This is a genomic window from Streptomyces sp. NRRL S-244 (assembly GCF_000717915.1).
GTDB lineage: Bacteria > Actinomycetota > Actinomycetes > Streptomycetales > Streptomycetaceae > Streptomyces.
Map to the genome: position 1 here is coordinate 1 of NZ_JOCX01000017.1, position 57,671 is coordinate 57,671.

46 protein-coding genes, 2 tRNA genes and 2 pseudogenes (1 of these 50 running past the window's edge) are annotated in these 57,671 nt (G+C 72.5%); 8 read left to right on the forward strand and 42 right to left on the reverse strand.

Going from position 1 to position 57,671, the window contains the following annotated elements:
• Positions 1–45: 45 nt before the first annotated feature.
• Positions 46–1,134 (reverse strand): PfkB family carbohydrate kinase, encoded by a 1,089-nt coding sequence (locus tag IF02_RS0121340; RefSeq protein WP_030159272.1) that lies wholly within the window; start codon positions 1,132–1,134, stop codon positions 46–48.
• Between the two features lie 251 nt (positions 1,135–1,385).
• On the opposite strand from IF02_RS0121340, the pseudogene IF02_RS0121345 reads away from it, so the two are divergent.
• Positions 1,386–2,709: pseudogene (locus tag IF02_RS0121345) on the forward strand (MFS transporter); the annotation flags it as partial.
• A gap of 7 nt (positions 2,710–2,716) precedes the next feature.
• Here IF02_RS0121345 and IF02_RS0121350 read toward each other — a convergent pair.
• The 6 genes from IF02_RS0121350 to hrcA form a co-directional block, all read right to left on the reverse strand.
• Complete coding sequence (locus tag IF02_RS0121350; protein WP_030159275.1) at positions 2,717–3,622, reverse strand: ribonuclease Z; 906 nt, start codon at positions 3,620–3,622, stop codon at positions 2,717–2,719.
• Positions 3,623–3,626: 4 nt separating this feature from the next.
• The gene (locus tag IF02_RS0121355) at positions 3,627–3,986 is read right to left on the reverse strand and encodes a histidine triad nucleotide-binding protein (RefSeq protein WP_030159277.1); all 360 of its coding nucleotides are present in this window, start codon (positions 3,984–3,986) and stop codon (positions 3,627–3,629) included.
• A 103-nt stretch (positions 3,987–4,089) separates the two neighbouring features.
• Positions 4,090–4,836 (reverse strand): 16S rRNA (uracil(1498)-N(3))-methyltransferase, encoded by a 747-nt coding sequence (locus tag IF02_RS0121360; RefSeq protein WP_030159279.1) that lies wholly within the window; start codon positions 4,834–4,836, stop codon positions 4,090–4,092.
• Positions 4,833–5,924 (reverse strand): nitronate monooxygenase, encoded by a 1,092-nt coding sequence (locus IF02_RS0121365; RefSeq protein ID WP_030159281.1) that lies wholly within the window; start codon positions 5,922–5,924, stop codon positions 4,833–4,835. The genes IF02_RS0121360 and IF02_RS0121365 overlap by 4 nt, the downstream gene beginning before the upstream one ends.
• 147 nt (positions 5,925–6,071) lie before the next feature.
• The gene (gene dnaJ / locus IF02_RS0121370; RefSeq protein WP_030159283.1) at positions 6,072–7,211 is read right to left on the reverse strand and encodes a molecular chaperone DnaJ; all 1,140 of its coding nucleotides are present in this window, start codon (positions 7,209–7,211) and stop codon (positions 6,072–6,074) included.
• Entirely contained in the window at positions 7,212–8,228 is a 1,017-nt protein-coding gene (hrcA, locus tag IF02_RS0121375; RefSeq protein WP_030159285.1) for a heat-inducible transcriptional repressor HrcA, read from the reverse strand.
• Positions 8,229–8,383: 155 nt separating this feature from the next.
• Here hrcA and IF02_RS0121380 point away from each other — a divergent pair, with 155 nt between their 5' ends.
• Together IF02_RS0121380 and IF02_RS0121385 are read left to right on the forward strand one after the other, a co-directional pair.
• Entirely contained in the window at positions 8,384–9,109 is a 726-nt protein-coding gene (locus tag IF02_RS0121380) for an MBL fold metallo-hydrolase (RefSeq protein ID WP_030159286.1), read from the forward strand.
• Positions 9,110–9,137: 28 nt separating this feature from the next.
• Positions 9,138–9,950: a DUF3097 domain-containing protein gene (locus IF02_RS0121385; RefSeq protein WP_030159288.1), complete on the forward strand. Its 813-nt coding sequence runs from the start codon at positions 9,138–9,140 to the stop codon at positions 9,948–9,950.
• Here the strand turns inward: IF02_RS0121385 and IF02_RS0121390 are convergent.
• From IF02_RS0121390 to lepA, 4 genes are all read right to left on the reverse strand, one after another.
• Positions 9,925–10,506: a Uma2 family endonuclease gene (locus IF02_RS0121390; protein WP_037836841.1), complete on the reverse strand. Its 582-nt coding sequence runs from the start codon at positions 10,504–10,506 to the stop codon at positions 9,925–9,927. The genes IF02_RS0121385 and IF02_RS0121390 overlap by 26 nt on opposite strands.
• A 102-nt stretch (positions 10,507–10,608) precedes the next feature.
• The gene (gene hemW / locus IF02_RS0121395) at positions 10,609–11,841 is read right to left on the reverse strand and encodes a radical SAM family heme chaperone HemW (protein ID WP_030159292.1); all 1,233 of its coding nucleotides are present in this window, start codon (positions 11,839–11,841) and stop codon (positions 10,609–10,611) included.
• 101 nt (positions 11,842–11,942) lie between these two features.
• Positions 11,943–13,832 (reverse strand): AMP-dependent synthetase/ligase, encoded by a 1,890-nt coding sequence (locus IF02_RS0121400; protein WP_030159294.1) that lies wholly within the window; start codon positions 13,830–13,832, stop codon positions 11,943–11,945.
• A gap of 189 nt (positions 13,833–14,021) precedes the next feature.
• Positions 14,022–15,887: a translation elongation factor 4 gene (gene lepA, locus IF02_RS0121405; protein WP_030159296.1), complete on the reverse strand. Its 1,866-nt coding sequence runs from the start codon at positions 15,885–15,887 to the stop codon at positions 14,022–14,024.
• A gap of 211 nt (positions 15,888–16,098) precedes the next feature.
• Between lepA and rpsT the strand changes: the two genes are divergently transcribed.
• On the forward strand, positions 16,099–16,365 hold the full coding sequence (rpsT, locus tag IF02_RS0121410; protein ID WP_030159297.1) for a 30S ribosomal protein S20: 267 nt from the start codon (positions 16,099–16,101) through the stop codon (positions 16,363–16,365).
• A 224-nt stretch (positions 16,366–16,589) separates the two neighbouring features.
• Here the strand turns inward: rpsT and holA are convergent, their stop codons facing one another.
• Positions 16,590–17,582: a DNA polymerase III subunit delta gene (gene holA / locus IF02_RS0121415; RefSeq protein WP_030159300.1), complete on the reverse strand. Its 993-nt coding sequence runs from the start codon at positions 17,580–17,582 to the stop codon at positions 16,590–16,592.
• A gap of 76 nt (positions 17,583–17,658) precedes the next feature.
• Between holA and IF02_RS0121420 the strand changes: the two genes are divergently transcribed.
• Entirely contained in the window at positions 17,659–17,901 is a 243-nt protein-coding gene (locus IF02_RS0121420; RefSeq protein WP_037836845.1) for a hypothetical protein, read from the forward strand.
• Positions 17,902–17,927: 26 nt separating this feature from the next.
• On the opposite strand, the gene IF02_RS0121425 is transcribed toward IF02_RS0121420, so the two are convergent.
• The 14 genes and pseudogenes from IF02_RS0121425 to IF02_RS35215 all read right to left on the reverse strand — a co-directional run bounded on the left by IF02_RS0121425 (position 17,928) and on the right by IF02_RS35215 (position 32,080).
• Positions 17,928–18,809, reverse strand: a complete 882-nt coding sequence (locus tag IF02_RS0121425; protein ID WP_078622236.1) for a YceI family protein — start codon at positions 18,807–18,809, stop codon at positions 17,928–17,930.
• 136 nt (positions 18,810–18,945) lie between these two features.
• Positions 18,946–21,279: pseudogene (locus IF02_RS33890) on the reverse strand (ComEC/Rec2 family competence protein); the annotation flags it as partial.
• Between the two features lie 35 nt (positions 21,280–21,314).
• A complete protein-coding gene (locus IF02_RS32580) occupies positions 21,315–22,073 on the reverse strand; it encodes a ComEA family DNA-binding protein (protein WP_324603778.1) in 759 nt (252 codons plus the stop codon).
• Between the two features lie 410 nt (positions 22,074–22,483).
• Positions 22,484–23,329 (reverse strand): DegV family protein, encoded by an 846-nt coding sequence (locus tag IF02_RS0121440; RefSeq protein ID WP_030159307.1) that lies wholly within the window; start codon positions 23,327–23,329, stop codon positions 22,484–22,486.
• A 119-nt stretch (positions 23,330–23,448) separates the two neighbouring features.
• A complete protein-coding gene (locus tag IF02_RS0121445; protein ID WP_030159309.1) occupies positions 23,449–24,204 on the reverse strand; it encodes a hypothetical protein in 756 nt (251 codons plus the stop codon).
• Between the two features lie 151 nt (positions 24,205–24,355).
• Positions 24,356–27,232, reverse strand: a complete 2,877-nt coding sequence (gene leuS, locus IF02_RS0121450; protein ID WP_030159311.1) for a leucine--tRNA ligase — start codon at positions 27,230–27,232, stop codon at positions 24,356–24,358.
• A 248-nt stretch (positions 27,233–27,480) separates the two neighbouring features.
• A tRNA-Ala gene (locus tag IF02_RS0121455) sits at positions 27,481–27,553 on the reverse strand.
• Between the two features lie 170 nt (positions 27,554–27,723).
• Complete coding sequence (locus IF02_RS0121460) at positions 27,724–27,957, reverse strand: hypothetical protein (protein ID WP_008738908.1); 234 nt, start codon at positions 27,955–27,957, stop codon at positions 27,724–27,726.
• Between the two features lie 144 nt (positions 27,958–28,101).
• A tRNA-Ala gene (locus IF02_RS0121465) sits at positions 28,102–28,174 on the reverse strand.
• A 112-nt stretch (positions 28,175–28,286) separates the two neighbouring features.
• Positions 28,287–28,943: a histidine phosphatase family protein gene (locus IF02_RS0121470; RefSeq protein ID WP_030159314.1), complete on the reverse strand. Its 657-nt coding sequence runs from the start codon at positions 28,941–28,943 to the stop codon at positions 28,287–28,289.
• Complete coding sequence (gene rsfS / locus IF02_RS0121475) at positions 28,940–29,386, reverse strand: ribosome silencing factor (RefSeq protein ID WP_030159316.1); 447 nt, start codon at positions 29,384–29,386, stop codon at positions 28,940–28,942. The genes IF02_RS0121470 and rsfS overlap by 4 nt, the downstream gene beginning before the upstream one ends.
• 130 nt (positions 29,387–29,516) lie before the next feature.
• Positions 29,517–31,202 (reverse strand): LCP family protein, encoded by a 1,686-nt coding sequence (locus tag IF02_RS0121480; protein WP_030159318.1) that lies wholly within the window; start codon positions 31,200–31,202, stop codon positions 29,517–29,519.
• 24 nt (positions 31,203–31,226) lie between these two features.
• On the reverse strand, positions 31,227–31,844 hold the full coding sequence (nadD, locus tag IF02_RS0121485; RefSeq protein WP_030159320.1) for a nicotinate-nucleotide adenylyltransferase: 618 nt from the start codon (positions 31,842–31,844) through the stop codon (positions 31,227–31,229).
• 68 nt (positions 31,845–31,912) lie between these two features.
• Positions 31,913–32,080: a hypothetical protein gene (locus tag IF02_RS35215; RefSeq protein ID WP_037836848.1), complete on the reverse strand. Its 168-nt coding sequence runs from the start codon at positions 32,078–32,080 to the stop codon at positions 31,913–31,915.
• 141 nt (positions 32,081–32,221) lie between these two features.
• On the opposite strand from IF02_RS35215, the gene IF02_RS0121495 reads away from it, so the two are divergent.
• Positions 32,222–33,313: a M48 family metallopeptidase gene (locus IF02_RS0121495; RefSeq protein ID WP_051696427.1), complete on the forward strand. Its 1,092-nt coding sequence runs from the start codon at positions 32,222–32,224 to the stop codon at positions 33,311–33,313.
• Here the strand turns inward: IF02_RS0121495 and IF02_RS0121500 are convergent.
• The 7 genes from IF02_RS0121500 to IF02_RS0121530 all read right to left on the reverse strand — a co-directional run bounded on the left by IF02_RS0121500 (position 33,297) and on the right by IF02_RS0121530 (position 40,192).
• Positions 33,297–34,460, reverse strand: a complete 1,164-nt coding sequence (locus IF02_RS0121500) for a hypothetical protein (protein ID WP_030159324.1) — start codon at positions 34,458–34,460, stop codon at positions 33,297–33,299. The genes IF02_RS0121495 and IF02_RS0121500 overlap by 17 nt on opposite strands.
• 68 nt (positions 34,461–34,528) lie before the next feature.
• Complete coding sequence (locus tag IF02_RS0121505; protein WP_037836851.1) at positions 34,529–35,077, reverse strand: hypothetical protein; 549 nt, start codon at positions 35,075–35,077, stop codon at positions 34,529–34,531.
• Between the two features lie 77 nt (positions 35,078–35,154).
• A complete protein-coding gene (locus IF02_RS0121510) occupies positions 35,155–36,432 on the reverse strand; it encodes a glutamate-5-semialdehyde dehydrogenase (protein WP_030159327.1) in 1,278 nt (425 codons plus the stop codon).
• Positions 36,433–37,008: 576 nt separating this feature from the next.
• Positions 37,009–37,428, reverse strand: coding sequence for a hypothetical protein (locus tag IF02_RS0121515; protein ID WP_051696428.1), 420 nt, complete (start codon positions 37,426–37,428; stop codon positions 37,009–37,011).
• A gap of 61 nt (positions 37,429–37,489) precedes the next feature.
• Positions 37,490–38,617 carry a glutamate 5-kinase gene (proB, locus tag IF02_RS0121520; RefSeq protein ID WP_030159336.1) on the reverse strand — a complete coding sequence of 376 codons (1,128 nt, stop codon included), beginning with the start codon at positions 38,615–38,617 and terminating at the stop codon, positions 37,490–37,492.
• Between the two features lie 99 nt (positions 38,618–38,716).
• Positions 38,717–39,139: a GtrA family protein gene (locus tag IF02_RS0121525; RefSeq protein ID WP_030159337.1), complete on the reverse strand. Its 423-nt coding sequence runs from the start codon at positions 39,137–39,139 to the stop codon at positions 38,717–38,719.
• 3 nt (positions 39,140–39,142) lie between these two features.
• The gene (locus tag IF02_RS0121530) at positions 39,143–40,192 is read right to left on the reverse strand and encodes a glycosyltransferase family 2 protein (protein ID WP_234318291.1); all 1,050 of its coding nucleotides are present in this window, start codon (positions 40,190–40,192) and stop codon (positions 39,143–39,145) included.
• A gap of 158 nt (positions 40,193–40,350) precedes the next feature.
• On the opposite strand from IF02_RS0121530, the gene IF02_RS0121535 reads away from it, so the two are divergent.
• Entirely contained in the window at positions 40,351–43,224 is a 2,874-nt protein-coding gene (locus tag IF02_RS0121535) for a bifunctional glycosyltransferase/CDP-glycerol:glycerophosphate glycerophosphotransferase (protein WP_030159339.1), read from the forward strand.
• The gene (locus IF02_RS0121540; protein WP_030159340.1) at positions 43,221–44,369 is read left to right on the forward strand and encodes a glycosyltransferase; all 1,149 of its coding nucleotides are present in this window, start codon (positions 43,221–43,223) and stop codon (positions 44,367–44,369) included. Before IF02_RS0121535 ends, IF02_RS0121540 begins: the two co-directional genes overlap by 4 nt.
• Before the next feature lie 75 nt (positions 44,370–44,444).
• Here the strand turns inward: IF02_RS0121540 and galE are convergent, their stop codons facing one another.
• From galE to IF02_RS0121585, 9 genes are all read right to left on the reverse strand, one after another.
• On the reverse strand, positions 44,445–45,446 hold the full coding sequence (gene galE / locus IF02_RS0121545) for a UDP-glucose 4-epimerase GalE (RefSeq protein WP_030159341.1): 1,002 nt from the start codon (positions 45,444–45,446) through the stop codon (positions 44,445–44,447).
• A gap of 79 nt (positions 45,447–45,525) precedes the next feature.
• Positions 45,526–47,145: a glycosyltransferase family 2 protein gene (locus IF02_RS0121550; RefSeq protein WP_030159343.1), complete on the reverse strand. Its 1,620-nt coding sequence runs from the start codon at positions 47,143–47,145 to the stop codon at positions 45,526–45,528.
• 76 nt (positions 47,146–47,221) lie between these two features.
• Positions 47,222–48,667, reverse strand: coding sequence for a GTPase ObgE (gene obgE / locus IF02_RS0121555; protein WP_030159344.1), 1,446 nt, complete (start codon positions 48,665–48,667; stop codon positions 47,222–47,224).
• Positions 48,668–48,844: 177 nt separating this feature from the next.
• Positions 48,845–49,099, reverse strand: coding sequence for a 50S ribosomal protein L27 (gene rpmA, locus IF02_RS0121560; protein WP_030027134.1), 255 nt, complete (start codon positions 49,097–49,099; stop codon positions 48,845–48,847).
• A gap of 13 nt (positions 49,100–49,112) precedes the next feature.
• Positions 49,113–49,433 carry a 50S ribosomal protein L21 gene (gene rplU, locus IF02_RS0121565; protein ID WP_030159347.1) on the reverse strand — a complete coding sequence of 107 codons (321 nt, stop codon included), beginning with the start codon at positions 49,431–49,433 and terminating at the stop codon, positions 49,113–49,115.
• A 278-nt stretch (positions 49,434–49,711) separates the two neighbouring features.
• On the reverse strand, positions 49,712–53,728 hold the full coding sequence (locus tag IF02_RS0121570; RefSeq protein WP_030159349.1) for an Rne/Rng family ribonuclease: 4,017 nt from the start codon (positions 53,726–53,728) through the stop codon (positions 49,712–49,714).
• A 234-nt stretch (positions 53,729–53,962) separates the two neighbouring features.
• Positions 53,963–54,742 (reverse strand): TIGR03936 family radical SAM-associated protein, encoded by a 780-nt coding sequence (locus IF02_RS0121575; protein ID WP_030159350.1) that lies wholly within the window; start codon positions 54,740–54,742, stop codon positions 53,963–53,965.
• A 128-nt stretch (positions 54,743–54,870) separates the two neighbouring features.
• The gene (locus IF02_RS0121580) at positions 54,871–55,953 is read right to left on the reverse strand and encodes a hypothetical protein (RefSeq protein WP_051696429.1); all 1,083 of its coding nucleotides are present in this window, start codon (positions 55,951–55,953) and stop codon (positions 54,871–54,873) included.
• 63 nt (positions 55,954–56,016) lie between these two features.
• Positions 56,017–57,671: the 3' portion of a TIGR03960 family B12-binding radical SAM protein gene (locus IF02_RS0121585; RefSeq protein WP_030159354.1), read on the reverse strand. 271 nt of this gene lie beyond the right edge of the window; 1,655 of the gene's 1,926 nt are visible here — the last part of the coding sequence; its start codon lies beyond the right edge, outside the window — the gene reads right to left on this strand; it ends in the stop codon at positions 56,017–56,019.

The window sequence follows — 57,671 nt, forward strand, 5'->3', positions numbered from 1 at the left end:
CTCCCGGCCCTCCCCCGCCGCTGCGGCGCCTCCCTCGGAGGGCCCCTAGACCGGGTGGCGGAAGCCGATGGTCGGGACCGCCCTGCGCCGCGAGGCCGGCTCCGCGCGCGGCGGGACCAGCGCGTCCAGGAAGCCGTAGCGCGGCCGCAGGGCCTCGGGGGCCGTGCGCCACCAGTGGGCCACCTCCGGCCAGCCCGGGGCCGACAGGGAGCCGCCGAACTCCTGGACCGACAGGGCCGCCGTCAGGCCCGCGAAGGCCAGCCGGTCCGCCAGCGGCCAGCCCGCCAGGGTGCCGGTGACGAAGCCCGCCACGTAGACGTCCCCCGCCCCCGTCGGGTCCAGCTCCTCCACCGCGATCCCGGGGACCTCCGCCGACTCCCCGGTCCGTCCGTCCACCGCGTACGAGCCCTCCGCGCCCATCGTCACCACCGCGACCGGCACCTTCTCGGCCAGCGCCCGGGCCGCGGCTCTCGGACAGTCGGTCCGCGTGTAGCGCATCGCCTCCCCCGCGTTCGGCAGGAAGGCCTCGCAGTGCTCCAGGTCGGGCAGGGCCCCCAGGTCCCAGCGGCCGCTCTCGTCCCACCCCACGTCCGCGAAGACCCGCGCCCCGCGCCGCGCCGCCTCCGCGATCCACGGCTCCGTCCGCCCCTGCGCCAGCGAGGCCACGGCCGCCCGGGTGCGCGGCGGACACTGCGGGAACGGCCCGGGGCCGGCCGGGGGCGGGGCCTCGTGGCCGTGCGAGACCATCGTGCGCTCGCCCTCGTACGCCATCGAGACCGTGACCGGGCTGTGCCAGCCGGGGATGGTCCGCGACATCGACAGGTCGATGCCCTCGCCCTGTTCCAGTGCGTCCCAGCAGTACTCGCCGTAGTGGTCGTCGCCGAACGCCGCGGCCAGCGAGGTGCGCAGGCCGAGCCGGGACAGGGCGGTGGCCATGTTGGCCACCCCGCCCGGGCTGGAGCCCATGCCGCGCGCCCAGGACTCCGTACCGCGCACCGGGGCCGAATCGAGGCCGGTGAAGATGATGTCGAGGAAGACCGTGCCGGTCAGGTAGACGTCGAACCCCGGTTCCAGGGGGTCGCGCAGCGGACCGAGCGGGTCCACGGCTGCGGCTGCGCTGTCGAGCGGGTCCACGGCTGCGCTGCGGCTGGTGCGGCTGTCCCGACTGGTCACGGTGTACTCCCCGGCTGGTGCGAAGGCTCGTTTCTGCAAGCGGGCATGCGGTGGAAAGCTGCCAACCCTGCCCACCCCCGACAGGGCCAAAACACAGTGTGTCGCACATCACTCTCATGGCGCTCTTCTCCGGGTCGCGGAGCACTTGATAGACAAAGGGGCCGCAGCCTCGCGGAAGATCCCGCCCCATCTGCGCACCACCGGGAAGAGCCGTGTCCGACAACACCTCCGCGCCGCCCGCCGCCTGGCCCCTGGTGGCCCTCTTCACGGCCGGGTACCTCGCCCCCTACCTGCTTCCCACCGTCGTCGGACGCCTCGACGCCCATCTCCCGCTGAGTCCCGCCCAGGCCGGGCTCGTCGGCACCGCCCTGCTGCTCGGCTCCGCCACGGCCGGATTCACCCTGGCCTCCCGCATCCCCCGCCGCGGTCCGCGCCCGCTGGCCCGGCTCGGGCTGCTGCTCGCCGCCCTGGGCTACGGCACCGCGGCCTCGACCTCGCTGCTCCCACTGGTGGTCGCGGGCGTCGTCGTCGGCGGCTTCGGCTCCGGCAGCGCCACCGCCGTGGCCGCCGCGGGGATCGCCGGGCACCGCGATCCGCACCGCATCTCGTCCCTCGGGCTGCTGTCGGTCTCGGCGACCGCGGGGGCGCTGTACCTGACCCTGCCGCACCTCGGCGGCGGGCACGGGCTGCCGTTCGCGGCCATCGCCCTGGTCGCGGCGCTGGCCTGGCCGGCCACCGGCCGGCTCGGCGGGCCCACCCGCCCCGGGCCGGCCGTACGGAGCTCCGGGCGGCCGCCGTACCCGCGCGCCGGGGCGGTGCTGGCGGGCTGCCTGCTGCTCTGGTCGCTGACCCAGGAGGCCCTGTGGGGCGTCAGCGGCCGGATCGGCGCCGAGCAGGCGGGGCTGTCCGAAGCCACGCTGGGCGTCGTCTTCGCGGTGGCGCTGGGCGCTGGCCTGCTCGGGGTCACGGGCGCCTCCGCGTTCGGCACCCGGCTGGGGCGGGCGGTCCCGATCGGCGCGGGCACGGCGGCCATCGCGGGCTGCGTGGTGCTGACCTCCTCCGCGGACGGGCTCGGCGGGTTCGCGGCCGGGGAGATCCTGTGGAACGCGGTCTACCCGGTCGTCCTCTCGTACGTGATCGGCCTCGCGGCCGCCCTGGACCCGCGCGGCCGCTGGGCGGTCTTCGCCGGAGCCGCCTCCTCGCTGGGGACGGCCTGCGGCCCCGTGGCGGGCAGCCTGCTCGCCGAGGCGTTCGGATTCCCGGGGATGGGGCTCGTGCTGGGCGGGCTGCTGCTCGCGGTGGCCGGTCCGCTGACCGCCGTCGCCCTGCACGCGGGCCGGAGCCCGGCGGCGGCCGACGAGCCGGTCCTGCGCGTCGCGGCCCAGGCCCCGGTGGTATCCCCCGGGACCGTGCCGGAGCCGGCCGGCTCGCCCGTCCGCGTACGCCGCACCCCGCGCCGGGTGCTGCTGCTCTCCCCGGCGGCCCGCCGCTCCCGCGACCGGGAGCGCGAGCGCGAGCGCGAGCGCGAGCGCGAGCGGTCCGGCTAACCCCGCTTCGGCAGGGGAACCCGTACGAGGTCCGCGGCGATCGTCAGCTCGCCCTCGAAGCCGACCGCGCGGGCCTGGCGTTCGAACTCCTGCGGGTCCGAGTAGCGCTGCGAGAAGTGCGTCAGCACGAGGTGCCGTACGCCCGCGTCCCGCGCGGTCCGGGCCGCCTGGCCTGCGGTGAGGTGCCCGTGGTCGGTGGCGAGCGCCTCGTCCTCGTCGAGGAACGTGGACTCGATCACCAGCATGTCGCAGCCCGCGGCGAGCGCGTCCACCCCGGGGCACAGCCGGGTGTCCATCACGAACGCGAAGCTCTGTCCCGGCTTGTGCTCGCTGACGTCGTCGAGCGTGACCCCGCCGAGGCTCCCCTCGCGCTGGATCCGGCCCACGTCGGGCCCCTTGATCCCGTGCCGCGCGAGCAGTTCGGGCACCATGCGGCGCCCGTCCGGCTCGGTGAGCCGGTAGCCGAAGGACTCCACCGGGTGCGAGAGCCGGCGGGCTTCCAGGACGTACGAGGGCTCCCGGGCCAGCCTCCCGTCCGCGGCCACGGGCTCCTCGCGGAGCGGGACCGTCTCCCGGTAGGCGGTGGCGTACCGGAGCCGGTCGAAGAACTTCTGCCCGGAGGCCGGGTAGTGCGCGGTGACGGGGTGCGGGACCCGGTCCAGGTTGATGCGCTGGATCACCCCGGCGAGCCCCAGGCTGTGGTCACCGTGGAAGTGGGTGATGCAGATGCGGTTGATGTCGTGCGCGGCCACCCCGGCGCGCAGCATCTGGCGCTGGGTGCCCTCGCCGGGATCGAAGAGGATGCCCTCGCCGTCCCAGCGCAGGAGGTAGCCGTTGTGGTTGCGGTGGCGGGTGGGCACCTGGCTGGCGGTGCCCAGCACCACGAACTCTCGTACGGACACGGTGTTATCCGGGGGGCCACTGGAGGCCGCGGCCGCCGAGGACGTGCGCGTGCGCGTGGAAGACGGTCTGGCCGGCGCCGGCGCCGGTGTTGAACACGACACGGTAGCCGTGGGCGTCGAGCTTCTCGTCGGCCGCGATCTGCCCGGCCTCGCGCAGCAGGTCGGCGGCGATGACCGGCTCGGCGGCGGCGAGGGAGGCGGCGTCGGGGTAGTGCACCCGGGGGATCACGAGGACGTGCGTGGGCGCCTGCGGGTTGATGTCCCGGAAGGCGAGCGTCGTCTCGGTCTCCCGGACCACGGTCGCCGGGATGTTCCCCGCGACGATCTTGCAGAACAGGCAGTCCGCCTGCGGTTCCCCGGCCATTGCTCCGCCTTCCGAGACTGTGGCGCCGGCGGACGGGCCGCCCGCGCCGACGATGATCAGCCCCGGCATCGTATCCGGCGCCGCCGGCGCCCTCATGTGCGTTTCAGGACCAGCGGCCGGTGCGCGCCAGCAGGACCGCCGTCGCCGCGGTGCCGGCGGTGGAGGTGCGCAGGACCGAGTGGCCCAGGCGGTAGGGGTGTGCCCCGGCCTCCGCGAAGACGGCGAGCTCCTCCGGGGAGACCCCGCCCTCCGGTCCGACGACCAGGACGATGGAGCCGTCGGCCGGGAGTTCGGCCGTGGCCAGGGCCCCCGAGGGGGTGTCCCGGTCCTCGTGGAGGACCATCGCCAGATCGGCCCCGGCCAACAGCGCCGCGACCTGCTTGGTGGACATCGCCTCCGCCACCTCCGGGAAGCGGACGCGGCGGGACTGCTTGCCCGCCTCCCGGGCCGTGGCCCGCCACTTGGCCAGGGACTTGGCGCCGCGGTCGCCGCGCCACTGGGTGATGCAGCGCGAGGCCTGCCAGGGGACGATGGCGTCCACGCCGGTCTCGGTCATGGTCTCGACGGCGAGCTCGCCGCGGTCGCCCTTGGGCAGGGCCTGGACGACGGTGATCCGGACCTCCGGCTCGGGTTCCTCCTCGATCGAGTTCAGGTCCATGACGACCAGCCGGTCCTTGCCCTCGGCGGCCTTGACCACGCCCTCCGTCCAGTGACCGCGCCCGTCGGTGAGGACCACGTCCTCGCCCGGGTTCAGCCGTTTCACGGACACCGCGTGCCGGCCTTCGGGGCCGTCGAGCACGAACTCCGGCCCCGCGGGGACCTCTTCGACCACGAACACGGGGGCGGTCATGACGTACTCCTGTTGTTCATCGACTTCAACGCGGATTGGGCCTCGGCCAGTTCGGCCGCCAGCACTTCCACCAGCTCCCCCGCGGGCAGCGCCCGCGCCAGCCGGTGCCCCTGACCCGCCCACAGGGCCATGCCCTGCGGGTCCCCGGCCGCGGCGGCGGCCTTGCGCAGCCCGGCGGTCATGTGGTGGATCTGCGGGTACGCGGCCGGGGCGTACGGCCCGTGCTCCCGCATGAAACGGTTCACCAGGCCCCGGGCCGGCCGCCCCGAGAACGCCCGGGTCAGCTCCGTGTGGGGGAACAGGGGGTCCGTCAGCGCCTGCTTGTGCAGCGGGTGCGCGCCCGACTCGGGGCAGGCCAGGAACGCGGTGCCGAGCTGCGCCGCCTCCGCGCCCGCAGCCAGCAGGGCCGCGATCTGCGAGCCCCGCATCAGACCGCCCGCCGCGATGATCGGGAGGCCCACGGCCTCCCGTACCTGGGCCACCAGCGCGAGCAGGCCCACGCCCGCCGTGCCGTCGGCCTGCGGGTCGTCGCGGTGGGTGCCCTGGTGGCCGCCCGCCTCCACGCCCTGGACGCAGAGGGCGTCGGCGCCCGCCGCCTGGGCGGCGCGGGCCTCGTCGACCGAGGTGACGGTGACGACGGAGTACGTGCCTGCCTTGCGCAGGGCGGCGAGGACCGCGGGTGCGGGGCAGCCGAAGGTGAACGAGACCACGGGGACCGGGTCTTCGAGGAGGATCGCGAGCTTGGCGTCGTAGCCGTCGTCGCTGGTGCCGATGATGTCCTCGTCGGCCAGGGACAGCTCGTACCAGCTGGCCTCGCCGGCCAGCTGCCCGCGGTACGCCTCCACGGCGGCCGGGTCCACGTACCCGGTCTGCGGCATGAACAGGTTCACGCCGAACGGGCGCCGGGTGAGCGCACGCAGCTGCTTGATCTCCTGGTACACACCGTCGGCGGTCTTGTAGCCGCCGGCCAGGAAGCCCAGGCCGCCCGCCTCGCACACGGCCGCGGCCAGCGGCGGGCAGGAGGCTCCGCCCGCCATGGGAGCCTGCACGATCGGGTAAGGGGAGAGACCGTACGGTGCGGAGGACATGCCCTGCATCGTGCCATGTCCCGCCCACCGGGCCGAATCACGGCATTCGCCTGGCATAGTCCGCTTCCCCGGCGGCGTCCGGATCGATGCGGCGAGCCCGGTCCGGGGCATCCCCGGACCGGGCTCGTACGTCTGCCGACAGGCCGGTCAGCGGCCGTTGAAGGCGTCCTTCAGGCGGCTGAACAGGCCCTGCTGACCCGGCGCGAACTGGCCCATGGGCCGCTCCTCGCCGCGCAGCTTGGCGAGCTGGCGCAGCAGCTCCTCCTGCTGGGCGTCCAGCTTGCCGGGGGTGGTGACCTCGACGTGGACGATCAGGTCGCCGCGGCCGCCGCCGCGCAGGTGCGTGACGCCGCGCCCGTGCAGCGGGATCGACTGGCCGGAGCCGGTGCCCGGGCGGATGTCGATCTCTTCCAAGCCGTCCAGGGTCTCCAGCGGGCACTTGGTGCCCAGGGCCGCGGCCGTCATGGGGATGGTCACCGTGCAGTGCAGGTCGTCCCCGCGCCGCTGGAAGGTCGGGTGCGACAGCTCGTGGATCTCCACGTACAGGTCGCCGGCGGGGCCGCCGCCGGGGCCGACCTCGCCCTCGCCCGCGAGCTGGATCCTGGTGCCGTTCTCGACGCCCGCCGGGATCTTGACCGTGAGGCTGCGGCGGGAGCGGACCCGTCCGTCGCCCGCGCACTCGGGGCACGGGGTCGGGACCACGGTGCCGAAGCCCTGGCACTGCGGGCAGGGGCGCGAGGTCATGACCTGGCCCAGGAAGGACCGGGTGACCTGCGAGACCTCACCGCGGCCACGGCACATGTCACACGTCTGCGCCGAGGTGCCGGGGGCCGCGCCCTCGCCGGAGCAGGTGGTGCAGACGACGGCCGTGTCGACCTGGATGTCCTTGGTGGTGCCGAAGGCGGCCTCGTCCAGCTCGAGGTCGAGGCGGATCATGGCGTCCTGGCCGCGGCGGGTCCGCGAGCGCGGGCCGCGCTGCGAGGCCTGGCCGAAGAAGGCGTCCATGATGTCGGAGAAGTTGCCGAAGCCGCCCGCACCGAATCCGCCCGCGCCCGCGCCGCCGCCCGAGGAGGACAGCGGGTCGCCGCCGAGGTCGTAGACCTGCTTCTTCTGCGGGTCCGAGAGCACCTCGTACGCCGCGTTGATCTCCTTGAAGCGCTCCTGCGTCTTCGGGTCCGGATTCACATCCGGGTGGAGTTCACGCGCGAGGCGGCGGAAGGCCTTCTTGATCTCGTCCTGCGATGCGTCGCGGCGCACGCCGAGAACGGCGTAGTAGTCCGTGGCCACTTACGACTCCGCCAGGATCTGTCCGACGTAACGTGCCACTGCGCGTACCGCTCCCATCGTTCCGGGGTAGTCCATGCGGGTCGGTCCGACCACGCCGAGTTTGGCGACAGTCTCGCCGCCCGAACCGTAGCCGACGGAGACGACGGACGTGGAGTTCAGTCCCTCGTAGGCATTCTCATGCCCGATCCGTACGGCCATTCCCGACTCGTTGGCCTCGCCCAGCAGCTTGAGGAGCACGACCTGCTCCTCCAGCGCTTCGAGCACCGGCCTGATCGTCAGGGGAAAATCGTGTCCGAAGCGCGTGAGATTGGCGGTTCCGCCGATCATCAGCCGCTCCTCGGCCTCCTCGACCAGCGTCTCCAGCAGGGTCGAGAGCACGGTCGACACCGTGCCGCGGTCCTCCGGGTCGAAGGACTCCGGCAGGTCCTGCACGAGCTGCGGCACGTCGGTGAACCGGCGGCCGACGACCCGGCTGTTGAGCCGCGCCCGCAGATCGGCGAGCGAGGTCTCGCCGAACGGCGTCTGGCAGTCGACGAGCCGCTGCTCGACCCGGCCCGTGTCGGTGATCAGCACGAGCATGAGCCGGGCCGGAGCCAGCGACAGCAGCTCGACGTGCCGGACCGTGGACCGGGTCAGGCTCGGGTACTGGACGACGGCGACCTGCCGGGTGAGCTGCGCGAGCAGCCGCACGGTGCGGCCGACGACGTCGTCGAGGTCGACGGCGCCGTCGAGGAAGTTCTGGATGGCCCGGCGCTCGGGCGTCGACAGCGGTTTGACCCCCGCCAGCCTGTCGACGAAGAGCCGGTAGCCCTTGTCCGTGGGGATCCGGCCGGCGCTGGTGTGGGGCTGCGCGATGTAGCCCTCCTCCTCCAGCACGGCCATGTCGTTGCGCACGGTGGCGGGCGAGACGCCGAGCCGGTGCCGCTCGGTGAGCGCCTTGGAGCCGACCGGCTCCTCCGTCCCGACGTAGTCCTGGACGATGGCGCGCAGCACCTCGAGTCTGCGTTCGCTGAGCATCGCGCACACCTCCAGCTGGTCGTCGGCGCTCGTCACGGTCGGTTTCATCGGCTTCGTTGGCACTCCGGGCGTTCGAGTGCCAGAGATCCCCCGGCCAGTGTACGGCCGGGTAGTCAGGCCCTGGCAAGGGCGGCCCGCCAGGGTAGCGTCGCGGCATGGACGTGCGTTGGGAAGAGGCGGGCTGGGAGCGGCTGACCGGGCGGACCGGACGGCGCCGACTCCCGGTGTGGGACTGCACGGTGGGACTGGTGGTGGGGGACGAGTCGGTCCTCCTGATCGATCCCGGCTCGTGCGTGCGCGAAGGCGCGCAGCTGCGGGCCGAGGCGGAGCGGCTGACGGGACGGCGCGTGACGCATATCGCATTCACGCACGGACATTTCGATCACGTACTGGGCGTGGCGGCGTTCGCCGGGGCCGAGGTGTACGGGGCGGTCGGGCTGGACGCGGAGCTGTCGACCGGCCGGGAGGAGCTGCGCGTCAGCGCGGTCCTGCAGGGGCTGGCGGAGGCCGAGGCCGCCGAGGCGGTGGACCTGCTGGTGGTGCCGAGGCACTCCGTGTCGGGCGAATGGACGCTGGAGCTGGGCGGGGTGCAGGTGCTGCTGGCCAACGTCGGGCCCGGGCACACCCGGCACGACCTGGCGGTGTTCGTCCCCGGAGAGCGCGAGACGGTGTTCTGCGGGGACCTCGTCGAGGAGTCGGGCGAACCGCAGGCGGGCAGCGACGCGGTGCCGGCGCAGTGGCCGGCGGCGCTGGACCGGCTGCTGTCGCTGGGCGGGGACGACGCGCTGTACGTGCCGGGTCACGGAGCGGTGGTCTCCGCGGCCTTCGTCCGTGAGCAACGCGACACACTGGCACGGCGGTTCGGCGTGTCGGGCCCGTGATCCCGCGCGCTCTCCTACGCTCGGCCGGATGCGCGAGTACTCCCCCGACCTGACCCCGCAGTGGAAGCGCCCCAAGCCGGTGCCGGAGGTGCCGGCGGACACCGACCTGGTGGTCGAGGTGGCGGGTACGGACTTCTGCGGCGCGGTGGTGGCCTGCGAGGCGGGCACGGTGACCCTGGAGGACCGCTTCGGCAAGCGGCGGGTGTTCCCGCTGGAGCCGCGGGGGTTCCTGCTGGAGGGCGCCGTGGTGACCCTGACCCGGCCCTCACGGGCCCCTGCGGCGCCCTTGCGCACGGCGTCGGGCTCGGTGGCGGTCCCCGGGGCGCGCGCCCGCGTGGCGCGCGCCGGGCGGATCTACGTCGAGGGCCGGCACGACGCCGAGCTGGTGGAGCGGGTCTGGGGCGACGACCTGCGGATCGAGGGCGTGGTGGTGGAGTACCTGGAGGGCATCGACGACCTCCCGGCGGTGGTCGCGGACTTCGCCCCGACGGCCGACGCCCGCCTCGGCGTCCTGGTGGACCACCTGGTCCCGGGCTCGAAGGAGTCCCGTATCGCGGCGTCGGTGACCTCGTCGGACGTCCTGGTCGTCGGCCACCCGTACGTGGACGTCTGGCAGGCGGTGAAGCCGTCCGCGCTGGGCATCGCCGCGTGGCCGGTGATCCCGCCGGGCCAGGACTGGAAGACGGGCGTCTGCAGGGCGCTGGGCTGGCCGGAGAACACCGGCGCCGCCTGGCAGCACATCCTGTCCCGCGTGCGGTCCTACAAGGACCTGGAGCCGGTCCTGCTGGGCCGCGTGGAGGAACTGATCGACTTCGTCACGGCCGGCGGCGCCGCCGGTTGAGCTGCGGCAGGGTGCCGAACTCACTGGTGTCGAGCTCGATGCCGAGAACGTCCAACGGCATCGGGTGCCCGAAGGGCTCCCTGTACTCCACGGCGTAGTCGGCGTCCTCGCCCTTGCCGCGCGGCTCGGTGAGCAACAGGCACCCGGCGTAGTAGGGGTCGATGATCAGGTAGGCGGGTACCTTTGCGGCCGCGTAGAGAGCGCGCTTGACGCCGTAGTCGCGATCGAGGCTCGACTTGGAGACGACCTCCACCAGCAAGGTGATCGCCTCGGACGGGACCAGCCGTCCGGTTTCCGGCCCGGCTCCCCGCTCCACGACCACCAGGTCCGGCCGGGGCTCCCCGTTCTCCTCGAGCATGGCGACGTCCTGCGTCTGGAGGCGACGCCAGCGCTCCCTCGGGATCTGGTCCTGGACCGCCTCGACGATGTAGTTGTGGATCACCTCGGGCCCCGCCGTCATCACGATGTCCCCCCGCAGAAGCTCGATCTTGTAGCGTCCGAAGAGCTCGGGATGCTCATCGAACACAGCCTTGATCTGCTCGTACACAGCGTTCATCCCGGTGGTGTCCTCCGCATCCGCCCCTTGCCGTCGGCGGCAGCCTAGGGACGGTGCGGGCAGCTCTCACCCGCATCCGCGGGGGTTCACCCCTGCGAGTGGTCAGTCCACCAGGTCCCGGACCACCGCGTCGGCCAGCAGCCGTCCGCGCAGGGTCAGGACCGCGCGGCCCGCCTCGTACGGGGCGGCCTCCAGGAGGCCGTCGGACAGGGCGCGGCGGGAGGCCGCGAGGCCGGCCGGGGCCAGCAGGGACAGCGGGACGCCGTCCACCAGGCGCAGCTCCAGCAGGATCCGCTCCACCCGGCGGTCCTCCTCGGAGAGGAGTTCGCGGCCCGCGCCCGGGGAGCGGCCCTCCGCGAGGGCGGCGGCGTACGCGCCCGGGTGCTTCACGTTCCACCAGCGGACCCCGCCCACGTGCGAGTGGGCTCCGGGGCCGGCGCCCCACCAGTCGGCCCCGCGCCAGTACAGCTCGTTGTGCAGGCAGCGGCCCGCCTCCGAGGTGGCCCAGTTCGAGACCTCGTACCAGGAGTACCCGGCCTCGGCCATCACCGAGTCCGCGATCAGGTACCGGTCGGCGTGCACGTCGTCGTCGGTCATCGGGACCTCGCCGCGCCGGATCCGGCGTGCCAGCTGCGTGCCCTCCTCCACGATCAGCGCGTACGCGCTGATGTGGTCCGGGCCGGCCCCGAGCGCGGCGGCCAGGGAGGCGCGCCAGTCCTCGTCGGTCTCCCCCGGCGTCCCGTAGATCAGGTCCAGGTTCACGTGCTCGAAGCCCGCCGCCCGCGCCTCCGCGACGCACGCCTCCGGCCTGCCCGGCGTGTGCGTACGGTCGAGCACCTTCAGGACGTGCTGCTTGGCGCTCTGCATGCCGAAGGAGACCCGGTTGAAGCCCCCGGCCCGCAGCTCCGCCAGGTACTGCGGGTTCACGGACTCCGGATTGGCCTCCGTGGTGACCTCGGCGTCCTCGGCCAGCCCGAATTCGTCCCGGATCGCCGCGAGCATCCGTACGAGGTCGGCCGCCGGCAGCAGCGTCGGCGTACCGCCGCCCACGAACACCGTCCGTACGGCCCGCGGGTCGTCGCCGAGCACCTTGCGGGCGAGGCGGACCTCGTCGATCAGGGTGTCGGCGTAGTTCTCCCGGGACGCGAGCACGCCGCCGGTGCCGCGCAGCTCGGTCGCGGTGTACGTGTTGAAGTCGCAGTACCCGCACCGCGTGGCGCAGTACGGGACGTGCAGGTAGAACCCGAGCGGCCGGTCCCCGCCGCCCGCCAGGGCATGCGACGGCAGCGAGCCGTCTTCGGGCATGGGTTCACCGTCGGGCAGTGCGGAAGGCATGAGCCCATTGTCCCGCACCCGGGCCGGGGGCCCGGCCGCTCGCCGCCGCCCCCGGGCCCTCTCGTACCGCCCGCTGCTGCCCGCTGCCGCCCGCCGCCGCGCTACGCCTCGCGCGAGCCCTCGTACATCTCGTCGATCAGGTGCTTGAACTCACGCTCGACGGCCGGCCGCTTCAGCTTGAGGCTGGGCGTGAGGTCGCCGTGCTCCACGTCGAGGTCGCGGGGCAGGATCCGGAACTTCTTGATCGTCTGCCAGCGCTGGAGGCCCTCGTTCAGGGTCTGGACGTACGTCTCGATCAGCCGGTTCGTCTCCGCCGCGGCCAGGACCTCGGCGTACGTCTTGCCCTCCAGCCCGTTCTCGGCGGCCCAGACCATGATCGACGGCTCGTCGAGCGCGACCAGGGCGGCGCAGAAGTTCCGGTCGGCGCCGTGCACGACGATGCTCGACACGTACGGGCAGATCGCCTTGAACCGGCCCTCGATCTCGGCCGGGGCGACGTACTTGCCGTTCGAGGTCTTGATCAGGTCCTTCTTGCGGTCCGTGATGCGCAGGTAGCCGTCGGGCGAGAGCTCGCCGATGTCGCCCGTGTGCAGCCAGCCGTCCTCTTCCAGCACCTCGGCGGTCTTCTCGGGCTGGAGGTGGTAGCCCTGCATGATGCCGGGGCCGCGCAGCAGGATCTCGCCGTCGTCGGCGATGCGGACCTCGGTGCCGGGGAGCGGCTTGCCGACGGTGCCGGTGCGGTAGGCCTCGCCGGGGTTGACGAAGGAGGCCGCGCTGGACTCGGTGAGGCCGTAGCCCTCCAGGATGTTGATGCCGGCGCCGGCGAAGAAGTAGCCGATCTCGGGGGCCAGGGCGGAGGCGCCGGAGACGGCGGCGCGCAGCCGGCCGCCGAAGGCCTCGCGGAGCTTGGAGTAGACGAGCGCGTCGGCGATCTTGTGCTTGGTGGCGAGGCCGAAGGGGACCGCGGCGCTGCCGGTGCGCCGGTAGTTGTCCTGGGTGGTCTTGGCGTACTCGCGGGCCACGCCGACCGACCACTGGAAGATCTTGTACTTGGCGCCGCCGCCGGCCCGGGCCTTGGCGGCGACCCCGTTGTATACCTTCTCGAAGATGCGGGGGACGGCCGCCATGTAGGTGGGCTGGACGACCGGCAGGTTCTCGATGATCTTGTCGATGCGGCCGTCGACGGCGGTGACGTGCCCGACCTCGATCTGGCCGGAGGTCAGGACCTTGCCGAAGACGTGCGCGAGCGGCAGCCACAGGTACTGGACGTCGGTGCTGGAGATCATGCCGGTGGCGACGGTGGCCTTGGCCATGTACGACCAGTTGTCGTGCGGGAGCCGTACGCCCTTGGGGCGGCCGGTGGTGCCCGAGGTGTAGATGAGCGTGGCGAGCTGGTCGGCGGTGATGGCCCCGATCCGCTCCTTGACCGCCTCGGGGTGCTTGGCGAGGTACGCGTTACCGCGGGCCTCCAGGTCGGCGAGGGAGAGCACCCAGCCTTCCGGATCACCGGCGGCCGGTACCGCGTCGGCCGCCTCCAGGACCACCACGTGGGCGAGCTCGGGCAGGTCGGCGCGGCGCTCGCGGGCCTTGGCGAGCTGGGAGGCGTCCTCGGCGATCAGCACGCGGCTGGCCGAGTCGGCGAGGATGAACGCCGACTCCTCCGCGTTGGTGCTGGGGTAGATCGTGGTCACCGCGCCGCCGGCGCACATGACGCCGAGGTCCGCGAGGATCCACTCGACGCGGGTGTTGGAGGCGAGCGCGACCCGGTCCTCGGGCCGCAGGCCCAGGTCCAGCAGGCCGGCGGCGACGCCGAAGACCCGCTCGGCCGCCTGTCCCCAGCTCAGCGACTTCCAGTCGTCGGGGCCGCTGCCGCCGGCCGCGGGCACCGGGAACCGGTAGGCCTCGGCATTCGGCGTGGCGGCGACACGCTCAAGGAAGAGGGCCGCCACGGTGGGCGGGCGGTTCTCGATCAAGGTCTGTGTGTCGCTCACGGACGTCCTCCGGACCACGCGGCAGGGCCTGTCATTCAGGGGCTTGTAACTGGCGAGTAACCATCGAGCAGTGATCAGACTAGGTGCCCTCCGGCCAGGGCGTAAGAGTCAGCGAGCGGCCGATTCATAACGAAACAGGCCCCCGCGCATCCGCACGGGGGCCTGTTTCGCAGACGTCGGTCGCAGCGGCTACTTCTTCTTGCCGGCGGACTCGTCGCTGGAGAGGACGGCGATGAAGGCCTCCTGGGGCACCTCCACCGAGCCGACCATCTTCATGCGCTTCTTGCCTTCCTTCTGCTTCTCCAGCAGCTTCCGCTTACGGGAGATGTCACCGCCGTAGCACTTGGCGAGGACGTCCTTGCGGATGGCGCGGATGGTCTCGCGGGCGATGACGCGCGAGCCGACGGCCGCCTGGATCGGCACCTCGAAGGCCTGCCGCGGGATGAGCTCGCGCAGCTTGGCGACGAGCCGTACGCCGTACGCGTACGCGGCGTCCTTGTGCGTGACGGCGGAGAAGGCGTCGACCTTGTCGCCGTGCAGCAGGATGTCGACCTTGACCAGGCTGCCGGACTGCTCGCCGGTGGGCTCGTAGTCGAGGGACGCGTAACCGCGCGTCTTGGACTTCAGCTGGTCGAAGAAGTCGAAGACGATCTCCGCGAGGGGCAGGGTGTAGCGGATCTCGACCCGGTCCTCGGAGAGGTAGTCCATGCCGAGCAGCGTGCCGCGGCGGGTCTGGCAGAGCTCCATGATCGCGCCGATGAACTCGGTGGGCGCGAGGACGGTGGCCCGGACGACCGGCTCGAACACGTCCGAGATCTTGCCCTCGGGGAACTCGCTCGGGTTGGTGACCTGGACTTCCTTGCCGTCCTCCAGGACGACGCGGTAGACCACGTTCGGCGCGGTGGCGATCAGGTCGAGGCCGAACTCGCGCTCCAGGCGCTCGCGGACCACGTCCAGGTGCAGCAGACCGAGGAAACCGACGCGGAAGCCGAAGCCCAGCGCCGCCGAGGTCTCCGGCTCGTAGACGAGCGCGGCGTCGTTGAGCTGGAGCTTGTCCAGGGCCTCGCGCAGGTCGGGGTACTCGGAGCCGTCGAGCGGGTAGAGGCCCGAGAAGACCATCGGCTTCGGGTCCTTGTAGCCGCCGAGGGCCTCGGTCGCGCCGTTGTGCAGGCTGGTGATCGTGTCACCGACCTTGGACTGACGGACGTCCTTCACGCCGGTGATGATGTAGCCCACCTCGCCGACGCCGATGCCGTCGGCCGGGGTCATCTCCGGGGAGGAGACACCGATCTCCAGCAGCTCGTGGGTGGCGCCGGTGGACATCATCCGGATGCGCTCGCGCTTGTTGAGCTGGCCGTCGACCACACGGACGTACGTCACGACGCCGCGGTACGAGTCGTAGACCGAGTCGAAGATCATCGCGCGGGCGGGGGCGTCCTTGACGCCGACCGGGGCCGGGACGGTGGCGACGACCTTGTCGAGCAGGGCGTCCACGCCGAGGCCGGTCTTCGCGGAGACCCGCAGGACGTCCTCGGGCTGGCAGCCGACCAGGTTCGCGAGCTCCTCGGCGAACTTCTCCGGCTGGGCGGCCGGCAGGTCGATCTTGTTCAGGACCGGGACGATCGCGAGGTCGTTCTCCATCGCCAGGTACAGGTTGGCGAGGGTCTGGGCCTCGATGCCCTGTGCGGCGTCCACCAGGAGGACCGTGCCCTCGCAGGCGGCGAGGGAGCGCGAGACCTCGTACGTGAAGTCGACGTGCCCGGGGGTGTCGATCATGTTGAGGATGTGCGTCTTGCCCTGACCCTCACCCACAGTGGGCGCCCAGGGCAGTCGGACCGCCTGGGACTTGATCGTGATGCCGCGCTCACGCTCGATGTCCATGCGGTCGAGGTACTGGGCGCGCATCTGCCGCTGGTCGACGACGCCGGTGAGCTGGAGCATCCGGTCGGCGAGCGTCGACTTGCCGTGGTCGATGTGCGCGATGATGCAGAAATTGCGGATCAGCGCCGGGTCGGTACGGCTCGGCTCGGGCACGTGGCTGGGGATCGCGGGCACGCAGTGTCCTGATTCTCGGGTCGCAGTCGGAAGCGTTTCCGGCTCTCGTCGGATCTGTACGCAGAGTCCCATGGTCCCATGGACGGGGCGATGCGCTCGGTTTGGGCCGGTCGGAGCGTGCCTGGTAGCCTGGGCAGCTGTGTCTCGTATGCCCTCTCAGCTGTCGGGACACAATCCGAAGATCAAACTCTGAACCTGAAAAGGCTCTTTCGTGGCGAACATCAAGTCCCAGATCAAGCGGAACAAGACGAACGAGAAGGCGCGCCTGCGCAACAAGGCCGTCAAGTCTTCGCTCAAGACCGCGATCCGCAAGGCCCGCGAGGCCGTGGCCGCGGGTGACGTCGAGAAGGCCACCGTGGCTTCTCGCGCCGCCGCGCGTGCGCTCGACAAGGCTGTCTCGAAGGGTGTCATCCACAAGAACGCCGCCGCCAACAAGAAGTCGGCGCTGGCCACCAAGGTTGCCACCCTCCAGGGCTGAGCTCTGATGTGATCGCCGGAACGGACCCAGCGGGCCCTCTCTCCCGCTCCTGACCGGCCCCCGCGCCGCACACGAAGCGTTCGCCACGCGGGTGCGGTGCAACAAGAAGTAACGAAGGCCCCGAGAGCCACCCTTCCCCAGGGCGGCCCCCGGGGCCTTCGCCTTGCCCGGGACGGCCCGGGACGGCCGGCTGGCCGGCTCTCACAGGCCGGGCCAGCCGGGGGCTACCGGCGCTGGGGGCGCGCTGCGCGGGCCACGGCCACGACCGCCTTCTCCAGGGCGTACTCCGGGTCGTCGCCGCCGCCCTTGACGCCGGCGTCGGCCGCGGCCACGGCCCGCAGGGCGTCCGCGACGCCGTCCGCCGACCAGCCCCGCATCTGCTGGCGGACCCGGTCGATCTTCCAGGGCGGCATCCCGAGGTCCCGGGCGAGGTCGCCAGGGCGGGCCCCGCGCGGGGCCGAGGCCAGCTTGCCGATGGCACGCACCGCCTGCGCGAGCGCGCTGGTGATCAGCACCGGCGCCACCCCCGTGGACAGCGACCACCGCAAGGCTTCGAGGGCCTCCGCCGCCCGCCCCTCGACCGCCCGGTCGGCGACCGTGAAGCTGGAGGCCTCGGCCCGGCCCGTGTAGTACCGGCCGACCACGGCCTCGTCGATCGTGCCCTCGACGTCCGCGCACAGCTGCGCGGCGGCACTCGCCAGCTCCCGCAGATCGCTCCCGATCGCGTCGACCAGCGTCTGGCACGCCTCCGGGGTCGCCGACCGGCCCAACGTGCGGAACTCGCCCCGCACGAACGCCAGCCGGTCCGCCGCCTTCGTCATCTTCGGGCAGGCGATCTCCCGGGCCCCGGCCTTGCGGGCCGCGTCCAGCAGCCCCTTGCCCTTGACCCCGCCCGCATGGAGGAGCACGAGGGTGATCTCCTCGAACGGCGCTGCGAGGTACGCCTTGACCTCCTTGACCGTGTCCGCGGACAGGTCCTGCGCATTGCGTACGACCAGCACCTTGCGCTCGGAGAAGAGCGAGGGACTGGTCAGCTCGGCGAGCGTGCCGGGCTGGAGCTGCTCGGGTGCGAGGTCGCGCACGTCCGTGTCGGCGTCGGCGGCCCGGGCGGCCGCCACCACCTCCCGTACGGCGCGGTCGAGCAGCAGGTCCTCCTGCCCCACCGCGAGGGTGAGCGGGGCGAGCGGATCGTCGGTGGAGTTCTTCCTGGTGGCCATCGCGTCCAGCATCCCACGCCGCACTGACAGCCCCCCGCACCGCGGCCGCCCCCACCGCATCCCCGAGAATGGCCGGGTGAACGTGCGACATGTACTGGTGCTGCCCGACCGCGACGCCGCCGAGGAGGTGGCCCAGGAGGCGGTCGACCGCTTCGGCCTGCCCGAGGAGCCTCAGCTGCTGCGCGACGCCCTCGCCGGTGAGGACGACGCCGAGGACGCCCAATGGCTGGTGGTCGTCGAGGACCCGCAGGAACGGCTCGACGCCACGGTGCTGGACGGCCTCGCCGCCGAGTACGAGGGCTGGCTGGAAGCCCCGTAGCCCCCGGAACCCCCTGCGGGCCGCTGCTAGGCCTTGTGCACGATCTGTACGTCCAGCACCACTTCCACGCTCGAACCGATCGCCGCTATCCCCTGGGCCAGTACCGACTGCCAATTCAGGCTGAAGTCCTCGCGGTGCAGTTCGGCGGTCGCCCGGCAGGCCGCGCGCGGTTCGCCCTCCAACCCGGTGCCGAGGCCCAGGTACTCGGTGTCCAGCGTCACCGAGCGGCTGACCCCGTGCAGGGTCAGGGCGCCCGCGACGGCCCAGCGGCTGCCGCTGCGGTGGATGAACCGCTCGCTGTAGAACTCGACCGTCGGATGCCGGGCCGCGTCCAGGAAGTCGCCGGACCGCAGGTGGTCGTCCCGCATCCGCATGCCGGTGTCGATGCTCGCCGCGTCGATGATCACGTGCATGGAGGAGTCCTCCATGCGGTCGGCTATCCGCACCCCGCCGGCGAAGGTGTTGAACCGGCCGCGGATCTTGGCGAAGCCGATGTGCTGCGCGGTGAAGGCGATGGACGAATGCGCCGGGTCGAGCTCCCAGTGGCCCGGCGCCGGCAGCAGCGGCGGCTCCACCGCGTCGAGGACGATCTCCCCGGTCCCGGGCTGCGCCGGGTCCCCCACCAGCGTCGCCCCGTGGAACGGCGCGTACCCCTCGGCGGTGACGGAGAGCCGGTACTCGCCCTCCGGCACGGCCGCGGTGAACCCGCCGTACGGGTCGGTCTCGCCGCTGACGATGCGCCGGCCGATCGGGTCGGTCACCTCGAACCTGGCCTGTCTGACCGGCTGGTGGACCGTATCGAGGACACGACAGCTGAGCAGCCGCGCCGTATGAGGCAGCGTCAGTGTCGCGGATGTGTGCTGACCGGCGCTTCCGGCCGTCTCCATCCCCCTTCGGCGACCGAACATGGTTGATGCACCCCCGTGCTGTGTGGACTTGTACCGCTCTGGCGAAGACGCATTCGATCATGCTGTCGGGTTGCGGGCAAACGGAAAGGCGGTGTCCGGTATGCCCGTGTCGGCGCCGCCGACGACGTGAGGGGAACGCCCGCATCCCCGGGCCGCTCCCGGCCACGGCGATCGAACCGTCGGTATCGGTGCGCAGCACCGTCGTACCCATGGCCCGCAGCCGGGCGAGCGTGCCCGGCGCGGGGTGCCCGTAGCGGTTGCCCTCGCCGACCGGGACGAGCGCGAGCCGGGGCCGGATCCGGTCCTGGAGGCCGGGGTCCTGATGGGCGGAACCGTGGTGGGCGACCTTGAGGACGTCGACCGGACCCAGATCCGGATGAGCCCTCAAGAGGGCTTCCTGCGAAGGCGGTTCGAGATCTCCGAGCAGCAGGAGGGTCAGACCCGCGGAGCGGACCAGCAGGGCGACGCTGGCGTCGTTGGGCCCCTCCGGCCGCGGGCCGCCGGGCGAGGGCCACAGCACCTGCCAGTCCAGCGGCCCGGCCCGCCGCCGCTCGCCCGCCGAAGCCGCCACGACGGGTACGTGCGCCGCCGCCGCGGTCCGCCGGACGAACTCGGCCTGAGCGGTCGGCTCTTCCAGCGTGGTGGCCTGAATCACACCCGTGGCCCGGCCTCGCAGCACCCCGGACAGGCCGCCGACGTGGTCGGCGTGAAAGTGCGTCAGCAGGAGCAGCGGCACCCGGCGCACCCCGAGGGCGGTCAGGCACGCGTCCACCGGGCCCGGCTCCGGGCCGGCGTCCACCACGACGGCCGTGCCCGGGCCGACGGCGAGCACGGCGGCGTCGCCCTGGCCCACCGCGCACTGCACGTAACTCCAGTCGGGCGGCGGCCAGCGGGTGAGCGTACGGGTCAACTGCGGCGGCCGCAGTACGGCCAGGAGCAGCAGCACGGCCAGTGCGGAGCACACCCACGGCCGGTGCCGGATCCGTGCGCCGAGCCCGGCGACGGCCAGGGTGGCGGCGGCCAGCAGCAGCCCCCCGGTGAGCCCGCCCGGCCAGGCCAGCTCCGCGCCCGGCAGCCGTGCCCCGGCCCGGGCCACGCCCGCGATCCACCCGGCCGGCACCCCCGCGCACCGCGCGAGCAGCTCGGCGACGGGCATGCACAGCGGGGCCGCCGCGAGCGCCGCGAAGCCGAGCACGGTCGCCGGGCCCGCCGCGAGCTCGGCGAGCAGATTGCAGGGCACCGCGACCAGGCTCACCCGGGCCGAGAGCACGGCGACCACGGGCGCACAGACCGCCTGGGCGGCCGCGGCGGCACCGAGCGCCCCGGCGAGCCGGGGCCGCATCCCGCGCCGCCGCAGGGCTTCGCTCCAGCGCGGGCCCAGCGTGAGCAGGGACCCGGTGGCCAGGACCGAGAGCAGGAAGCCGGGGCTGCGGGAGAGCCACGGATCGTAGAGCACCAGCAGCAGGACGGCGGCCGCCAGGGCGGGGATCAGGGATCTGCGCCGGCCGGTGGCGATGGCCAGCAGGGTGATCGCCCCGCAGGCCGCGGCCCGCAGCACGCTCGGCTCCGGCCGGCACACCACCACGAACGCCAGGGTCAGCGCCGTCCCGCACAGGGCCGTCGCCCGCAGGGACAGCCCGAGGCGGGGTGCCAGCCCGCCCCGCTCGGCGCGCTGCGCGGCGGCGGCCGGGCCGATGAGCAGGAACAGCACCACCGTCAGGTTGGACCCCGACACGGCCAGCAGATGCAGCAGGTCGGTGGCCCGGAACGCCTCGTCCAGGTCGGTCGGCACCCGGGAGGTGTCCCCGACGACCAGCCCCGGCAGCAGGGCCCGGGCGTCCGGGGCGAGCCCCTCGGTGGCCTCGCGCAGCCCGGCCCGCAGCCTCCCGGCGATCCGCTGGAGGGTGTCGGGCCCGCCCGTCACCCGCGGCGGGGTGTCCCCCGCGGGGCGCAGCAGCGCCACGGCCCGCTCCCCGGCCCGGCCCGGGGCCAGCCGGACGACGACCGCGACCCGGGTGGAGGGTTGCAGCCGGGCCCACTGCGGATGCCCGGCCAGCACCCGTACGGGGGTCTCGACCCGGGTCTGCGCGCCGTCGGGCCCGGTCACCCGGGTCAGCACCGCGTCCAGGACCACCACGGGCGGGCCGCTCCCGCCGCGGGCGGACCGCGGGTCGGAACCGACGGTGAGCTCGGCGAGCACCCGGGCGTGCTCCCCGGCGAGCCCCAGGACCGGCCCGGCCCGCGCCTCGGCCCGCTGGAGGCCCGCCACCCCGGCCCCGGCGGCCGCGCAGAGCAGGGCGGCGGCCGCGGCCGTGCCGATCCGCCACAGCGACTCCGGACGCCGGCAGGCGGCCAGGAGCAGCAGCCCCGCGCCGAGGACCCCGAGCCCGGCCCCGGCGGCGGCCACCCCGGCCGGTGCGTCGAGGGCGAGGGCCGCCGCCGCCCAGGCGGCCAGCGCCGGCACGACCAGGCGCAGATCCAGCGGGCCCGGCCCCTCGGGGCGCTTCACGGCCGGACCAGCTTGCGCAGATCGGCGAACCGCCGCTCACCGATGCCGTCGACCTGCCGGAGCTCCTCCACCGAGCGGAAGCCGCCGCGGGCCGTCCGGAACTCCACGATGTGCTGCGCCAGCACCGGGCCGACCCCGGGCAGGCCGTCCAGCTGCTCCACGGTGGCCGTGCCGAGACTCAGCGGCCCGGCAGCGCCTCCGGCACCCCTGCCCGGACCGGCGCCGGAACCCGGACCGCCCACGGCGGGCTGCGCCGGGGCGCCCACCACCACCTGCTCGCCGTCGACCAGCACCCGGGCCCGGTTGATCCCGCTGACATCCGTACCGGGCCGCACTCCCCCCGCGGCGGCCAGCGCGTCCTCGACCCTCGACCCGGCGGGCAGCCGCCGCACACCGGGGTCACGCACCTTGCCGCTGACGTCCACCACGATCCGCGTACCGGCACCTCCATCAGCGGCGGGGGGCCCAGGGCTCGGCGCCGGGGCGGGCGCCGGTGCCGACGCCGGGGTGACCACCGCGGGCGCGGTCACCGGCTGCGGCCGGGCGGTCCAGAACTGCTGCGCCCCGAAGGCGACGGCGGCGGCCAGCACCACCCCCACGGCGGCCACCGTGCGCGGCTCCACCGCACACCGGGCCTGCAGCCACCCCGGCAGCCGCTCCCGCACGGCGAGCCTCAGCACGGCTCCCCCGGACAGCGGGGCCTGCCCGGACCGCGGGCTCCCCACCGGGGTCTCGCCGGGCGGCGGGTCGGCCACGGACCGGATGCCGGTCCCCGGGCCCGGCGGCGCCCCCGGCACCGCCTCAGGCGACGGCGACGGCGACGGCGGAGGCGGAGGCAGCGACGATGGCAGCGTCGACGGCGGAGGCGATGACGGCGATGGCAGCGGCGACGGCGGCCCGCCCGCGCCGCCGAGCAGGGCTTCGGCCCGGCGGCGCACCGCGGCCGGCTCGGGGTGGTGCGGGCGCGGACGCCCCCGGCGGTGGCGCAGTCGCCCGTCCGAGAGACGGGACCGGCCGGGACCGCTGGTGGCTCCGGAGGAGGGCGAGATACGTGTGCGAAGAGTCATGGCACGACGGTAGGGGCGAATCCCGACCCCAGTTCGGACTTATCAATTCCGGTGGAAATCCCAGCCGTTGTGGATAACTCCGCCACTCGTTCCGGTGATCAGCGGGGTGAGACGACCGCCGCCAGCAGCCCCGGCCCCGTGTGCGCGCCGATCACCGCGCCGACCTCGCTGACGTGCAGTTCGACCAGGCCGGGGATGCGTTCGCGCAGCCGCTGCGCGAGCTTCTCGGCCCGCTCGGGCGCCGCGAGGTGGTGCACCGCCACGTCGACGCTGCCCGCCCCGGCCCGCTCCACGGCCAGCTCCTCCAGGCGGGCGATGGCCTTCGAGGCCGTGCGCACCTTCTCCAGCATCTCGATCCGCCCGCCCTGCAGGGTGAGCAGCGGCTTGACGGCGAGGGCCGAGCCGAGGAGGGCCTGGGCGGCCCCGATGCGGCCGCCGCGGCGCAGGTAGTCGAGGGTGTCGACGTAGAAGTACGCGGACATGTCGGCGGCCCGCTTCTCGGCGGCGGCCACGGCCTCGTCGACGGAACCTCCGGCTTCGGCCACCTCGGCGGCGGCGAGGGCGCAGAACCCGAGGGCCATCGCGACCATGCCGGTGTCGACGACGCGGACGGGCACCGGGGCGGTCTTGGCGGCGACGACGGCGGCGTCGTAGGTGCCGGAGAACTCGGCGGACAGGTGGAGACTGACGATGCCGGTCGCGCCGGCCTCCGCGGCCTCCTGGTAGGCCCGTACGAACTCTTCCGGGCTGGGCCGGGAGGTCGTGACCGGGCGGCGCTTCTGCAGCGCCAGGGCGAGGCTGCGGGCCGAGATCTCGGTGCCCTCCTCGAGGGCCTCGTCGCCGAGGACCACGGTCAGCGGGACGGAGGTGATTCCGTGCCGCGTCATGGCCGGTTGGGGCAGGTAGGCCGTGGAATCGGTGACGATCGCGACATGGCGGGACATGAGCCGGAGGTTACCGCCCGTGGGGGCACGACGGCAGCCCGACCCCTGGCCAGGGGGACGGGAAGGGTGTCGCGAGGCCGCCGCTCAGCGCCCGCGGGCCGCCGCTCAGCGCCCGCGGCTCAGGTCGTCGTTTCCGGCCGCGGCGCCTTCTGCCACGGATACCCGGTCTGCGGGGGCTTCGGATTCAGGGCCGCCGGGGGCTCCGGAGCCCGCCCTGCGGGGGACCCGGCGGAGCCGGAACGCCCCGCGGACCCTGCGGACCCCGCGGGCGGCTGCTGTGCGTCCCACGCCGCGGCCGCCGCCGCCAGCTCGTCCACCGACTCCCGGGACCAGTCCCGCAGCGCCCCCGACTCGACCTCGATCTGCGCCGACAGCGCCGACAGGTCGTCCTCCGCGAAGCGCCGCGCCCGGTCGCGGGCGGCCCACCGCAGCGAATCCGCCGCCTCCGTGATCTTGGCGGTCCGTTCCTTCAGCTCGGGCAGCATCGCGCCGATCCGCCCCCGGTCCGGCTCCAGCTCCAGCCGCTTCAGCTCGTCGTCCAGCTCGTACCCGTGCGCGCTCAGCCGCTCGAACAGCCCGATCGACTCCTTCAGCGAGGCATCCGCCTGGACCCCCTGGTACAGCGCCTGCTGCGTGGCCCGCATCGACGTCCGCAGGTCCAGGCGCAGCTGCGCCAGCGCCCCCGCCACGCCCACCTGCCCGAAGCTCTTCGCCCGCAGCGCGGTGTCCTCCACGGTCCGGCGGGCCTGCGTGATCGTGCGGTCCACGCCGCGCTTCGCCGCACCGACCGCCTTCACGGTCGCCCAGGCACCCAGCCCCAGGAAGGCGAACAGCACCAACAGGGCAAAGATGATGATCAACGCGCCCGCCTCCATGAGAGGCTCCCTTCCCCTGCCGTCTCCGTCCCCTCCACCGTAAACGCCACGGGCAGGCCAGGGGTTCCAATCGGACCCCCAACCTGCCCGTACGGGACAACCCCTAGACCAAGGTCACCAGGGTCATACCTCACACGTCACACATCACGCGTCACACGACGATGTTCACCAGCTTCGGCGCGCGCACGATCACCTTGCGGATCTCCGCTCCGCCCAGCGCCGCCACGACCGCCTCGTCGGCCAGCGCCAGCTTCTCCAGGTCACCCTCGGAGATCGCCGGCGGCACCTCCAGACGGGCCTTGACCTTGCCCTTGATCTGGACCACGCAGGTCACGCTCTCGTCCACGACGTACGCCGGGTCCGCGACCGGGAAGTCCTGGTGGACCACCGAGTCGGTGTGGCCCAGGCGGTGCCACAGCTCCTCCGCGATGTGCGGGGCCAGCGGGGCGATCAGCAGCACCAGCCGCTCCGCGACCGAGCGCTCCAGCGGGCGGCCGGCCTTGGCCTTGGTCAGGAAGTTGTTCAGCTCGGTGATCTTCGCGATGGCGGTGTTGAAGCGCAGCCCCGCCATGTCCGCACCGGCCCCGTCGATGGCCTTGTGCAGCGCCCGCAGGGTGTCCTCGCCCGGCTCGCCGTCCACGACGGTGACCGCGCCGGACTCCTCGTCCACGATGTTGCGCCACAGGCGCTGCAGCAGCCGGTACTGGCCCACCACGGCCCGGGTGTCCCACGGACGCGAGACGTCCAGCGGACCCATCGCCATCTCGTACAGGCGCAGGGTGTCCGCGCCGTACTCCTCGCAGATCTCGTCCGGCGTGACGGCGTTCTTCAGGGACTTGCCCATCTTGCCGTGCTCGCGCTTGACCGGCTCGCCCTGGTGGAAGTAGCCGCCGTCGCGCTCCTCGACCTCGGCCGCCGGGACGTACACACCGCGCGCGTCGGTGTAGGCGTACGCCTGGATCATGCCCTGGTTGAACAGCTTGTGGAACGGCTCGGCCGAGGAGACGTGGCCCAGGTCGAACAGCACCTTCGACCAGAAGCGCGCGTACAGCAGGTGCAGCACCGCGTGCTCGGCGCCTCCCACGTACAGGTCGACGCCGCCGTGCGGCGCGTCCTCGCGCGGACCCATCCAGTACTGCTCGATCGCCGGGTCCACCAGCGCCGAGGCGTTGTTCGGGTCCAGGTAGCGCAGCTCGTACCAGCAGGAACCGGCCCAGTTGGGCATGGTGTTGGTCTCGCGGCGGTACGAGCGCACCCCGCGCCCGTCACCCAGGTCCAGCTCGACGTTGACCCACTCTTCGTTCCGCGACAGCGGGGTCTCCGGCTTCGACGTGGCGTCGTCCGGCTCGAAGGTGCGCGGCGAGTAGTCCTCGACCTCGGGCAGTTCCAGCGGCAGCATCGAGGCGGGCAGCGCGTGCGCGACGCCGTCCTCGTCGTAGACGATCGGGAAGGGCTCGCCCCAGTAGCGCTGGCGGCTGAACAGCCAGTCGCGCAGCCGGAAGTTGACCGTCCCCTCGCCGATGCCCCGCTCGGCCAGCCAGGCCGTGATGGCGGCCTTCGCCTCGACGACGCCCAGGCCGTCCAGGGAGACGCCCTCGCCGGTCGAGTTCACGATGGTGCCGTCGTACGAGGAGAACGCGTCCTCCCACTCCGCCGGGTCGGCGTCGCGGTCGTCCGAGGGCTCCACGACGCAGCGCATCGGCAGCTCGAAGGCGCGCGCGAACTCGAAGTCGCGGCCGTCGTGCGCCGGGACGGCCATGATGGCGCCGGTGCCGTAGCCCATCAGCACGTAGTCCGCGATGAAGACCGGGACCAGGTCGCCGCTGACCGGGTTGACCGCGTACGCGCCGGTGAAGACACCGGTCTTGTCCTTGGCCTCGGCCTGGCGCTCGACGTCCGACTTCGCGGCGGCCTGCCTGCGGTACGCGTCCACGGCCTCGCCGGGGGTCGCGGCGCCGCCGGTCCACAGCTGGTGCGTGCCCTCGGGCCAGGCGGCCGGGACGATCTTCTCGACCAGCCCGTGCTCGGGCGCCAGCACCATGTAGGTGGCGCCGAACAGGGTGTCGGGGCGCGTGGTGAACACGGTGATGGCGTCGTCGCCGACCGCGAAGTCGACGCGCGCGCCCTCGCTGCGGCCGATCCAGTTGCGCTGCTGCAGCTTGATGGCCTCGGGCCAGTCCAGCGCGTCCAGGTCGTCCAGCAGGCGGTCCGCGTAGGCGGTGATCCGCATGTTCCACTGGCTCAGCTTGGCCTTGAAGACCGGGAAGTTGCCGCGCTCGGAGCGGCCGTCCGCGGTGACCTCCTCGTTGGCCAGTACGGTGCCCAGCCCGGGGCACCAGTTGACGGGCGCGTCCGAGGCGTACGCCAGCCGGTACTCGTTCAGTACGTCGGCCCGCTCGCCCGCGGTCAGCGCGGCCCAGGAGCGGCCCCCGGGGACCTCACGGGAGCCGTCCTCGAAGGCGGCGACCAGCTCGGCGATCGGGCGGGCCTTGGCCGCGTCCGCGTCGTACCAGGAGTTGTAGATCTGCAGGAAGATCCACTGGGTCCACTTGTAGTAGTCCGGGTCGATCGTCGCGAACGAGCGGCGCTTGTCGTGGCCCAGGCCCAGCCGGCGCAGCTGGACCTTCATGTTCTCGATGTTCGCCTCGGTGGAGACGCGCGGGTGCGTGCCGGTCTGCACGGCGTACTGCTCGGCCGGCAGGCCGAAGGCGTCGAAGCCCAGGGTGTGCAGGACGTTGTGGCCGCTCATCCGCTGGTGACGGGCGAAGACGTCGGTGGCGATGTACCCCAGCGGGTGGCCGACGTGCAGGCCCGCACCGGACGGGTACGGGAACATGTCCATGATGAACTTCTTGGGGCGCGCGACGAGCGCCGCGTCGCCGGCCAGGTCACCGGTCGGGTTCGGGGCCTCGTACGTGCCCTGCGCGTCCCATACGTCCTGCCAGCGTGCCTCGATGTCGGCGGCCATGGCAGCCGTGTAACGGTGCGCCTCGGCCGCCTCGGGGGCCGGGGTGTTCGTCTCGCTCATGATTTCTGAAGCTCCATCGATCGTCTCTGCCGTCTCTGCCTGCCCAAACGAAAAAACCCCTCGCACAGGAGGGGACGCCGCGCCGATGCCGACCGTCTCGGAGGGTCGGTACTGATCAGCGCGGCTCGGTAAGCAGAAGGCGTACGGCACGCATGGCGCCAGGGTACCGCAGCGGCCCAGACCGCCGCTCGACCGTTCCGCACAACGAGAAGCGGGCCACCCGATCCGGGTGGCCCGCTTCTCTTCTGTGGAGCTAAGGAGAATTGAACTCCTGACCTCCTGCATGCCATGCAGGCGCTCTACCAACTGAGCTATAGCCCCTTGCTTCTCTGCCGCCGGGCCCCTGCTCGGTTTCCCTTGCCGGTTCCCCCTGGCGACATCGAGAACATTACACGGTCATGGCCCAGGTCCAAAAATCGGTTTCCGGGCGCTCGATTTCGCCCGGTTCACCCGTCTTCCGTGCTGCGACTGCGCGGTCCCGTACCCCGTCGCTACGCTCTCGCGAACTGGTAGAACCGCTTGAGCGTGCAGTGCTCGTCGAGCAGCCGCCCGTAGATCGGCTCCCCTTCCAGCTCGCGGTACGTCTCGATCGGGTCGCCTTTTATGATCAGCGCCCGCGCGCATTCCTCGCACCAGTACTGGTAGTCGGGGTTGACCGGGTCCATGTCCCGCACGATCGGCGTGCCGTTGTTGCACCAGTCGCACCGCCGCCGGTGTGCACCCATCCGTCAGCGACTCCCTCCCACGTCGGGCCGTCGACTCCCCCTCCGGCGGTCCCGATTCTGCCACGCGGGTACGGGGCAGGTCAGCAGGCACCGAAGGAACAAACGGAAGGATCCCGCCCCCTGTTGGGGACGGGATCCTGATTGTGGAGCTAAGGAGAATTGAACTCCTGACCTCCTGCATGCCATGCAGGCGCTCTACCAACTGAGCTATAGCCCCGCTCTCCGCCGCGCTCCCCCCGTTTCCGGTGTTCCGCGCTGCGAACAAGAAGAACTCTAGCCTGTGACCAGCCGGAAAGTGAAATCCGGGTGGGAGCCGCCCTGAGGCGGGCTCAGTCGTCGTCGCCGAGCACCGGTTCCGGCAGCGTGCCGGCGTTGTGCTCCATCAGACGCCAGCCGCGGGCGCCCTCGCCGAGGACGGACCAGCAGCAGTTGGAGAGCCCGCCCAGGCCCTCCCAGTCGTACGCGTCCAGGCCCAGCAGCCGGCCGATCGTCGTACGGATGGTTCCGCCGTGGCTGACCACGACGAGCGTGCCGCCGTCCGGCAGCCGGCCGGCGTGCTCCAGCACCACCGGCGCCGCCCGGTCGGCGACCTCGGTCTCCAGCTCGCCGCCGCCGCGTCGGACGGGCTCGCCGCGCTTCCACGCCGCGTACTGCTCGCCGTACTTCGCGATGATCTCTTCGTGCGTGAGGCCCTGCCACTCACCGGCATACGTCTCGCGCAGCGCGGCGTCGTGCGTCACCGGCAGGCCCGTGACGGCGGCCAGCTCGGCGGCCGTGGCGGACGCCCGCCGTAGGTCCGAGGCGACGATGGCGGCCGGCTTCAGGGAGGCGAGCAGCCGGGCGGCGCGGCGCGCCTGCGCCACACCCGTCTCGGTCAGCTCGATGTCCGTGGAGCCCTGGAAGCGGCGCTCCAGGTTCCACGAGGTCTGGCCGTGCCGCCAGAGAACGATCTTCCGGCCCGTCTTGCGGGTGGCGGTCGCGCTCAGAACAGATCACCGTCCAGGTCCTCGTCGCCCGCCGCCTCGCGCAGCTTGGCGTGCTCCTCCGCCTTGCCCTTGGTGAGCTTGGCGTCCTCGGGCAGCTCGATCTCGGGGCAGTCCTTCCACAGGCGCTCCAGCGCGTAGAAGACCCGCTCCTCGCTGTGCTGCACGTGGACGACGATGTCGATGTAGTCGAGCAGGATCCAGCGGGCGTCGCGGTCGCCCTCGCGGCGCACCGGCTTGGCGCCGAGCTCCTTGAGCAGGCGCTCCTCGATCTCGTCGACGATCGACTTGACCTGGCGGTCGTTGGGCGCCGAGGCGAGCAGGAAGGCGTCGGTGATCGACAGCACGTCGCTGACGTCGTACGCGATGATGTCGTGCGCGAGCCGGTCGGCCGCGGCCTGGGCGGCGGCGGTGATGAGCTCGATGGAGCGGTCCGTGGCGGTCACTGGCCATGCTTTCGGGTTGGCGGGCAGATCCATACAAGGGTCTCATGTACCGCCGACCCCGCCCGCGCGCAGCGGCCCGCGCGGGCCGGGGCACCGCCCGAGGGCCGGGTCAGGCCCGGCCCGGGCCTGGTCAGGACGGTTTGTAGTCCTTGCCCAGGGTCACCACGACGTCGGCGTTCACCGCGTTCTCGCCCTTCTTCACGACGGTCTCCGGCAAGCCCAGCGTCTTGGCCACGTCGACCGCCTTGGTCCGCTGCGCGTCGTCCTGGTACGTGATCTGTGTGGCGGGCTGGGTCTTGTCGGCCTTACCGCCGTCCACGAAGGTGTAGCCGCCGTTCAGCAGCGCGGCCTTCGCCGCGACCTGCGTCTTCTCGTCGCCGGTGGCGTCCTTCAGGCCGACGCGCGGCGCGGTGCCGGGCTGGGCCGCCGTGAAGCTGCCGCCGAGCACCTCCTTGACGACGTTCTTGTTGGCGTCGTCGGTGAGCGTGCCGTCCGGCTTCACCGCGAGGACGTCCGTGCGGTACGCGCCCTCCTTGGCGTGCTCGCCCAGCTTGGCCAGCAGGGTGCCGAGGGTCTGGGCGTTCAGGGAGGGGTCGAGGATCTGGCCCATGCTCTCGACGGTGACGGTCGCCGCCTTCGCGTCTCCTGGAACCTTGCGCAGCACCCCGTAGAGCACCTTGCCGAGCCGGTCCAGCTGCTTGGCCTCGGGCTCGCCCTGGCCGCGGTACGTGGCGTACGCGACGGCCATCGCACCGCTGAGGTGCTGCTTCGGGCCCTGCCCCACGGCCGGGATCTTGGCGGCGTCGTCGGCCGGGATCGCGACGTCGGTGTCGGTCTCGATGCCGCCGACCAGCTCGACCAGGTTCTCCAGGAAGGGGGTGTCCAGGCGCCAGGTGCCGCCGATGTGGGTGCCGAGCATCGAGTCGAGGGAGTCCCGTACCCCGAGGCCGCCCTCCTCGACCGCCTTGCCGAGGGCCGTGCCGGTGCCGTCGTCCTTCGCGACGCCGAGGGTGTTCGGCAGCAGGACGGTGGCGCCCTTCTTGGTGGTGACGTTGTCGACGAGCAGCGCCGTGGAGGTGCCGCCCTTCTTGGTGTTGTGCAGGTGGACGACGATCATGTCGCGCTTCTGCGGTCCGGCGGCGGCCGCCGCGCCCTTCTTCTGGCCGGGGCCGTCGAGGAACGGCAGCTTGCCCGCGTACCAGAGGTAGCCGACGCCGGCGACGACGAAGAGCGCGAGGACGACGATCAGGGCGACCACCCGGTTGCGGCCGCGACGGCGGGCCTCCTCGCGGCGCTCGGTCCGGCTCTCGGTGAACTTGAGCCAGTCGATGACGTCCTCGGAGTCCTCGTCCGGCTGGTCGATGAACGCGAACTGCTCGGTGCGGTAGTCCGGGTCGGACGGCCCGCCCTCGGGCCGGCGCGGTTCGGGGACCCGGTCGGGGCGCGGCGGCTCCGGCTCGGCCGCGGGGGCCGGGGCGGGAGCGGCGGGCTCGGGGGCGGCCTGCTGCGGGATCCACTGCCCGGTCTGCTGCGTGTCGTACCCGTAGGCCGGGGCCTGCGGGTACGCCTGCTGCCCGTACTCCGGGGCGGCCGGCTGCTGCGGCTGCTGCTGCGGGTAGTACGCCTGCTGCGCCTGCTGGCCGTAGCCCTGGGGGTCGTAGCCGTACTGCTGCTGCTCGTACGCCTGCTCGTACTGCTGCCCGGGGGCGGGCTGCGCGGGCACCTGGCCGTACACCGGCCGCCCGTACGGGTCGTAGCCGAGGAGCTGCTGCTCCTGTGCGGCGTACGGGTCGTACGGCTCCTGTCGGTCGTTCACCGCGGGGCCCCTCTCTCCGGAAGCTCAGGCTCCCCGGTACAGCTCACGCTTGTCGATGTAGCGCACCACACCGTCGGGCACCAAATACCAGACAGGATCCCCCTGGGCGACCCGGGTGCGGCAGTCCGTGGACGAAATCGCCAGCGCGGGCACCTGGACCAGGGAGACGCCGTCCTCGGGGAGCCCGTCGTCGCTGAGCACGTGGCCCGGCCGGGTGACCCCGATGAAGTGGGCGAGCGAGAAGAGCTCGTCGGCGTTGCGCCAGGTCAGGATCTGGGCGAGGGCGTCGGCACCGGTGATGAAGAAGAGGTCGGCGTCTTCGTTGAGGGCGCTCAGATCACGCAGGGTGTCGATCGTGTACGTCGGCCCGCCGCGGTCGATGTCGATGCGGCTCACCGAGAACTGGGGGTTCGAGGCCGTCGCGATGACCGTCATCAGATAGCGGTCCTCGGCGGGGGACACGGCGCGCTGCGACTTCTGCCACGGCTGGCCGGTCGGTACGAACATCACCTCGTCGAGGTGGAACAGGGCGGCCACTTCGCTGGCGGCCACCAGGTGTCCGTGGTGGATCGGGTCGAATGTCCCGCCCATCACGCCGAGCCGGCGCTTGACCGGGCCGGTAGGCATCTCCTGCTCTCCCATGAGCGCAGAGCCTACTGGCCCGGCGGAGCGGTGCCGACCCGCGATCGAGCGGGTGCGCGACGACCGGTTCAGCGGTCGCGGTTCAGGCGCGTGGTCACCCAGAGCATCAGGAGCAGGATGAACAGTGCGCCGCCGCCGGTCAGGTACGGGTTCAGGCTGTCGTGGTTGCCGCCGTGCTGCTCGGCGCCCTCCGACGCGAGAACGACCAGGTTGTGGGCGGTGGAGGAGAGGCTCATCAGGCAGATACCTATCGAGTCGGGGAGCGAGCGGAGACTTCGCTCACATCGTATGCGGGGGCCTGGGGCACGCTCACGCCGACTCAGGCGTTGGAGAGGATAGACGCAGGAGCACTCAGGCCGATCAAGGGGGAGGGCGTTATGACGGAGACCGGGTTCGAGAAGGTGCCGGCGAGGGACCGCAGGAGGTTCCCCGGTATTTCCTCGCGCGCGTACGAGCATCCGGCGGACCGCTCGGCGCTGGTGGCGCTGCGCAAGCTGACCGGGTTCGACACCGTGTTCAAGGCCTTGAGCGGACTGCTTCCGGAGCGGAGCCTGCGCCTGCTCTTCCTGTCGGATTCCGTCCGGGTGGGCGAGACCCAGTTCCCTCACCTGTACGAGATGCTCCGCGACGCCTGTTACATCCTGGACCTGGAGAAGGTCCCGCAGATGTACGTGCAGCAGGACCCGAGGCCGAACGCGATGTGCATCGGGCTGGACGAGCCGATCATCGTGGTGACGACGGCCCTGGTCGAGCTGCTCGACGAGGAGGAGATGCGGGCGGTCGTGGGCCACGAGGTGGGCCACGCCCTGTCGGGGCACGCGGTGTACCGCACGATCCTGCTGTTCCTGACGACGCTGTCGCTGAAGGTCGCGTGGATCCCGCTGGGCAATGTGGCGATCATGGCCATCGTGACCGCGCTGCGCGAGTGGTTCCGCAAGTCGGAGCTGTCGGCGGACCGGGCGGGGCTGCTGGTCGGGCAGGACGTGACCGCCTCGATGCGCGGCCTGATGAAGCTCGCGGGCGGCAACCACCTCCACGAGATGAACGTGGACTCCTTCCTGGCCCAGGCCGAGGAGTACGAGGCGGGCGGCGATCTGCGCGACTCCGTGCTGAAGATCCTCAACATGCTGCCGCGGACGCATCCCTTCACCACGGTGCGGGCGGCCGAGCTGAAGAAGTGGTCGCAGAACCGGGACTACCAGCGGATCATGGACGGCCACTACCCGCGGCGCGAGGAGGACAAGGACACCTCGGTGACGGACTCCTTCCGGGAGTCGGCCTCGCACTACGCGGACGCGGTGCGCAACAGCAAGGACCCGCTGTTCAAGCTGGTCGGCGACATCGCGGGCGGCGCTGCCGATGTCGGCGGCAAGCTGCGCGACAGGTTCACGGGCGCGGCCGGCGGCGGCTCGAACGGGAACGGCGAGGCCAAGGGCGAGGCCAAGGGCGGGGCTACGGAGCAGGGCTGACCGGAGCGGTCCCGGCGGCCGTGGGCGCCGCCAGTACGCCGCACAGCCCGGCGGTGCGCCTCGGGGTGCCGCTGGCGTACGGGTCGCTCGCGGCCGGGCCGACCGTGGTCGGCCCGGCCCCGGCCAGGACCGGGCGGAAGCCTTCGGCCGGCTCGGTGGAGCAGTCCTGCGGCCCTGCCATGACGTAGGCCGAGACCAGCTCCGCGCGGCGGGCCGTGAGGTCTTCCGAGTCGAAGCGCATCCTCAGCTCGCGCCGGACGGTGAAGAGCGAGGCGCCGTCGGCGGCGGCGGGGGATCCGGTGGCCGGACGCACGGCGTACACGAAGGCGTGGTCGGTGGTCACTTCGAGGACGTCCGCGGAGATCTCCTCGAAGGCGAGGGTGCCGCTGACCCGGACCCGGGTGTCGGCCACGGCGGCCGTGCCCGGGTCGAAGCGGACCAGCCAGCCGGTGGCGGCGTGCCGGCCGTCGCCGGAGGGCGAGGTCATGCTGCGGTCGAACTGCGCCAGCTGATCGGGGTCGAGCAGGATCCGCACGGGCCGGGTGGCGGCCCCGGCGAGCACGTCGGGGTCCAGCGAGGACTGCACGAGGTAGTCCTTGGCGATGGACAGCGCGGTGATGACCTGCCCCTCGGTGAAGTGGTGGGTGCGGCGCGCGGCGGGCAGGCTGATCCCGGCCGCCCCGACGCGGTAGTCGGCCGCCGGGCTCTTCGCGTACAGGTCGACGGGGCGTCCGCCGGGTACGGCGGCGGCGGGGGCGAGCGGCACGATCGTGCTGATCAGCGGATCGGTGCGGCCGGTGGCCTGGGGCATGGTCGGATTGCTCAGGCCCATGTAGACGGCCGCGGCGAAGGCCACGGCGATGAGCAGCACGAGCAGCATGCCCTGGCGGGCGCCGCGGCCGGGCGTGCTGGTCCCGGGCCCGGAGGACCCGCCGCCGGACCAGATGGACCGGCTGCGTACGGCCCGTGCGTGTTCGCCCATGCGCTCCTGGGCGGAGAACTCCTGGAGCCGGGCAGCCCGGACGAAGTCCTCGTCGAACACCACCGACCGGTACTCGTCCGACCTGAACTCGTCCGACCGGAACTCCTCGTCGCCCCCGCCGATGCCGTCGGGGGTGCCGTCGGGTGGATCTCCTGGCACGGCCATTGCTTCTCCCCGCTGTCCCCGCTTCAGAGAAGCCCCCAGCTCCGGTCGACGCGAGTGGGGTCGTACCTTCAGGGTTGGCGGCCGACGGGGTACGTAAACGCTCCGGCGCCGCTGACTTCCGTGAGCGGGGTGGTGGCGGGCGCGGGCGTGTGGTCCGCGTCGCTCGCCGCGCTGCGGTAGACGGCGCTGAAGGCCAGGGCGACCATGCCGAGGCCCATCACGAAGGCGAGCACCCAGGCGACGGGGCGCAGCCAGGGCGAGCGGCCCCGGTAGGGCCGCAGCGCGCCGCCGTAGGCCCCGTACGGACCCTCGGCGTAGCCGGGGCCGTGTTCCCAGCCGGGTTCGTCGATGCCGTAACCGTCGGGGCGGCCGTAGCCGTAGCCGTCGTAGTCGTCGTCGGAGGTCCAGCCGCCGGCGACGGCGCGGGCGGCTTCCGCCTCTGCGCGCGCCCGGTCCGCGGCCCGCTGGCGTTCCGCGGCGCTCGGCTCATGGATCTCGGCGCTCCGGACGAAGTCCTCGTCGAACACCACGGAGGCGAAGTCCTGATCCGCGCCTCCGCGGTCGTCGTTGTCGGGCTCCCCGTCGTCCGGGAACTTGCCCCCCACGTCGTCCGGCACAGCACCAGCGTAGACCGGGGGGACCGCTTTGGGCAGGGTGTGAGCCGAAATCCGGCCACCCGGTGTGCGGGGTCCGACTACCGGACGTGACCGTCGCCGGTGACGATGTACTTGGTGGAGGTCAGCTCCGGAAGGCCCATCGGGCCCCGGGCGTGCAGCTTCTGGGTGGAGATTCCGATTTCGGCGCCGAAGCCGAACTGGCCACCGTCCGTGAACCGGGTGGACGCGTTTACGGCGACCGTGGTCGAGTCGACCAGCTGGGTGAAACGGCGGGCGGCGGCCTGCGAGGTGGTGACGATCGCCTCGGTGTGGCCGGAGGTCCAGCGGCGGATGTGGGCGACGGCGTCGTCGAGGGAGTCCACGACCCCGGCGGCGATGTCGTACGAGAGGTACTCGGCGGCCCAGTCCTCGTCGGTGGCGGGCAGTGCGCTGACCTTGGAGTGCTCGGCGGCCGCGAGGACCCGCTCGTCGCCGTGGACGGTGACGCCGGCGTCGGCGAGGGCGTCGAGGGCGCGCGGCAGGAAGGCGTCGGCGATGTCGCGGTGGACGAGGAGGGTCTCGGCGGAGTTGCAGACCGAGGGCCGCTGGGCCTTGGAGTTGACGAGGATGTCCACGGCCATGTCGAGGTCGGCCTGGGCGTCCACGTAGACGTGGCAGTTGCCGGTACCGGTCTCGATGACCGGGACGATGGACTCCTCGACGACGGTCTTGATGAGGGAGGCGCCGCCGCGCGGGATGAGGACATCGACGAGGCCGCGGGCGCGCATCAGCTCGCGGACGGAGTCGCGGGACTCGCCCGGGACCAGCTGGATCGCGTCGGCGGGCAGGCCGGCGCTTTCGACGGCGTCGCGGAGGATGGCCACGAGGGCCGTGTTGGAGGCGTAGGCGGAGGAGCTGCCGCGCAGCAGGACCGCGTTGCCGGACTTGAGGCAGAGGGCGGCGGCGTCGACGGTGACGTTGGGGCGGGCCTCGTAGATGATGCCGACGACGCCGAGCGGGACGCGGATCTGGCGGAGGTCGATCCCGTTGGGGAGGGTCGAGCCGCGGACGACCTCGCCGACGGGGTCGGGGAGTGCGGCAACGTCCCGGACGTCGGACGCGATGGCCGCGACGCGGTCGGGGGTGAGGGTGAGGCGGTCGATGACGGTCTCACTGGTGCCGGCTTCGCGGGCCTTGGCGATGTCGGTGGCGTTGGCCTCGACGATCTCGGCCGTACGGGCCACCAGCGCGTCCGCGATGGCCAGCAGCGCGGCGTCCTTGGCGGACCGCGGGAGGGGGGCGATGGCCGCGGCGGCGGTACGGGCGGCTTGCGCGGTGGCGATCACGGGCGAGGCGGGGGCGTCGAGCGAGGTCATGCCGCCCAGGGTAGTCCCCGCCCCTGCCCGGGCCGACGGGGTTCCACCCCGCGAGACGCCCCGCCCCGGCCGGGGTCCCGCGCCGCCTCAGGATGCCCGCGTGGGCTCCGGACCGCACGGCAGGACCCGCCATGGCCCGGACCGCCGCCTGGTGCGGGCCGGGGGCGGGTGCCGGCCGTGGGCCCTGCGGGGCGTGGTCCCCTACACCGCCTTCGCCCGTTCCCCCGGGGCTCCGCCGGGACCCCGCCCGCAAACGCCGGAGGGGCCGGCCAGGGGTGCGCAGGGCGCGCAGCCCCCGGAACGGGAACTCCGCCCCGGCCCCGGGGACGGGGCCCAGGGGCGGGGTCAGGGGACGGGGCAGCGCCCCTGAGCCCGGGGCGGGGTCAGGGGCGGAGTCCCTGGGAACGGTGGAAGGGCGGGTAGGGGACCGCCCCGCGCAGCGGCACAGGCCCGCAAGGCGCAGCCCGTGGCCCCGCCCCGCCACCCGCCGGACGGAGTCCGGCGCAGCGGCGCGAAGCCGGGGAGGCCGCCCGCGGCCGAGCCGTGCGAGCGGCGCGTCAAGAAGGCTGCGGCGCGTCAATAAGGGTGCACGCCCACCGGATGCGCCGGGGGTGGGCCGTAGCCCTCTGCCACGCGCAGGTGGTAGGTCGCGCGGTCGATGACCTCCAGGCCGACGATCTCCCACGGCGGGAGCTGCGCCGAGGAGCGGTGTTCGCCCCACAGGCGCAGGGCGACGGCCGCGGCGTCGTGGAGGTCGCGTGCTTCCTCCCAGTACCGGATCTCCGCGTGGTCGTCGGCGTACCGGCTGGTCAGGAGGAAGGGGTGGTCGTGCGCCAGTTGCTCCAGGCCGCGCCGGACCTCCGACAGCGGCGCCGGCTTGCCGGAGACGCTCAGGGTGACGTGCCAGAGCCGGGAGGCTTCGCCCTGCTCTTCGTCCCCGCCGCCGCTGATGCTGGTCAGCGCTCGTCTCACCAGCCCGCCTCCTGTCTGCGCCATGCCTGTCCGCCCCTCACAGTTGACCAGTCCCCGGCCCGCCGCGCGGCGGTTTTACCGAACCTCAGCCCTCCAGCAGGACCAGATCGTCGCGGTGTACGACCTCGCGCTCGTACGCCGGACCGAGTTCCTTCGCCAGCTCCCTGGTGGAGCGGCCGAGCAGCTGCGGGAGTTCCTTGGCGTCGAAGTTGACCAGCCCGCGGGCCACGGCGCGGCCGTCGGGCCCGCGCAGTTCCACCGGGTCGCCGGCGACGAATTCGCCCTCGACGGCCGCGATCCCGGCGGGCAGCAGGGAGCTGCCACGCTCGGTCACCGCGCGTACGGCGCCCTCGTCCAGGACCAGGTGCCCCTGCGGGGTCGAGGCGTGCTGGAGCCACAGCAGCCGGTCCGCCGAGCGCCGGCCGGTGGCGTGGAAGTGCGTACCGGTGAGCCGGCCCGCCAGGGCGTCGGCCGCCTGGCTCGCCGAGGTGAGGACGACCGGGATGCCGGCCGCGGCCGCGATCCGCGCCGCCTCGACCTTGGTGACCATGCCGCCGGTGCCGACGCCCGCCTTGCCGGCGCTGCCGATCGAGACGTGCGCGATGTCCTCGGGGCCGCGCACCTCGTCGATGCGGGTGGTGCCGGGCAGCGACGGGTCTCCGTCGTAGAGGCCGTCCACGTCGGACAGGAGGACGAGGAGGTCGGCGCGGACCAGGTGGGCGACGAGGGCGGCGAGCCGGTCGTTGTCGCCGAAGCGGATCTCGTCCGTGGCGACGGTGTCGTTCTCGTTGACCACCGGCAGGGCGCCCATGGCCAGGAGCTGGTCCAGGGTCCGGTACGCGTTGCGGTAGTGGGCGCGGCGGCTGGTGTCGTCGCTGGTCAGCAGCACCTGCCCGACGCGGACCCCGTACCGGGCGAAGGAGGCCGTGTACCGGGCGACCAGCAGGCCCTGCCCGACGCTGGCGGCGGCCTGCTGCCGGGCCAGGTCCGTGGGGCGGCGGCGCAGGCCGAGCGGGGAGAGCCCGGCGGCGATGGCTCCGCTGGAGACGAGGACGATCTCCTTCTCACCGCCGCTGCGCGCCTTGGCCAGTACGTCGACCAGGGCGTCCACCCGGTCGGCGTCGAGTCCGCCGGCCGCGGTGGTCAGGGAGGAGGATCCGACCTTGACCACGATCCTGCGGGCGTCCACGACACCTTGCCTAGCCGCTGACACGTCTGTCCCCTTGCCCCTTGCCGGTACGTCTGCCACCTCAATCTACGGGGTGGTGCGCCGCGCCCGCGCAGGGGTTTCAGACGGTGGACGACGGTGGACTCACGCCCCGGAGCCGCTGCGGGCCGGCTCCGGGTCCTCGGCCGCGGCGGCCGCGCCCGGGACGAGGATCTTGCGCGAGAGCAGGTAGGTGAACGGGATGGCCACGACCGCGGCGACGAGCGGGGCGATCCGGGTGTCGAGCCCGGCCCAGGTCACCAGGGCGTAGAGCCCGGCGGACTGGATCACGTAGTTCGTGATGTTGGTCAGCGGGAAGAGCAGGAACTTCTTCCAGGTCGGCTTGGTCCGGTAGGTGAAGTACGTGTTCATGAAGAACGAACCGACCATCGCCAGCAGGAAGGCGAGGGTGTAGGCCAGGAAGTACGGCATCCACGGGTGCAGCAGCAGGTAGATGGCGAAGAAGGTGCCGGTGTTGACGGCGCCGACGAGGCCGAAGCGGAGGATCTGGCCGAGCTGGCTGCGCATGGTTCAGCGCACCTCGCGCTCGGCGGAGACCGTGAGGCGCGAGGCGGACAGGCCTCCGCGCTCGCGGGCGTCGGGCTGGACCCCGGCGGCGGGCCGGACCCCGGCGGCGTCGGGCCGGGCCTGCGGGTCCGCGCCGTGCGCCTCCTTGACCAGGAAGTGCGGGCGGCGCTTGGTCTCGTAGTAGATGCGGCCGATGTACTCGCCGATCAGCCCCAGCATGATCATCTGAACGCCGCCGATGCCGGTGATGATCGCGACGAGGGTGACGTAACCGGGCGAGTCGATGCCGTTGGTCATCGCGCTGACGGCGACGTACACGGCGTACAGCACGGTCAGCGCCACCAGCGACACGCCCGCCCAGATTCCGATCCGCAGCGGCCGGTTGTTGAAGGAGATCAGCCCGTCCATGGCGTAGTTCAGCAGGGAGCCGAACTTCCACTTCGTCTCGCCCGCCTCGCGCTGGGCGTTGCGGTAGTCGAAGTGGACGGTGTCGAAGCCGATCCAGGAGAAGAGCCCCTTGGAGAAGCGGTTGTACTCCGGCAGGGACAGCAGCGCGTCCACGGCCGGCCGGGACAGCAGCCGGAAGTCGCCGACGCCGTCGGTGAGCTCCACGTCGACCCAGCGGTTGACGCCGCGGTAGTAGAGGCGGCTGAGCGCGGAGCGGACCTTCTTGTCGCCTTCGCGGGTGCGGCGGGCGATGATCTGGTCGTGGCCCTGCCGGTAGTAGTCGAGCATGGTGGCGATGAGCTCCGGCGGGTGCTGGAGGTCGGCGTCCATGATCACGACCGCGTCGCCGGTGGCCTCGCGCAGGCCGGCGAGCATGCCCGCCTCCTTGCCGAAGTTGCGGCTGAAGGAGACGTACCGGGTGCGGTCCCCGTGCTCGGCGGCGATCTTGCGGAGCTTGACGAGAGTTCCGTCACGGCTGCCGTCGTCGACGTAGCAGACCTCGTACTCGACGGGCAGGGAGTCCAGGACCCTGCGGATCTCCAGGTCGAAGCGGTCGATCACGGCTTCTTCGTTGTAGCAAGGGACTACTACGGACAGCTTCGTCATGAACACTTCCTGCTGGGTCCGAACGGGTGATTGTCGGCGACCGGACCCGCCACACACCTCTACCTCAGAAGTATGCACGCCGGGGGTCGGTCTGCCGGATCCGCACGCGGCACACGGTAGCTTTGACGGGTTAAGCGGAATGGAACAAAGGGATCGAGGTGCACGTGCCTGACGTCTCCGTGGTCGTCATCGTCTACAACGACGCAGAGCGTCTGCCGACAGCCGTCCAGTCGGTTTTGGACCAGACCCTGCACGGGGTCGAAGTCGTGATCGTCGACGACTGCAGCAAGGATCGGTCGTACGCGGTCGCCCAGGAGCTCGAGGCCGCGCACCCGGGGAGAGTGCGCGCCTTCCGGCTGCCGGAGAACAGCGGCGGCTGCGGTGCCCCGCGCAACCACGGCATCCAGCAGGCGACCGGCACGTACGTCATGTTCCTGGACAGCGACGACGTGCTGGAACGGAACGCCTGCCGGAACATGCTGGCCGCGGCCGAGCGGACCGGGTCCGACCTGGTCTCCGGCATGTGCGTGCGCGTGCACCTCGACAACCGGTGGGGCAAAACCACCGAGTGGTACCCCTGGATCTACTCGCGCACCCGCACGCTGGAGTCGATCACCGAGGACCCGGACCTGCTGGTCTACGACACCCTCTCCACGAACAAGTGCTACCGGCGCGCGTTCCTGCTGGAGCAGGGCCTGGAGTTCCCGGTCGGCATCCATTACGAGGACCTTCTCTTCTCCGCGCAGGCCTACGTCGCCGCCCGCCGCATCACGCTGATCCCGAACCACGTCTACTACTGGAACGTGGTCGAGAAGGCCGCGGCGAAGTCGATCAGCAACCGGCGCCACGAGATCGCGAACTTCGTCCACCGGATGGAGATCCACCGCCGCGTCGACGAGCTGCTGGCCGCCAAGGGGCACACGGCCATCAAGTCCGCGAAGGACGCCAAGTTCCTCAAGCACGACCTGGTGCTGCACCTGCGCGACCTGCCCCTGCTGGGCGACACGTACCGCCAGGAGTTCGCCCGCCTCGCCAACGGCTACCTGGCCGGCATCGACCCGGCCGCGTACGAGAACGTCACGTACCTCCAGGCGATCTGCGCCTACCTGCTGGGCAAGGAGGACTGGGACAACCTGCTCCCGGCCGCCGACGCCATGACCAACAAGGGCCGGCTGTCCTCGCCGCTCGCCGAGCGCGACGGCCGCGTCTACTGGTGTGACACGGACATCGACGAGGACGAAGAGGCCCGCCGGATACTGGACGTCACCGAGCAGGGCTTCCACACCGCCCCGCTCTCCTCCCTCGCGCTGGGCAACCGTCTGACCTCGTACGAGGACGACGGGCGCGGCACCGTCACGCTCTCGGGCTCCGTGGTGAACCCGCTGGGCCGGATCAGCCCGGACAAGGAGCTGGCGGCCACGCTGGAGTTCCGGGCCCGCCGGCAGATCGGCGTACGGTCCTTCAGCTTCCCGGTGGCAACCGTGCGGCACGCCGGTGACACGATCGAGTGGACCGCCACGGCCGACATCGGCAGCACCGTGCGCCCCCTCGGCATCATCGACGCCGTCTGGGACGTCCGCCTGAAGCTGACCGCCGGCGGCGACCGCCTCACCACCCGCGTCTCCGTCGGCGGGGTCGACCTGGATTCGGCGGCCCGCCTGCGCGTGCGCCCGCGGCTGACCCGGCTGGTCTCCGACCGCTTCGCGCCGGAGGTCACCAAGAAGGGGAACCTCTCCTACGTCCTGACCGCCGAGGGCGCCGCCGCCGTCCGCACGCAGACGCTGATCAGCAGTGCGATGCACGGCAGGGCCGCCGGCGTGGTCAAGCGGGGTCTGCGCAAGGCCCTGCGGGCCCGCCGCAACATCGGCTCGGGCGAGCAGAAGGTGAAGGTCTACCACGAGGTCTTCTCGAAGCTGCCGATCAAGAAGGGCACGGTCGTCTTCGAGAGCCACATGGGCAAGCAGTACAGCGACAGCCCGAAGGCGATCTACGAGGAGATGGTCCGCCAGGGCATCCCGTTCGAGGCGATCTGGTCGTACGCGGGCGGCAAGCCCACCGGCTTCCCCAAGGACGCCACGCTGGTACGCCGCTGGAGCTGGCCCTACCTGCGCGCGCTGGCGCAGGCCGAGTTCTGGGTCGACAACCAGGGCTTCCCCCTGGCCCTGGCCAAGCGCGAGGGAACCACGTACATCCAGACCTGGCACGGCTCCGCGCTCAAGCGCATGGGCTTCCACGAGCCCCGCACCAAGGCGCAGGGCAAGGCGGGCCAGGACCGCTTCCAGGCGGCCGTGGACCGCTTCGACCACTTCCTGATCCGCTCCGAGCACGACGCCCGCACCCTCGCCAAGGGCTTCCGGCTGCGCGACGAGGTGCTGCTGCGCACGGGCTACCCGCGCAACGACGCCCTGGTCGAGGCGCACCGCGCCGAGGCGCAGAGCGGGGAGCGGGTGCGCGGGCCGCTCGCGGCCGAGCTGGGCATCGACCCGGAGAAGAAGGTGCTGCTGTACGCGCCGACCTTCCGGGCGAACGCGGACGGCGCGGTGGAGGGCTTCGAGTTCCCCTTCGACGTGGAGGAGTTCGCCGAGCGCCTCGGCGACCGCTTCACGCTGCTGGTGCGCACCCACTACCTCAACAGCGTCTCGCTGCCGCCGTCGGTCGCGGGCCGGGTCATCGACGTGTCCCGGCACCACGACATCACCCCGCTGCTGGCGCTCGCCGACGGGCTGATCACCGACTACTCGTCCGTGATGTTCGACTACTCGGTCCTGGACCGGCCGATGCTCTTCTTCGCGTACGACTACGAGGAGTACGCGACCGACATCCGCGGCACGTACTTCGACCTCAAGGAGAAGGCGCCCGGTCCGGTGGTGGCCACGGCCGACGAGCTCCTCCAGGCGCTCGCCGCCTTCGACGAGGCGGACGCCAAGTACGCGGAGGCGCGGCAGCGTTTCCTCACCGAATTCGGCGAGTACGACCGCGGGGACGCGGCCCGCCAGATCGTAGAGAAGTTCTTCACCGGGAGCGGCAAGTGAGCCGGGACATCTTCATCGTCTCCAACAGCGTCGACGAGCTCGGCGGCGTGACGACCTGGTCGCACCAGATGGCCAGGCTGTTCACGGACCGCGGGCACCGGGTGCACATCGTCGGCATCGCCCCGGTCGCCGAGGAGATCCGGCAGAAGCTGCCGCAGGACCTGCCGTACGAGATGACCACCCTCTACGACGCCCACCCGCCGAAAGCGCGCCGCCTGCGCGGGATCAAGGGCAGGCTGAACGCCCCCGAGCGGCGCCGCCAGGCGGCGCGGCGGGCGAAGATGCGGGCCAAGGCGGAGAAGCTGAACGAGCTCTTCCGCGCGGCCGGCCCCGGGGCCGTCGTGATCGTCACGCAGGTCTGGGCGATGGAGTGGGTGGCGCTCGCCGACACCAAGGGGCTCGGCCTCATCGGCATGAGCCACGAGTCGTTCGAGGCCAGCCAGAAGTCCACCCGCGGCGAGCGGGTACGCCGCCACTACGCGGAGGTCGACCGGCTGCTCGTGCTGACCCCGGAGGACGCGGACCTGTGGATCCGGGCCGGCATGGAGAACGTGGGCAGCATGCCGAACCCGCTGCCGTTCATGCCGGACTCCCCCGCGCCGCGTTCGGAGAAGGTCGTCGCCAGCGTCGGCCGCCTCGCCTTCGAGAAGGGCGTGGACCTGCTGCTCGACGCGTGGGCCGACGCCGCCCCGCTCCACCCCGACTGGGTCCTGCGGATCTACGGGGCGGGCGTCGAGGAGCCGGCGCTGCGGGCGCACGCCGCCACGCTCGGGCTGACCGACTCCGTGGAGTGGATGGGCAGCACCGACGACGTGCTGGGCGCGCTGCGCGGGGCCTCGGTGTTCGCGCAGGCCTCGCGGGCCGAGGGCTTCCCGATCACGCTGCTGGAGGCGATGGCCGCGGGCGTGCCGGCGGCCGCGTTCGACTGCGCGCCGGGCGTACGGGAGATCGTGGCGCACGGCGAGGACGGGCTGCTGGCCCGGCTGGGCAACACGATGGAGCTGGCCGGGCACCTCGACGTGCTGATGTCGGACCGCGAACTGCGCGACCGGCTCGGCGACAGCGCCTTCCGCAGCGTGCAGCGCTACTCCAGCGCCGAGATCACCGACCGCTGGGAAGAGCTGTTCGCGTTCTTGGAGCGCTGAGCCGCCGAACCACGAAGCCGCCCGCCCCGGAACGCGTCCGGGGCGGGCGGCTTCGTACGTGGTCCGTACGGCGTGTCAGCGCGCGACGTGGTGCACGGCGCCCGCGCGGTTGGCCTCCCAGCCCGTCCAGGCCGAGGTGATCATCTCGCGGACGTCGTGCTTGGCCTTCCAGCCCAGCTCCGCCGCGATCTTGTCGGCCGAGGCCACGACCTTCGCCGGGTCGCCGGGGCGCCGCGGGACGACGACGGGCTCGTAGGTGTGCCCGGTGCCCTCGTTCAGCAGCTGCGCCATCTCCCGTACGGAGACGCCCTCGCCGCGGCCGATGTTGACGGTGAGGTCCTTGTACTCCCCGGTCGCGCCCCACTCGACGAGCTTGCGGGCCGCCACCACGTGGGCCTCGGCGAGGTCCTCGACGTGGATGTAGTCGCGGATGCAGGTGCCGTCGGGGGTCGGGTAGTCGTCGCCGAAGATCCGGGCGCCCTCACCCTTGTCGAACCGCTCGAAGACCATCGGGACCAGGTTGAAGACCCCGGTGTCCGCGAGCTCGGGGGCGGCCGCGCCCGCCACGTTGAAGTAGCGCAGGCAGGCGGTGGAGATGCCGTGCGCCTTGCCGGCGGCGCGGACCAGCCACTCGCCGGCCAGCTTCGTCTCGCCGTACGGGCTGAGCGGCGCGCACGGGGTCTCCTCGGTGACGAGCTCCACGTCGGGCATGCCGTACACGGAGGCGGAGGAGGAGAAGAGGAAGTTGCGGACGCCGGCGGCGGCCACCGCGCCCAGCAGGACCTGAAGGCCCTCCACGTTCTCGTGGTAGTAGTACAGCGGCTTCTCGACGGACTCGCCGACCTGCTTCTTGCCCGCGAGGTGCACCACGCCGGTGATCCGGTGCGCGCGGATGGTCTCGTCCAGGAGCAGCCGGTCCAGGACCGAGCCGATCACCAGCGGGACGCCCTGCGGGACGCGGTCCTCGTTGCCCGTGGACAGGTCGTCGAAGACGACGACCTCCTCCCCCGCGGCGAGCATCGCGCGGACGACGTGCGAGCCGATGTAGCCGGCGCCACCAGTGATCAGAAAAGTCATGCGTATCTCCCTGGAGTCCCCGGAGCGGGTCCGGGGTCCTGTCCGAAATCTCAGGCGGCCTGACGGTCGCCGGCTGTCTTCACTCCGATCCGCGGCCTGCCCGGGCCCGGTGGAGACGGTTGCGTACGAGGCTCAGCGCGCCCGCGGCGCCCGGCGCGAGCCGCAGGGCCAGTGATCCTCCGCCCGTACGGAACGGCTGCGCCAGCAGAACACCGTACCTGCTGCTCGGCAGGGCGCGGCGGTGCAGGAGGCCGTCGAGGGGGCGCGGGGAGGTGACCAGGGAGCTCCCGTCGGCGAACTCCACGCCCACCTGGACGCCCCACGACTGCATGCCGCGGCGGCCCTGGCGGCGCCCCGCGGCGGCCACGCCGGTGAGCCGGAACGGCAGTTCGGCGGTCCAGCCGTCGCCGTCGGCGGCGGGGCGCAGCTCCACCGGCCGGTCCTGGACCGGCTGCCCGCCCGAGCGGGGCAGGAAGCTCAGCCGGGCGGTGCGCGGCCCGGCTTCGGCGAGGCGCCCGTACAGGTCGCGCACCCGGATCCGGAGCCGGCCCGCGCCCACCGGTTCGGCGTCGATGCTGACGGGCAGTTCGGCCACCGGCAGCCCGGCCAGCCCGTCCAGGACGACCGGGAGCTCCTCGCTCCACACTGGCTGCCCCTGCGGGCCGGTCGCGTACGGGGGCAGCAGCCGGGGCGGCTCGGCGGCGAAGCGGGTGAGCCGCTCGACGTCGGCAGGCGGGTTCGCGGTGGCCCGCAGCAGCCGGACGATCCAGCGGGCGTGCGCCCCGGCGGCCAGGACGGCGGCCTCGTCGAACCCGGCGAGGTAATCGCGGGTCAGCGTCCACCACGCGGCCTGGTACCCGGGGTCCTTGCCGAGCTCGCGCAGGTACATGCGCAGGTCGTACTCCAGGAACTTCACCTGGCAGGCGAGGCCCAGCTCCGGGGAGGACTCGGTGATGATCCGGCGGGCCGCGCGGTGGGCCTCGATCCGGGAGCGCCAGTTGCCGACGTCCTTGCGGTCCAGGGAGATCGACACCTGGGCGGCGTCACGGCGCACGTGCCAGACGTAGACGAGGTCGCCGATGACGGCGATGCGCGGGGCGGCGGCCAGCACGCGCGCGGTGAAGACGAAGTCCTCGTAGGTGAACCGGCCGTCCGGAAAGCGGATCGCATGCTTGTCCAGGAAGGCCCGCTCGTACAGCTTGTTGACGCAGAGGGTGTCCCGGACCAGCTCGGGCCGGTCGGCGGGGCGCTCGATCACGTCGCCCGCGGTGTACAGCCCGGGCATCCAGGGCACGTCGTGGTGGAGCGGCAGCTCACGGCGTACGCACGCGCCGACGGTCACCGGAGCGCGGTGCTCCTCGGCGGCGCGCACGAGGGCGTCGGCCGCCCCCGGCGGCAGCACGTCGTCGCTGTCGAGGAAGAGCACGTACGGGGAGCTCGCGGCCGCGATCCCGTCGTTGCGCGGGGTGCCGCACCCGCCGCTGTTCTCCGTGCGGTGCACGACCTTCAGACGGGGGTGGACGGCGGCCAGCTCGTCCAGCACCCGCGCGGTGCCGTCGGCCGAGGCGTCGTTCACGGCGATCACCTCGGCGACGACCGGGCCCTGGGCGAGGGCCGAGGAAACGGCCTCGCCCACGAGCACGGCGTCGTTGTACGCGATCACCACGACGGAAACGCTGGGAGTGTTGGTGCTGCTCACCCGTGGATCCTAGGCGACCGGGGTAAACATCACTTCAACTCCGCCGTCCGGGGCACGGGTGCGGCAAAGCAGCAGATCAGAACGGCCGGAACTCGTCGTACTCCTTCTGCGCCGAGTCCCCGCGCTGGGCTTCCTTGTCCTTGCGGCGGGTGGTGGCCGGACGCGGGGCGTCCAGACGGTGGTCCTCGCCGCGGCGGCCCAGCATCTCGGCGCCGGCCATCACGGTCGGCTCCCAGTCGAAGACGACCGCGTTGTCGTCGGAGCCGATGGCCACTCCGTCGCCGGCGCGGGCGCCGGCCTTCTTCAGCGCCTCCTCGACACCGAGGCGGTTGAGGCGGTCGGCCAGGTAGCCCACGGCCTCGTCGTTGTTGAAGTCGGTCTGGCGGACCCAGCGCTCCGGCTTCTCGCCGCGCACGGTGTAGACGTCCTCGACCTCGTCGTACGTGACGGTGAAGCCGGCGTCGTCCACGGCCTTCGGGCGGATGACGATGCGGGTCGCCTCCTCCTTCGGCTTGCGGGCGCGCGCCTTGGCGACGACCTCGGCGAGGAAGTACGAGAGTTCCTTGAGGCCCGTACGGGCGACCGCGGAGACCTCGAAGACCTTGTAGCCGCGGGCCTCCAGGTCCGGGCGGACCATGTCGGCGAGCTCCTGGCCGTCGGGGATGTCGACCTTGTTGAGGACGACGAGGCGCGGGCGCTTCTCCAGGCCGCCGCCGTAGATCTTGAGCTCTTCCTCGATCACGTCGAGGTCGGCCACCGGGTCGCGGTCGGACTCCAGGGTGGCGGTGTCCAGGACGTGCACGAGGACCGAGCAGCGCTCGACGTGGCGCAGGAACTCCAGGCCGAGGCCCTTGCCCTGGCTGGCGCCCGGGATGAGGCCCGGGACGTCGGCGATCGTGTAGACGGTCGAGCCGGCGGTGACGACGCCCAGGTTCGGGACGAGGGTGGTGAAGGGGTAGTCCGCGATCTTCGGCTTGGCCGCGGAGAGCACCGAGATCAGCGAGGACTTGCCGGCGCTCGGGAATCCGACGAGGGCCACGTCGGCGACGGTCTTGAGCTCCAGGGTGATGTCGCCGGTGGTGCCGGGGACGCCGAGCAGCGCGAAGCCGGGGGCCTTGCGGCGGGCGGAGGACAGCGCGGCGTTGCCGAGGCCGCCGCGGCCGCCCTCGGCGGCCACGTACGTGGTGCCCTGGCCGACGAGGTCGGCGAGGACGTTGCCCTCCTTGTCGAGGACGACGGTGCCGTCCGGCACGGGCAGGACCAGGTCCTGGCCGTCCTTGCCGGAGCGGTTGCCGCCCTCGCCGGGCTTGCCGTTGGTGGCCTTGCGGTGGGGGCTGTGGTGGTAGTCCAGCAGGGTGGTGATCGCCTGCTCCACCACCAGGATGACGTCGCCGCCACGGCCGCCGTTTCCGCCGTCGGGGCCGCCGAGCGGCTTGAACTTCTCCCGGTGAACGGAGGCGCAGCCGTGGCCCCCGTTACCCGCGGCGACATGCAGCTCGACGCGGTCCACGAAGGTGGTCATGGTTGTTCCTCCAGATACATACGGGAATGTCCCGGGCAGGCCTTGCTGCCCATTAAACGTGCCTAACCGTGCCTATGTGCCAACGCACCGAGGGCGGACCTCTCTTCCCGGCTTGCGCCGGAAAGAGCTGAGATCCGCCCTCGGGAAGTTACGTACCGCTGATCAGCAGGAGCTGGATCAGGCGGCCGGAACGATGTTGACGACCTTGCGGCCACGGTGCGTGCCGAACTGCACGGCACCGGCCTGCAGCGCGAACAGCGTGTCGTCGCCACCACGACCGACACCCGAGCCCGGGTGGAAGTGGGTGCCGCGCTGGCGGACGAGGATCTCGCCGGCGGAAACGACCTGACCGCCGAAGCGCTTCACGCCGAGCCGCTGAGCGTTGGAATCGCGCCCGTTCCGGGTGGACGATGCGCCCTTCTTGTGTGCCATGTCTCAGTCCCTCTTACTTCGCAGCCGTGGGGATACCGGTGACCTTGATCGCCGTGTACTGCTGGCGGTGACCCTGGCGACGGCGGTAGCCGGTCTTGTTCTTGTAGCGCAGGATGTCGATCTTGGCGCCCTTGTGGTGGTCCACGATCTCGGCCTGGACCTTGATCCCGGCCAGCACCCACGGGTCGCTGGTCACGGCGTCGCCGTCGACAACGAGCAGGGTCGAGAGCTCGACCGTGTCGCCAACCTTGGCAGTGGAAATCTTGTCAACCTCAACGATGTCACCAACAGCAACCTTGTGCTGGCGACCACCGCTGCGCACGATGGCGTACACGCGGATCTCTCTCTCACTCGGGACGGATGCTCCTGAAGCCAGCCGCTCAGGCAGACCCCTCTTGCGGGGGGACCGAACTGATCCGGATTGGACGAGCGGCCTCTCCTGCGGGCGGGGCCCGGCCGGAGGAAGGTGCTCAGGAGCGCGACGCGCACTAGACGTAACCATCTAGGACATGCCGACGGTCTAGGTTACGGGGCCGGTTCCGGAGGGTCAAACCGGGCCCCGCGCAGGCCGTGGGCCCCGCCTCCGGGCGGGGTCCACGGCCGTGCGGCGGATCAGGCTTCGGTCGGAGCCGAGACGGAGGGCAGCGACTGCTGCTCCGCCGCCGCGGTCTTCTTCGTCGCCCGCTTCGCCACGGTCTTCTTGGCCGTCGCCTTCTTCGCGACGGTCTTCTTGGCCGCCGTCGCCTTCTTGGCGGCGGTGGCCTTCTTCGCCGGGGCCTTCTTGGCGGCCGTCTTGCGGACCGCCTTCTTGGCCGCCGGGGCGGCCTCCTCGGCCTCGGGGGCCTCCACTGCCTCGGCCGGGGCCGGGGCGGCCTCGGGCTCGGCGGCGGGGGTCTCGACGACCAGGACGGCAGCCTCCGCCGCGCCGGCCGGGGAGCCGGCGGGTGCGGTGGCCTTACGGGTGGCACGGCGGCGGGGACGGGCCGGTGCGGCCTCGGCCGCGGGGGCCTCCTCGACCGGCGCCTCGGCGACGGGCTCGGCGACCGGGGCCTCCACGACGGCCTCGGGCTCCGGGGCGGGCTCCGGCTCGGCGGCGGCCTCGGCCACCGGGGCCGGGGCCGTGGCCTTGCGGGTGGCCCGGCGACGGGTCCGGCCCTTGGGCGCGGCCTCGACCGTCTCGGCGGCCTCCACGGCCTCCGCGACGACCTCGGCGGCCGGCTCCAGCACCGTGTCGGCCGGCTCGGTCACCGGCTCGGCCTCGACGACGGGCTCCGCCACGGCCTCGACCACGGGGGCCGGCGCCGGGGCGGCCGCACCGCGCGGGGCACCCGCCGGGGCGGTCGCCTTGCGGGTGGCACGGCGGCGGTTGCGACGGCCGCTCAGGCCGGCCGCGGCCTCCGCCTCCGCCGGGCTGCTGTAGAGCTCCTCGTCCGCGACGAACGCCGGCTCGGGCAGCGCCACGGGCGCCGCGAGCTCGGCGGCCACCTCGGCCTCGGTCTCGGTCTCGGCTTCGAGGACCTCGACGGTCTCGACCGTCTCGACGCCCTCAATCTCGTGGTCGTGCTCGTGGCCGCGGCCACCGCGACGCTTGGCGCGCTTGCCGTTGCCACCGCCGCCGACCGCGGTCGGCGTCTCCATGTGCACGATCACACCGCGCCCGTTGCAGTGGACGCAGGTCTCGGAGAAGGACTCCAGCAGACCCTGGCCCACCCGCTTGCGGGTCATCTGGACCAGGCCCAGCGAGGTCACCTCGGCGACCTGGTGCTTCGTACGGTCGCGGCCCAGGCACTCCAGCATCCGCCGCAGGACCAGGTCGCGGTTGGACTCCAGGACCATGTCGATGAAGTCGATGACGACGATGCCGCCGAGGTCGCGCAGCCGCAGCTGGCGCACGATCTCCTCGGCCGCCTCCAGGTTGTTCCTGGTGACGGTCTCTTCGAGGTTGCCGCCCTGACCGGTGAACTTGCCGGTGTTGACGTCGATGACGATCATCGCCTCGGTCTTGTCGATCACCAGGGAGCCGCCCGAGGGCAGCCACACCTTGCGGTCGAGCGCCTTGGCGAGCTGTTCGTCGATCCGGTACGTCGCGAAGACGTCGACCTCGGAGGTCCAGCGCGACAGCCGGTCGGCCAGGTCCGGGGCCACGTGGTTCACGTAGCCGTGGATGGTCTCCCAGGCGGTGTCACCGCTGACGATGACCTTCGAGAAGTCCTCGTTGAAGATGTCGCGCACGACGCGGACGGTCATGTCCGGCTCGCCGTACAGCAGGCTCGGCGAAGAGGTCGAGATCTGCTTCGACTTCTTCTGGATGTCCTCCCACTGGGCCTGCAGGCGCTCGACGTCGCGGCGCAGCTCGTCCTCGCTCGCACCCTCGGCGGCGGTGCGCACGATGACGCCCGCGTCCTCGGGGACGATCTTCTTGAGGATGGTCTTCAGGCGGGCGCGCTCGGTGTCGGGCAGCTTGCGGCTGATACCGGTCATCGAGCCCTCGGGCACGTAGACCAGGTAGCGGCCGGGCAGCGAGACCTGGCTGGTCAGGCGGGCGCCCTTGTGGCCGATCGGGTCCTTGGTGACCTGCACCAGGACCGACTGGCCGGACTTGAGGGCGGACTCGATGCGGCGCGGCCCGTTGGCCATGCCGAGCGCCTCGAAGTTGACCTCGCCGGCGTACAGGACCGCGTTGCGGCCCTTGCCGATGTCGATGAAGGCGGCCTCCATCGACGGCAGCACGTTCTGGACCTTGCCCAGGTAGACGTTGCCGACGTACGAGGTGGCTTCTTCCTTGTTGACGTAGTGCTCGACGAGCACGTTGTCCTCGAGGACGCCGATCTGGGTGCGCTCGCCGGCCTGGCGGACGACCATCACGCGCTCGACGGCCTCACGGCGGGCCAGGAACTCGGCCTCGGTGATGATCGGGACGCGGCGGCGGCCCTGCTCGCGGCCCTCGCGGCGGCGCTGCTTCTTCGCCTCCAGACGGGTCGAGCCCTTGATGGACTGCACCTCGTCGGACGGCTCGGCCTTCTCGCGCGCCGGGCGCGGCTCGCGGACCTTGACGACGGTGCGTACGCCGTCGTCCTCGCCCGCTTCGCCCTCGGCACCGCTGTCACCGCTGCGACGGCGACGGCGACGGCGGCGACGGCTGGAGCTGGAGCCCAGGGCCCCCGTCTCCTCGTCGTCCTCCTCGGCGGAGTCCTCTTCGTCTCCCGCCTCCTGCTCGGAGGCCTCGGCCTCGGCCTCTTCCTCGGCGGACTCGTCGAGATCGGCGGCCTCACCGCGGCGGCGGCGACGGCCACCGCGACGGCGGCGGCGCGACGGGCGCTCGCCCGACTCGTCGCCCTCTTCGAACTCGGCGTTCTCCTCGTCGAGCTCGGCGGCCTCGGCCTCGTCCTCGACGCGCTCCACGTCGGCCAGGGACACCGGCGCGGACTCGGCGACCGGGGCGGCCTCGACCGCACCGCGGCCGCGGCGACGGCGACGGCCGGCCGGCTGCGCGGCGGGGGCCTGGACGACCTCGGCCTCGGCCTCGAGCTCTTCCTCTTCCTCGACCTCTTCCGCCGCGACGGCTGCGGCGGCGGCCGCGGCGGCCATGGCGGCGGTCTCCGGGGTCTGGAACATCGGCTCGGCGAACACCGGAGCCTGGAACACGGCGACGGCGGGGCGCACGGCGCGACGGCCACGAGCCGGAGCGGCGGGCTCCTCCGCGGCGGGCTGCGCCGGCGCGGCGGCCGGGGCGGCGGACGCGGCGGAGCGGGTGGCGCGGCGGCGGCCGCCGCGCTTCGGGGAGTCCACGGCGTCGGCCACGGTGACGGTGGCCTTCGGCGCGGGCTCCTCCACGACGGCCTCGGCGGCGGGCGCCTCGGGAGCGGTCACGGCGCGGGTGGCACGGCGGCGGGCACGCGGCGCGGGAGCGGCGGCCTCCTCGGCAACCGGAACAACCGGAGCGGCCGGGGCAGCGGCCTCCACGACCTCGACGACGGCCTCGGCGGCGGCCGGAGCCTCCGGAGCGGCGACGGCGCGGGTCGCACGGCGGCGGGCACGCGGCGCCGGAGCAGCGGCCTCCTCGACAACCGGAGCGGCCGGGGCGGCGGCCTCCACGACGACCTCGGCCGCAGCGGCCGGGGTCTCCGGAGCGGCGACGGCGCGGGTCGCACGGCGGCGGGCACGAGGCGCCGGAGCAGCGGGCTCCTCGGCAACCGGGGCGGCCGGAGCGGCCGGAGCGGCCTCGGCGGCAGCGGCCGGGGTCTCGGGAGCGGCGACGGCGCGGGTGGCACGGCGGCGGGCACGCGGCGCGGGAGCGGCGGGCTCCTCGGCAACCGGAGCAGCAGCCGCAGCGGCCGGAGCAGCGGCCTCCACGACGGCCTCGGCGGCGGCCGGAGCCTCAGGGGCGGCCACGGCGCGGGTCGCGCGGCGGCGGGTACGGGCCGGGGCGGCGGCCGGAGCGGCCTCCTCGGCGGCGGGGGCGGCCGGAGCGGCCTCGGCCTCGGTCACCGCGGCGGGTGCGACGGCCGTCGCACCGGGCGGTCCGGCCGGTCGCGACGCGGCACGGCGACGCCTGCGCGGAGGCAGGTTGTCGCTCGGGCTGCCGCTGTCGGCGCCACCGGTGGTGTTGTTGGTTTCGTTGTTGAGCATGCGGGCGGTTCTCCCGTCACGCTCCCGGGCGCCGCGGCTGACTTCCGGTCCGGCACGGTTCCGCGCGATCAGCGCGGATCCGGCCTCCGGGGCGCGTTCGCCACACGGGAGCTCTGGTCCATGGCCGCCGGTTCCGTACGTCTTGTCCGTACGGCCTGGCGGAAGTCTTCAGGTCAGTGCGCGGCCCGACCCAGGTGGCTCCCGAGTGCCAGGGCTGCGCGACGACGACGATCCCTACGCGGCGGGACCTTCCGGCGCCTTCGCGTCGGCTGCTACGGCGGCCGTGGGTGGGGCGGCCGTGACAGCCTCGCGGTCGGGCGCGAGCGGGTCGGTCACCGTGCCGGACTCCTCGTCGAAGAGCCCCTGCGCCAGCCTGGTCACCGCTGCGGGGACCGGCGGCGCCAGGTCGGCCACAGCTTGGAGACCGGACAGGACGTCGTCGGGTCGCACGGCAGGTGTCAGATGCCGAACAACCAGCCGCAGTATCGCACAGGCATTGTCCGGCGTCCTATCAGCCGGTGCGGGAACCGCTTCGAGGCTGACCACGGCGGAGCGGGTGTCGAAGGTGCGCATGCCGTTCTTGGTGCGGCGCTGCACCTCCACCGCCTCGGCGGCGAGGAAGGCCTCGACCGCCCGCTGGGCGTCGGCGCCCTCCACGCCCTCCAGCCGCAGCTCCCACACGGAGGCGGTCAGCCGGTCGGCGAGCCCGGAGGTACGGGCCTCGACGGCCTCGGTGATGTCGAGCCCGAGCGGCATCGACTCGTCGAGCAGCTCGCGGAGCTTCTCCGGGTCGCGGGGCTCGGCGAGGGCGATCTCCAGGTACTCGGCCTCGCTGCCGGTGCCGGTCGGCGCTGCGTTCGCGTACGACACGCGGGGGTGCGGGGTGAAGCCGGCCGAGTACGCCATGGGCACCTCGGCGCGGCGCAGCGCCCGCTCGAACGCGCGCTGGAAGTCTCGGTGGCTGGTGAACCGGAGGCGGCCGCGCTTGGTGTAGCGCAGTCGGATGCGCTGCACCACCGGTGCGGGGGGCGGGCCTTCGGGCTGTCGCTTGCCCAGTGGTTCTTCTCCTTGTGCGGGGCTCCGCGGCTCGCGCGTCGCCCTGAGGTCCGGTGAGAGCCGGCGGCCACGCCGTGCCCTCCGGCTCACCCCTGCTGGTGCAGGGAGCGCTCGGGGGCGGGCGTGTCGGTCCCGGCTGTCTTACTACCCAGAGTACGCGCCTGTGACCTCGCCGGTTCCCGGCCGGGCTCCCCGAACAGCGCCCTTCGCACCTCGGCCCGGACCTCGCGGACGGTGGTGCGGATGCTGCGCCACACGTCGCGTACTACATGTCCGACGGGTGTCAGCACGTGCCGGTACACCTGCGCCGCGGGCCAGCCGACCAGTACCCAGCCGACCCACTTGAGCCCGCGCCACAGGGCTGCGGCGATCCGCCCGGCCACGTGCCAGGCCCAGAGGAGGACCTGCCCGAGCGGGGTGAGCACATATCGGTACAGGGCGACAGCCAGCCAGGCGAGGCCGAGCCCGACGGGCCGCAGCAGGTACCGGTACACCGCCACCACCAGCCATACGAGGCCCAGCCCAACCGGCCGCAGCAGGTACCGGTACACCGCGGCGGCCAGCCACGCGAGGCCGTGTCCGAGCGGGGTGAGCACGTACCGGTAGGCCGCCTCGACCAGCCGGGCGAGGCCGCGGCCGACGGGCGCGACCACGTACCGCCACAGTCCGACCCACGGCCATACGAACAGCAGCATGGCCAGGGCCCACGCGACCCACGCCACCCCCTTGCCGAGCGGGGCGAGCAGGTACCGCAGCCCGCCCCGGCCGGCCCAGGTCAGCGCTGCCCAGAGCGGTCGGAACACGTAGGCGCTCAGGACCCGCCCGACCGGTGCGAGCAGGTGCGCGTACGCGCCGCGGCCCAGCCATGCCAGACCCCGCCCCACCGGGGTGACCACGTACCGCCACAGTCCGACCCACGGCCAGACGAGGACCAGCTTGAGCAGGACGGCCAGCACCCGGCCGAGCACCCGCAGCGCCGGCTCGACGACGTGGACGTACAGCGGCCCGAGGACGTTCCGGTGCGCGGCCCGGCCCAGGGCGACGAGCAGTTCCCAGACCACTCGTACGGGCAGTATGACGAGTACTGCGACGATCTTGACGGGGATCCTGATGACCCCCACCAGGCATCCGTCGCCACCGCCGCCGGGAGGCCGTTCGTCCAGTTCCATGAAGTCAAGGACACGGCAGAGGCCCCCACCCGTTGCGGGCGGGGGCCTCTCGTGACCCAAGGGTTACTTCACCACCGTCAGGGGGAGGAGCTTCTTGCCGGTGGGGCCGATCTGGATGTGGGTGTCCATCTGGGGGCAGACGCCGCAGTCGAAGCACGGGGTCCAGCGGCAGTCGTCGACCTCGGTCTCGTCGAGGGCGTCCTGCCAGTCCTCCCAGAGCCAGTCCTTGTCGAGACCGGAGTCCAGGTGGTCCCAGGGCAGGACCTCCTCGTACGTGCGCTCGCGCGTGGTGTACCAGGCCACGTCCACGCCGTAGGCCGGCAGCGTCTTCTCCGCGGCCTGCATCCAGCGGTCGTACGAGAAGTGCTCGCGCCAGCCGTCGAAACGGCCGCCCGACTCGTACACGGCGCGGATGACGTCGCCGATGCGGCGGTCGCCGCGCGAGAGGAGGCCCTCGACGATGCCCGGCTTGCCGTCGTGGTAGCGGAAGCCGATCGAGCGGCCGTACTTCTTGTCACCGCGGATCTTGTCGCGCAGCTTCGCCAGGCGCGCGTCCGTCTCCTCGGCCGACAGCTGCGGCGCCCACTGGAAGGGGGTGTGCGGCTTCGGCACGAATCCGCCGATCGACACCGTGCAGCGGATGTCGTTCTGGCCGGAGACCTCGCGGCCCTTGGCGATGACGTTGACCGCCATGTCGCCGATCTGGAGCACGTCCTCGTCGGTCTCGGTCGGCAGGCCGCACATGAAGTACAGCTTCACCTGGCGCCAGCCGTTGCCGTACGCGGTGGCCACCGTCCGGATCAGGTCCTCTTCCGAGACCATCTTGTTGATGACCTTGCGCATGCGCTCGGAGCCGCCCTCGGGGGCGAAGGTCAGACCGGAGCGGCGCCCGTTGCGGGTCAGCTCGTTCGCCAGGTCCACGTTGAACGCGTCCACGCGGGTCGACGGCAGGGACAGGCCCACCTTGTCGTCCGTGTAGCGGTCCGCGAGGCCCTTGGCGATCTCGGCGATCTCGGTGTGGTCCGCGGAGGACAGCGAGAGGAGGCCGACCTCCTCGAAGCCCGTCGCCTTGAGGCCCTTCTCCACCATCTCGCCGATGCCGGTGATGCTTCGCTCCCGCACGGGGCGCGTGATCATGCCGGCCTGGCAGAAACGGCAGCCGCGGGTGCAGCCGCGGAAGATCTCGACGGACATCCGCTCGTGGACGGTCTCGGCGAGCGGGACCAGCGGCTGCTTCGGGTACGGCCACTCGTCGAGGTCCATGACCGTGTGCTTGGACACGCGGTACGGGACGCCCGACTTGTTCGGCGCGACGCGCGCGATGCGCCCGTCGGGCAGGTAGTCGACGTCGTAGAAGCCCGGCACGTAGACCTGGCCGGTCTTGGCCAGGCGCAGGAGGACCTCCTCGCGCCCGCCCGGTCGGCCCTCGGCCTTCCACGTGCGGATGATCTCGGTCATGTCGAGGACGGCCTGCTCGCCGTCGCCGATGACCGCGCAGTCGATGAACTCCGCGATCGGCTCGGGGTTGAAGGCAGCGTGGCCGCCCGCGAGGACGATGGGGTGGTCGACCGTACGGTTCCTGGCCTCCAGCGGGATGCCCGCCAGGTCCAGCGCCGTGAGCATGTTGGTGTAGCCCAGCTCCGTGGAGAAGGACAGGCCGAACACGTCGAAGGCGCCCACGGGGCGGTGGCTGTCCACGGTGAACTGCGGCACCTTGT

Bases quoted from the DNA above. Each gene is read 5' to 3' on its own strand.
- IF02_RS0121355 (WP_030159277.1), bottom strand. From the start codon at position 3,986: ATGGCCGGGGAACCGCAGGCGGACTGCCTGTTCTGCAAGATCGTCGCG.
- IF02_RS0121360 (WP_030159279.1), bottom strand. From the start codon at position 4,836: ATGACCGCCCCCGTGTTCGTGGTCGAAGAGGTCCCCGCGGGGCCGGAG.
- IF02_RS0121365 (WP_030159281.1), bottom strand. From the start codon at position 5,924: ATGTCCTCCGCACCGTACGGTCTCTCCCCTTACCCGATCGTGCAGGCT.
- hrcA (WP_030159285.1), bottom strand. From the start codon at position 8,228: ATGCTCAGCGAACGCAGACTCGAGGTGCTGCGCGCCATCGTCCAGGAC.
- IF02_RS0121380 (WP_030159286.1), top strand. From the start codon at position 8,384: ATGGACGTGCGTTGGGAAGAGGCGGGCTGGGAGCGGCTGACCGGGCGG.
- IF02_RS0121385 (WP_030159288.1), top strand. From the start codon at position 9,138: ATGCGCGAGTACTCCCCCGACCTGACCCCGCAGTGGAAGCGCCCCAAG.
- IF02_RS0121390 (WP_037836841.1), bottom strand. From the start codon at position 10,506: ATGAACGCTGTGTACGAGCAGATCAAGGCTGTGTTCGATGAGCATCCC.
- hemW (WP_030159292.1), bottom strand. From the start codon at position 11,841: ATGCCTTCCGCACTGCCCGACGGTGAACCCATGCCCGAAGACGGCTCG.
- holA (WP_030159300.1), bottom strand. From the start codon at position 17,582: ATGGCCACCAGGAAGAACTCCACCGACGATCCGCTCGCCCCGCTCACC.
- IF02_RS0121425 (WP_078622236.1), bottom strand. From the start codon at position 18,809: ATGTTCGGTCGCCGAAGGGGGATGGAGACGGCCGGAAGCGCCGGTCAG.
- IF02_RS0121440 (WP_030159307.1), bottom strand. From the start codon at position 23,329: ATGTCCCGCCATGTCGCGATCGTCACCGATTCCACGGCCTACCTGCCC.
- IF02_RS0121445 (WP_030159309.1), bottom strand. From the start codon at position 24,204: ATGGAGGCGGGCGCGTTGATCATCATCTTTGCCCTGTTGGTGCTGTTC.
- leuS (WP_030159311.1), bottom strand. From the start codon at position 27,232: ATGAGCGAGACGAACACCCCGGCCCCCGAGGCGGCCGAGGCGCACCGT.
- IF02_RS0121460 (WP_008738908.1), bottom strand. From the start codon at position 27,957: ATGGGTGCACACCGGCGGCGGTGCGACTGGTGCAACAACGGCACGCCG.
- nadD (WP_030159320.1), bottom strand. From the start codon at position 31,844: ATGGGAGAGCAGGAGATGCCTACCGGCCCGGTCAAGCGCCGGCTCGGC.
- IF02_RS35215 (WP_037836848.1), bottom strand. From the start codon at position 32,080: ATGAGCCTCTCCTCCACCGCCCACAACCTGGTCGTTCTCGCGTCGGAG.
- IF02_RS0121495 (WP_051696427.1), top strand. From the start codon at position 32,222: ATGACGGAGACCGGGTTCGAGAAGGTGCCGGCGAGGGACCGCAGGAGG.
- IF02_RS0121500 (WP_030159324.1), bottom strand. From the start codon at position 34,460: ATGGCCGTGCCAGGAGATCCACCCGACGGCACCCCCGACGGCATCGGC.
- IF02_RS0121510 (WP_030159327.1), bottom strand. From the start codon at position 36,432: ATGACCTCGCTCGACGCCCCCGCCTCGCCCGTGATCGCCACCGCGCAA.
- IF02_RS0121515 (WP_051696428.1), bottom strand. From the start codon at position 37,428: ATGGCGCAGACAGGAGGCGGGCTGGTGAGACGAGCGCTGACCAGCATC.
- IF02_RS0121525 (WP_030159337.1), bottom strand. From the start codon at position 39,139: ATGCGCAGCCAGCTCGGCCAGATCCTCCGCTTCGGCCTCGTCGGCGCC.
- IF02_RS0121530 (WP_234318291.1), bottom strand. From the start codon at position 40,192: ATGACGAAGCTGTCCGTAGTAGTCCCTTGCTACAACGAAGAAGCCGTG.
- galE (WP_030159341.1), bottom strand. From the start codon at position 45,446: ATGACTTTTCTGATCACTGGTGGCGCCGGCTACATCGGCTCGCACGTC.
- obgE (WP_030159344.1), bottom strand. From the start codon at position 48,667: ATGACCACCTTCGTGGACCGCGTCGAGCTGCATGTCGCCGCGGGTAAC.
- rpmA (WP_030027134.1), bottom strand. From the start codon at position 49,099: ATGGCACACAAGAAGGGCGCATCGTCCACCCGGAACGGGCGCGATTCC.
- IF02_RS0121570 (WP_030159349.1), bottom strand. From the start codon at position 53,728: ATGCTCAACAACGAAACCAACAACACCACCGGTGGCGCCGACAGCGGC.
- IF02_RS0121580 (WP_051696429.1), bottom strand. From the start codon at position 55,953: ATGGAACTGGACGAACGGCCTCCCGGCGGCGGTGGCGACGGATGCCTG.